This window comes from Halobacillus amylolyticus, from assembly GCF_022921115.1.
In the GTDB taxonomy this organism is placed as follows: domain Bacteria; phylum Bacillota; class Bacilli; order Bacillales; family Halobacillaceae; genus Halobacillus_A; species Halobacillus_A amylolyticus.
Map to the genome: position 1 here is coordinate 2,070,108 of NZ_CP095075.1, position 57,671 is coordinate 2,127,778.

Annotated in this window: 50 protein-coding genes, 1 pseudogene and 3 riboswitches (2 of these 54 cut by a window edge); of the genes and pseudogenes, 5 read left to right on the top strand and 46 right to left on the bottom strand. The window is 42.6% G+C overall.

Translation table 11 applies throughout. The features are described 5' to 3' along the window. The 26 genes and pseudogenes from gatA to MUO15_RS10795 form a co-directional block, all read right to left on the bottom strand. Positions 1 to 543, bottom strand: partial view of an Asp-tRNA(Asn)/Glu-tRNA(Gln) amidotransferase subunit GatA gene (gene gatA / locus MUO15_RS10675; RefSeq protein ID WP_245035760.1) — the 5' portion only. Its footprint begins 930 nt before the window's first position; the window shows 543 of its 1,473 coding nt (coding positions 1-543); the start codon lies at positions 541 to 543; the stop codon falls past the left edge of the window. Between the two features lie 16 nt (positions 544 to 559). Beyond that, entirely contained in the window at positions 560 to 850 is a 291-nt protein-coding gene (gatC, locus tag MUO15_RS10680) for an Asp-tRNA(Asn)/Glu-tRNA(Gln) amidotransferase subunit GatC (RefSeq protein WP_245035762.1), read from the bottom strand. A gap of 145 nt (positions 851 to 995) precedes the next feature. Further along, positions 996 to 2,507, bottom strand: a complete 1,512-nt coding sequence (putP, locus tag MUO15_RS10685) for a sodium/proline symporter PutP (protein ID WP_245035764.1) — start codon at positions 2,505 to 2,507, stop codon at positions 996 to 998. A 6-nt stretch (positions 2,508 to 2,513) separates the two neighbouring features. After that, positions 2,514 to 2,642 (bottom strand): hypothetical protein, encoded by a 129-nt coding sequence (locus MUO15_RS21660; RefSeq protein WP_255822127.1) that lies wholly within the window; start codon positions 2,640 to 2,642, stop codon positions 2,514 to 2,516. Positions 2,643 to 3,188: 546 nt separating this feature from the next. Further along, positions 3,189 to 4,334, bottom strand: a complete 1,146-nt coding sequence (locus tag MUO15_RS10690; protein ID WP_245035766.1) for a CamS family sex pheromone protein — start codon at positions 4,332 to 4,334, stop codon at positions 3,189 to 3,191. A gap of 86 nt (positions 4,335 to 4,420) precedes the next feature. Then, positions 4,421 to 6,421: an NAD-dependent DNA ligase LigA gene (gene ligA, locus MUO15_RS10695; RefSeq protein WP_245035768.1), complete on the bottom strand. Its 2,001-nt coding sequence runs from the start codon at positions 6,419 to 6,421 to the stop codon at positions 4,421 to 4,423. Positions 6,422 to 6,436: 15 nt separating this feature from the next. Beyond that, on the bottom strand, positions 6,437 to 8,671 hold the full coding sequence (pcrA, locus tag MUO15_RS10700; RefSeq protein ID WP_245035770.1) for a DNA helicase PcrA: 2,235 nt from the start codon (positions 8,669 to 8,671) through the stop codon (positions 6,437 to 6,439). A gap of 160 nt (positions 8,672 to 8,831) precedes the next feature. Beyond that, positions 8,832 to 9,518 carry a heptaprenylglyceryl phosphate synthase gene (locus tag MUO15_RS10705; protein WP_245029174.1) on the bottom strand — a complete coding sequence of 229 codons (687 nt, stop codon included), beginning with the start codon at positions 9,516 to 9,518 and terminating at the stop codon, positions 8,832 to 8,834. A 961-nt stretch (positions 9,519 to 10,479) separates the two neighbouring features. Continuing rightward, positions 10,480 to 10,782: a YerC/YecD family TrpR-related protein gene (locus tag MUO15_RS10710; protein WP_244751631.1), complete on the bottom strand. Its 303-nt coding sequence runs from the start codon at positions 10,780 to 10,782 to the stop codon at positions 10,480 to 10,482. Between the two features lie 16 nt (positions 10,783 to 10,798). After that, positions 10,799 to 11,842, bottom strand: coding sequence for a DUF3048 domain-containing protein (locus tag MUO15_RS10715; RefSeq protein ID WP_245029176.1), 1,044 nt, complete (start codon positions 11,840 to 11,842; stop codon positions 10,799 to 10,801). 39 nt (positions 11,843 to 11,881) lie between these two features. Then, positions 11,882 to 13,627, bottom strand: coding sequence for an adenine deaminase C-terminal domain-containing protein (locus MUO15_RS10720; RefSeq protein WP_245029178.1), 1,746 nt, complete (start codon positions 13,625 to 13,627; stop codon positions 11,882 to 11,884). A gap of 273 nt (positions 13,628 to 13,900) precedes the next feature. After that, positions 13,901 to 15,157 carry a phosphoribosylamine--glycine ligase gene (gene purD / locus MUO15_RS10725; RefSeq protein ID WP_245029180.1) on the bottom strand — a complete coding sequence of 419 codons (1,257 nt, stop codon included), beginning with the start codon at positions 15,155 to 15,157 and terminating at the stop codon, positions 13,901 to 13,903. A gap of 18 nt (positions 15,158 to 15,175) precedes the next feature. After that, positions 15,176 to 16,711: a bifunctional phosphoribosylaminoimidazolecarboxamide formyltransferase/IMP cyclohydrolase gene (gene purH / locus MUO15_RS10730; RefSeq protein ID WP_245029181.1), complete on the bottom strand. Its 1,536-nt coding sequence runs from the start codon at positions 16,709 to 16,711 to the stop codon at positions 15,176 to 15,178. Beyond that, positions 16,708 to 17,286 (bottom strand): phosphoribosylglycinamide formyltransferase, encoded by a 579-nt coding sequence (purN, locus tag MUO15_RS10735; RefSeq protein WP_245035969.1) that lies wholly within the window; start codon positions 17,284 to 17,286, stop codon positions 16,708 to 16,710. Before purN ends, purH begins: the two co-directional genes overlap by 4 nt. Further along, positions 17,283 to 18,305 (bottom strand): phosphoribosylformylglycinamidine cyclo-ligase, encoded by a 1,023-nt coding sequence (gene purM, locus MUO15_RS10740; protein ID WP_245029182.1) that lies wholly within the window; start codon positions 18,303 to 18,305, stop codon positions 17,283 to 17,285. The genes purN and purM overlap by 4 nt, the downstream gene beginning before the upstream one ends. Before the next feature lie 18 nt (positions 18,306 to 18,323). After that, entirely contained in the window at positions 18,324 to 19,736 is a 1,413-nt protein-coding gene (purF, locus tag MUO15_RS10745; RefSeq protein ID WP_245029183.1) for an amidophosphoribosyltransferase, read from the bottom strand. Then, on the bottom strand, positions 19,712 to 19,846 hold the full coding sequence (locus MUO15_RS21665; RefSeq protein WP_256464118.1) for a hypothetical protein: 135 nt from the start codon (positions 19,844 to 19,846) through the stop codon (positions 19,712 to 19,714). Before MUO15_RS21665 ends, purF begins: the two co-directional genes overlap by 25 nt. A 21-nt stretch (positions 19,847 to 19,867) precedes the next feature. Next, positions 19,868 to 21,939: pseudogene (gene purL / locus MUO15_RS10755) on the bottom strand (phosphoribosylformylglycinamidine synthase subunit PurL); the annotation flags it as partial. Then, on the bottom strand, positions 21,923 to 22,606 hold the full coding sequence (gene purQ / locus MUO15_RS10760; protein WP_245029184.1) for a phosphoribosylformylglycinamidine synthase subunit PurQ: 684 nt from the start codon (positions 22,604 to 22,606) through the stop codon (positions 21,923 to 21,925). The gene purQ and the pseudogene purL, both read right to left, overlap by 17 nt. Continuing rightward, positions 22,607 to 22,852: a phosphoribosylformylglycinamidine synthase subunit PurS gene (gene purS, locus MUO15_RS10765; RefSeq protein WP_245029185.1), complete on the bottom strand. Its 246-nt coding sequence runs from the start codon at positions 22,850 to 22,852 to the stop codon at positions 22,607 to 22,609. Beyond that, entirely contained in the window at positions 22,840 to 23,562 is a 723-nt protein-coding gene (gene purC / locus MUO15_RS10770) for a phosphoribosylaminoimidazolesuccinocarboxamide synthase (RefSeq protein ID WP_305853238.1), read from the bottom strand. Before purC ends, purS begins: the two co-directional genes overlap by 13 nt. A 71-nt stretch (positions 23,563 to 23,633) precedes the next feature. Next, positions 23,634 to 24,926 (bottom strand): adenylosuccinate lyase, encoded by a 1,293-nt coding sequence (purB, locus tag MUO15_RS10775; RefSeq protein ID WP_245029188.1) that lies wholly within the window; start codon positions 24,924 to 24,926, stop codon positions 23,634 to 23,636. Between the two features lie 18 nt (positions 24,927 to 24,944). Then, a complete protein-coding gene (purK, locus tag MUO15_RS10780) occupies positions 24,945 to 26,072 on the bottom strand; it encodes a 5-(carboxyamino)imidazole ribonucleotide synthase (protein ID WP_245029190.1) in 1,128 nt (375 codons plus the stop codon). Further along, positions 26,062 to 26,553 carry a 5-(carboxyamino)imidazole ribonucleotide mutase gene (gene purE, locus MUO15_RS10785; protein ID WP_245029192.1) on the bottom strand — a complete coding sequence of 164 codons (492 nt, stop codon included), beginning with the start codon at positions 26,551 to 26,553 and terminating at the stop codon, positions 26,062 to 26,064. Before purE ends, purK begins: the two co-directional genes overlap by 11 nt. Positions 26,554 to 26,712: 159 nt before the next feature. After that, a riboswitch (purine riboswitch) is annotated at positions 26,713 to 26,813 on the bottom strand. Between the two features lie 83 nt (positions 26,814 to 26,896). Next, positions 26,897 to 27,097, bottom strand: a complete 201-nt coding sequence (locus MUO15_RS10790) for an NETI motif-containing protein (RefSeq protein ID WP_245029194.1) — start codon at positions 27,095 to 27,097, stop codon at positions 26,897 to 26,899. Further along, the gene (locus MUO15_RS10795; protein WP_245029196.1) at positions 27,066 to 27,635 is read right to left on the bottom strand and encodes a DUF2179 domain-containing protein; all 570 of its coding nucleotides are present in this window, start codon (positions 27,633 to 27,635) and stop codon (positions 27,066 to 27,068) included. Before MUO15_RS10795 ends, MUO15_RS10790 begins: the two co-directional genes overlap by 32 nt. A gap of 185 nt (positions 27,636 to 27,820) precedes the next feature. On the opposite strand from MUO15_RS10795, the gene MUO15_RS10800 reads away from it, so the two are divergent. Then, positions 27,821 to 28,246: an Hsp20/alpha crystallin family protein gene (locus tag MUO15_RS10800; protein WP_245029198.1), complete on the top strand. Its 426-nt coding sequence runs from the start codon at positions 27,821 to 27,823 to the stop codon at positions 28,244 to 28,246. 170 nt (positions 28,247 to 28,416) lie between these two features. Here the strand turns inward: MUO15_RS10800 and MUO15_RS10805 are convergent, their stop codons facing one another. From MUO15_RS10805 to MUO15_RS10825, 5 genes are all read right to left on the bottom strand, one after another. Continuing rightward, positions 28,417 to 29,751: an NCS2 family permease gene (locus MUO15_RS10805; RefSeq protein WP_245029200.1), complete on the bottom strand. Its 1,335-nt coding sequence runs from the start codon at positions 29,749 to 29,751 to the stop codon at positions 28,417 to 28,419. 234 nt (positions 29,752 to 29,985) lie between these two features. Continuing rightward, positions 29,986 to 30,087: riboswitch (purine riboswitch) on the bottom strand. An 80-nt stretch (positions 30,088 to 30,167) separates the two neighbouring features. After that, positions 30,168 to 31,706 carry a glutamine-hydrolyzing GMP synthase gene (gene guaA / locus MUO15_RS10810; protein ID WP_245029202.1) on the bottom strand — a complete coding sequence of 513 codons (1,539 nt, stop codon included), beginning with the start codon at positions 31,704 to 31,706 and terminating at the stop codon, positions 30,168 to 30,170. 1,071 nt (positions 31,707 to 32,777) lie between these two features. Then, positions 32,778 to 32,878: riboswitch (purine riboswitch) on the bottom strand. Between the two features lie 31 nt (positions 32,879 to 32,909). Next, positions 32,910 to 35,117, bottom strand: a complete 2,208-nt coding sequence (locus MUO15_RS10815; RefSeq protein WP_245029204.1) for a DUF4129 domain-containing transglutaminase family protein — start codon at positions 35,115 to 35,117, stop codon at positions 32,910 to 32,912. Beyond that, the gene (locus tag MUO15_RS10820; protein WP_245029206.1) at positions 35,117 to 36,382 is read right to left on the bottom strand and encodes a DUF58 domain-containing protein; all 1,266 of its coding nucleotides are present in this window, start codon (positions 36,380 to 36,382) and stop codon (positions 35,117 to 35,119) included. The genes MUO15_RS10815 and MUO15_RS10820 overlap by 1 nt, the downstream gene beginning before the upstream one ends. Continuing rightward, on the bottom strand, positions 36,379 to 37,344 hold the full coding sequence (locus MUO15_RS10825) for an AAA family ATPase (RefSeq protein ID WP_245029209.1): 966 nt from the start codon (positions 37,342 to 37,344) through the stop codon (positions 36,379 to 36,381). The genes MUO15_RS10820 and MUO15_RS10825 overlap by 4 nt, the downstream gene beginning before the upstream one ends. Before the next feature lie 706 nt (positions 37,345 to 38,050). Here MUO15_RS10825 and MUO15_RS21790 point away from each other — a divergent pair. Next, complete coding sequence (locus MUO15_RS21790; RefSeq protein ID WP_396266207.1) at positions 38,051 to 38,233, top strand: YjcZ family sporulation protein; 183 nt, start codon at positions 38,051 to 38,053, stop codon at positions 38,231 to 38,233. Positions 38,234 to 38,340: 107 nt separating this feature from the next. Here MUO15_RS21790 and MUO15_RS10835 read toward each other — a convergent pair whose 3' ends face one another. The 8 genes from MUO15_RS10835 to MUO15_RS10870 form a co-directional block, all read right to left on the bottom strand. Beyond that, entirely contained in the window at positions 38,341 to 39,300 is a 960-nt protein-coding gene (locus MUO15_RS10835) for a hydroxymethylglutaryl-CoA lyase (RefSeq protein ID WP_245029211.1), read from the bottom strand. 2 nt (positions 39,301 to 39,302) lie between these two features. Next, a complete protein-coding gene (locus MUO15_RS10840) occupies positions 39,303 to 40,511 on the bottom strand; it encodes a CaiB/BaiF CoA transferase family protein (RefSeq protein WP_245029213.1) in 1,209 nt (402 codons plus the stop codon). Positions 40,512 to 40,581: 70 nt separating this feature from the next. After that, positions 40,582 to 41,280 (bottom strand): FadR/GntR family transcriptional regulator, encoded by a 699-nt coding sequence (locus MUO15_RS10845; RefSeq protein ID WP_245029215.1) that lies wholly within the window; start codon positions 41,278 to 41,280, stop codon positions 40,582 to 40,584. A 134-nt stretch (positions 41,281 to 41,414) separates the two neighbouring features. Continuing rightward, a complete protein-coding gene (gene aroD, locus MUO15_RS10850) occupies positions 41,415 to 42,188 on the bottom strand; it encodes a type I 3-dehydroquinate dehydratase (protein WP_245029217.1) in 774 nt (257 codons plus the stop codon). 167 nt (positions 42,189 to 42,355) lie between these two features. Then, positions 42,356 to 43,015, bottom strand: a complete 660-nt coding sequence (locus MUO15_RS10855) for a cupin domain-containing protein (RefSeq protein WP_245029219.1) — start codon at positions 43,013 to 43,015, stop codon at positions 42,356 to 42,358. A gap of 28 nt (positions 43,016 to 43,043) precedes the next feature. Beyond that, positions 43,044 to 44,804, bottom strand: coding sequence for a thiamine pyrophosphate-binding protein (locus MUO15_RS10860; protein ID WP_245029221.1), 1,761 nt, complete (start codon positions 44,802 to 44,804; stop codon positions 43,044 to 43,046). 3 nt (positions 44,805 to 44,807) lie between these two features. Further along, on the bottom strand, positions 44,808 to 45,800 hold the full coding sequence (locus MUO15_RS10865; RefSeq protein WP_245035971.1) for a zinc-dependent alcohol dehydrogenase: 993 nt from the start codon (positions 45,798 to 45,800) through the stop codon (positions 44,808 to 44,810). Between the two features lie 45 nt (positions 45,801 to 45,845). Then, the gene (locus MUO15_RS10870; RefSeq protein ID WP_245029223.1) at positions 45,846 to 47,276 is read right to left on the bottom strand and encodes an aldehyde dehydrogenase family protein; all 1,431 of its coding nucleotides are present in this window, start codon (positions 47,274 to 47,276) and stop codon (positions 45,846 to 45,848) included. 309 nt (positions 47,277 to 47,585) lie between these two features. On the opposite strand from MUO15_RS10870, the gene MUO15_RS10875 reads away from it, so the two are divergent. Then, the gene (locus tag MUO15_RS10875) at positions 47,586 to 48,149 is read left to right on the top strand and encodes a shikimate kinase (RefSeq protein WP_245029225.1); all 564 of its coding nucleotides are present in this window, start codon (positions 47,586 to 47,588) and stop codon (positions 48,147 to 48,149) included. Positions 48,150 to 48,225: 76 nt separating this feature from the next. On the opposite strand, the gene MUO15_RS10880 is transcribed toward MUO15_RS10875, so the two are convergent. From MUO15_RS10880 to MUO15_RS10900, 5 genes are all read right to left on the bottom strand, one after another. Then, the gene (locus tag MUO15_RS10880) at positions 48,226 to 49,248 is read right to left on the bottom strand and encodes a LacI family DNA-binding transcriptional regulator (RefSeq protein WP_449727845.1); all 1,023 of its coding nucleotides are present in this window, start codon (positions 49,246 to 49,248) and stop codon (positions 48,226 to 48,228) included. A 107-nt stretch (positions 49,249 to 49,355) separates the two neighbouring features. Continuing rightward, a complete protein-coding gene (locus tag MUO15_RS10885; protein ID WP_245029229.1) occupies positions 49,356 to 49,613 on the bottom strand; it encodes an HPr family phosphocarrier protein in 258 nt (85 codons plus the stop codon). A 32-nt stretch (positions 49,614 to 49,645) separates the two neighbouring features. After that, on the bottom strand, positions 49,646 to 50,917 hold the full coding sequence (locus tag MUO15_RS10890; RefSeq protein WP_245029231.1) for a TRAP transporter large permease: 1,272 nt from the start codon (positions 50,915 to 50,917) through the stop codon (positions 49,646 to 49,648). Continuing rightward, positions 50,914 to 51,480, bottom strand: coding sequence for a TRAP transporter small permease (locus tag MUO15_RS10895; protein ID WP_245029233.1), 567 nt, complete (start codon positions 51,478 to 51,480; stop codon positions 50,914 to 50,916). Before MUO15_RS10895 ends, MUO15_RS10890 begins: the two co-directional genes overlap by 4 nt. Before the next feature lie 70 nt (positions 51,481 to 51,550). Then, complete coding sequence (locus tag MUO15_RS10900; RefSeq protein ID WP_245029235.1) at positions 51,551 to 52,558, bottom strand: DctP family TRAP transporter solute-binding subunit; 1,008 nt, start codon at positions 52,556 to 52,558, stop codon at positions 51,551 to 51,553. 574 nt (positions 52,559 to 53,132) lie between these two features. Between MUO15_RS10900 and MUO15_RS10905 the strand changes: the two genes are divergently transcribed. Then, the gene (locus MUO15_RS10905; protein WP_245029237.1) at positions 53,133 to 54,026 is read left to right on the top strand and encodes a CAP domain-containing protein; all 894 of its coding nucleotides are present in this window, start codon (positions 53,133 to 53,135) and stop codon (positions 54,024 to 54,026) included. An 83-nt stretch (positions 54,027 to 54,109) separates the two neighbouring features. Here MUO15_RS10905 and MUO15_RS10910 read toward each other — a convergent pair whose 3' ends face one another. Together MUO15_RS10910 and MUO15_RS10915 are read right to left on the bottom strand one after the other, a co-directional pair. Next, the gene (locus MUO15_RS10910; RefSeq protein WP_245029239.1) at positions 54,110 to 54,628 is read right to left on the bottom strand and encodes a hypothetical protein; all 519 of its coding nucleotides are present in this window, start codon (positions 54,626 to 54,628) and stop codon (positions 54,110 to 54,112) included. Positions 54,629 to 54,867: 239 nt separating this feature from the next. Beyond that, a complete protein-coding gene (locus MUO15_RS10915; protein ID WP_245029241.1) occupies positions 54,868 to 56,409 on the bottom strand; it encodes a BCCT family transporter in 1,542 nt (513 codons plus the stop codon). A 455-nt stretch (positions 56,410 to 56,864) separates the two neighbouring features. On the opposite strand from MUO15_RS10915, the gene MUO15_RS10920 reads away from it, so the two are divergent. Then, positions 56,865 to 57,671, top strand: the 5' portion of a protein-coding gene (locus MUO15_RS10920) for an amidohydrolase family protein (RefSeq protein ID WP_245029243.1). The gene runs 261 nt beyond the window's last position; only the first 807 of its 1,068 coding nucleotides appear in the window; the start codon lies at positions 56,865 to 56,867; its stop codon lies beyond the right edge, outside the window.

Sequence of the window (57,671 nt, forward strand, 5' to 3'; positions counted from 1 at the left end):
TGGCTGACGAATCGAGCCGCCTGTATCTGAACCTAGCGAGAATGGCACTTCACCTGCTGCAACAGCTGCGGCTGACCCACCACTTGAACCGCCTGGTACGTAGTCGGTGTTCCAAGGGTTACGTGTTGCTGTGAAGCTTGAGTTCTCATTAGAAGAACCCATGGCAAACTCGTCCATGTTTAATTTTCCAATTGTAATTGATTTTGCTTCGTTCACCTTTTGGACAACTGTTGCATCATAAAGTGGGTCTTCAAGATTACGGAGCAGTTGACTTGCTGCTGTAGTACGCAAGCCTTTAGTAACAATATTATCTTTCACACCAATTGGCAGACCAAATAGCTTTGCTGCATCATCACCGCGTTTATCATCAAGCTCTGCTGCCTGATTAAGCGCCTCTTCTTTATTCAAGGTCAGGAAAGCCTTCACTTGCTCATCGACTTCCTCGATTCGCTGGTAGGATTCATCTACAAGATCGGTAACGGTAATTTCTTTGTTATGTAGCTTCTCTTGAAGCTCACGTAGGGTATAGTCAAATAAAGCCATAGTTTATACTTCCCTCCTATTCCAAGATCGATGGTACTTTAAATTGACCATCTTGCTGATCCGGTGCATTTTTTAAGGCGTCTTCTTTTGAGATCCATTGTTTCGGTTCATCTTTACGCATCACATTTTGCAAGTCAAGGACGTGGGTGGTTGGCTCCACTCCTTCTGTATCAAGCTCATTCAACTGCTCAGCATACGTAATAATGTCATCAAGCTGTTTCGTAAATGTATCAGCTTCTTCTTCGTTGATTGAAAGACGCGCTAAGTGTGCTACGTGCTTTACTTCATCTTTGCTTATACGGGACATCTTGTTACCTCCATTTCGAACTCACATATTATATGATCATACCAAAAAGTTTATTTGATACGCAAACGGACTAGTTCACACCCTTACTATTTTAACATAAAAAGAACTCCCGAACGAAGTCGGAAGTTCTAGTTTTATAGATAGATTAACGTTGTTTCGCTGCCTCAAATTCCTCTATCACTTCTTTAGATGGTGTACCCATCATACTGACAACAATCGCTACAATAAGGTTCAAGAAGAAACCTGGAATCATTTCGTAAAGATTGAAAATACCACCGGTCAAGAAGCCGCCCCATACCATAACAGTAACAGCACCCACGATGATACCAGCAAGCGCACCGTTTCGTGTGAAGTTTTTCCAGAACAGCGCTAGGAGGATAGTCGGACCAAATGCGGCACCGAATCCAGCCCACGCATAAGATACAAGGGCTAATACTGAACTATCCGGGTTTCCGGCAATTAACACTGCTATAAGTGCAATCACTGCTACGGCTAAACGACCAATCCATACGAGTTCACGCTCTGAAGCATTTTTACGGAAGATCGCTTTGTAGAAATCCTCTGCCAGTGCAGAAGATGATACAAGCAGCTGTGAATCAATTGTACTCATGATAGCAGATAGAATCGCCGCTAGTAGAATACCTGCAATAACCGGGTGGAACAGAAGTTGAGAGAATGTAATGAAAATCTTCTCAGCGTCAGCCAGCATTTGAACGCCGCCCTCACTCATTACTTCGACACCAAAGTTCTCAAGCCCACTTACATCCTGTGTAGCTACGAATGCTAGTCCGAATAAACCTGTTAAGATAGCACCATACATTCCGATAACCATCCAACCAGTCCCGATCAAACGGGCTCTTGGAACATCTTTAGCAGAACGCAGAGCCATAAAACGCACCAGGATATGTGGTTGACCAAAATAACCTAGCCCCCAGGCTAAAGAGGAAATAATGGCCATGGCCCCCACGCCTTGAACCATATTTAAGTGAGCTGGGTCAATTTGTCCAACAGCATCGATTGCAGCACTCCATCCGCCTAACTCAGATACAGCTACGACTGGTACAGCAATCAAAGCTAAAAACATAAGGATACCTTGAACAAAGTCCGTCCAGCTTACGGCAAGGAAACCGCCAAGGAAAGTATAAGAAATTGTTACGATTGCACCAATCCATAAAGCCTGCGTATAACTTAACTCAAATGCAGCCTCAAACAGCTTTGCTCCAGCAACCATTCCAGAGGAGGTGTAGAATGTGAAGAATACAAGGATTACAAATGCAGAAATAACACGTAAGATATGGGAGTTATCGTGGAAACGATTCTCAAGGAAATCGGGAACCGTAATGGAATCTTTCGCTACCTCCGTATAAACACGCAGAGGACGAGCCACAAACTGCCAGTTTAAGTACGCACCAATGGAAAGACCTACTCCAATCCAGGCTGCTCCTAAACCGGATGCATAAATAGCACCAGGTAAACCTAATATAAGCCAACCACTCATGTCGGAAGCGCCGGCACTTAGTGCGGCTACCCCCGGTCCTAAACGACGACCACCTAATACATAATCAGATAAATTGCTTGTTAGTCGATATGCGGCAAATCCAATAAGCAGCATACCAATCAAATAAACGATAAAGGTAATTAACGTTGCTATACCCATGTTTTGTTATTCGCTCCTTCCAGTAAATAGTGTGATAATTGATAGTACGATTAATAAAGGCATTGGTACGAACAACCAAAACCATGTTGCTCCTGAAAGTGAAAATTGCCCTGCTGCAGTAGCTAGTTCAAACATGAGTGTCACCTCCATTTTTTATTATACACTTCTATGCAATTTTTATATAATTCAGAATGCCTGTGTTGACAGCATAGAAGCGGAAAAAGCCAAACACAGATACCACTATATCATAGTATATTTGTCTGAACATTGCAAAAGTTATCATAATAACTTTCGTCACGTATAAATATGCATTCTCCTTACATATATACCAAAAAATCTACCATATAAATGATATCTATTCATAAAATTTCATAAAAAAAAGTTTAAGGTTTTATATTTCCTGATGTAACCCAAAACGTTTGACCTACTTATTATGTCCTATTCATATAAAAAACCTCTTTCTCTCGTTAAATAGAAAGAAGAGGTTTCTAAGTAATTTCTACAGCATAGGCTATGGTTAGGAACATGAAGTTAGATAATTGCGCGAAAAAGAGATTAATTGCACATAAAACCATCTTATTGCACATTTGAAAGAATAATTGCACGAAACAGTCACTTTATTGCATATTTCCATTTTGCGAAATAAAAACCGCGATGTCTGCTATCACATCGCGGCACGGATTAATCATAAATGTAGACAAAAGGCTCTTTCTTACCCGGTTCTTTCACAATCAAGCTTTCTTGTTGGTCCATACTGTTAATTCTCACTTGTATAGCGTAATGATCCTCGAACATTTCCATCACAAGACTATATACATACTGCGTGAATCCTACGACCTCAGATTGTGATCGGAATTGGATTGGAATATCAATTTTAACCCTTTTTAGTTCTTCATCAATATAAAATCCATTCGCAATCATCCCTACAAAATTTGGGAAGTAATCCGAGACCTGCACTCGAAAGTCAGAGAACAATTTCGAATCATCGAAGTGATGCTCCTCTGCTTCGTCTGAAGGAAAGAGAACATAATCTTCATTTATTTCTTGCCAATCACTTACTTGGTTTTCAGAAGCCTCTACGTAGGTTTTGCTTAAAAAATTCCCTGGTGATTTCGCGTTATCTCGTTCCTCTTCGTAAATCGCAAAAACAATTGGTACTCCTTCCAGCTCTTTTTTGTTACGAAGACGCTCTAAAATGATGGCTGCATATTCTTTTCCTTTTGCTAATAATTTATCAGTAGACAAGTTTTCTGTGTATTCCCGTCCATGAGCAGTAAAATTATATACAGTTCTCATGGAAATTCCGATGGTGACCCCTGCCACTTCGACGACATTATCTTCTTTTCGAACTAGATAGTCTTGTTCGATAATGTTTGAGATATAGCGCGGGTTATTACGGAACTCTTTTTCTGAAGCCTCGTCTTCATTCAATTCAGGGTTCAGACCCTTAGGGTTATCCTCTGATTTGCGAGACAGCCAGTTCAACAGCTCAGCATCTGTCAACGTCTGTCCAGGCTGAAAATAATAATCATCTGGACTGTAGTATTCTTTGGAATGACGGCGTAAGCCCTTCTCAAATGCTGCTATGTCTAATCGATTATCCATTTGGTTTGTTGTTACACCAGGTGCTGCCGAAACCTTTGCACTATCTTCTGTCAAAATCATCCGATACGTATCATCAGATAAACTATAGTTCGGTATAATGGCTGTTTGATTATTGCTATCGTCTTTTGTTTCTCGAACGACTTCATCCGTATTATCATAAACGGGTGTACACGCGCTTACAAGAAGCAAGCTACTAAGTAATAGTGCATGCAGCTTCTTCATTTATTCCACTCCCTATTAGAGGTTCGTTCAAAAAGTCACCAAATGAAGAACGAACCTCTAATTCAGCAACTTTTGAACGTTCATTGTTATATTAAAGCTTTCGCAAATTCGCCTTCATTCCAGATCTCAACACCGAGCTTCTCAGCTTTTTCATACTTTGATCCTGCATCCTCGCCAGCAATTAATAGATCTGTGTTTTTACTGATGCTGGTGGTCACATTACCGCCAAGGTCTTGAACAATGTTCTTCGCTTCAGAACGGGTATAGTTCTCCATCTTCCCAGTGAGCACCACCGTTTTCCCCTTAAACGGCGAATCTTCAGGCCCATCATTCTTCCTTGGCCCCTTATACTCCATATTTAGCCCCAGCTGACTCAACTCTTCCATTAACTGGATGACCTGAGGTTTAGCAAAATAACGTGCTACAGAATCGGCCATTTTTTCACCAATTTCCGGAACTTGTACGAGGGTTTCTTCATCAGCATTCATGAGCTGTCCCATCGTTTCGAATTCTTGGGCAAGAGTATTAGCTGCTTTCGTTCCGACATAACGTATCCCTAAACCAAATAACAGCCGCTCTAATGATTTTTCTTTAGAATCTTCAATGGCTTTCAACAAATTCTGTACTGATTTCTCACCCATTCGCTCTAGTTTCAGCAGCTCTTCTTTTTCTAACTTGTAGAGATCAGCGATTGTTTCAATCAGCTGTTCCTTAAACAGTTGGGCAATTACTTTTTCCCCCAGCCCTTCAATGTCCATCGCGTTTCTTGACACAAAATGAATCAATCCTTCTCGGAGCTGTGCGTTACAGTTAGGGTTGATACATCTCAGTGCCACCTCTTCATCAAGTCTTACCAACTTACTTTCACACGCAGGGCATTGTTCCGGCATATGATATGGTTCTTCTTCATCCGAACGCTGATCTGTCAGAACGCGGACGACTTCTGGAATAATATCGCCGGCCTTTTTAATCACAACGGTATCACCAATCCGGATATCTTTTTCACGAATTAAATCCTCATTGTGTAATGAAGCTCGCTGCACAGTTGTTCCGGCCACTTTGACGGGATCAAGGATGGCTGTCGGTGTGACCACTCCCGTTCTCCCTACACTTAATTCAATTTTATTAAGCTTTGTAACCGCCTCTTCCGCTGGAAATTTATAAGCCGTTGCCCAGCGCGGACTTTTCGCTGTAAAGCCTAGTGCCTGTTGCTGGTCCAAGCGGTCCACTTTAATGACGATTCCATCAATTTCATAATCTAAATCCGGTCTTCTTTCAACCCAGCTATGAACATAGTCGATTACTTCATCAATATCGTTACACTTTTTCCACTCTGGGTTTGTTTTTAAGCCAAGTTTTTTTAATTCCTGTAAACGTTCACTATGAGCGCGTGTGGATTCATCCTGCCATCGCCCCACCCCATATAGAAAAATATCCAAATTACGTTTAGCGGCAATCTTAGGGTCAAGCTGTCTTAGTGAGCCTGCTGCGGCATTTCTCGGGTTGGCGAACGGCTCATCTCCGTTACTTTCGCGCGTCTCATTCAAGGCAAGAAAGGACTTCTTTGGCATAAAGGCTTCACCGCGAACCTCAATCGTTTCAGGCTTCCGTAAACGAAGCGGGATACTGCGTATCGTACGCAAATTCTTGGTAATATCTTCACCCGTTGTTCCGTCACCACGTGTAGCTCCCTGCACCAGAACCCCGTCTTCATAGCGTAAAGAAACCGCAAGACCGTCAATTTTCAATTCGCAAACATAAGTGACTTCTTCTCCTGTCCCCTCGCGGACACGACGATCGAAGTCACGAAGCTCTTGCTCGTCAAAAGCATTGCCCAGGCTGAGCATGGCCACATTATGCTGAACCTTTTGAAAGGCATCAAGCGGCTCGTCCCCTACTCGCTGCGTCGGGGAATCTGCTGTGACAAGATCCGGAAACTGTGACTCCAAGTCAAGCAGCTCCCTCATTTTTTGGTCATATTCATAGTCTAAGACAGACGGATTGTCTAGAGTGTGATATTCATAATTATATTGATCAAGCTTTTTGCGAAGATCTTCAATGACTTCTTGTGCTTCGTTTGGACTCATTGTCACTACACATCCTTACGCTTTCGTTATCGGTGCAAATCGGGCAAGCAGGCGTTTAATTCCGGTTGGTGCAGGGAAAGCAATATCAAGCTCCATGGCGTCACCTTCCCCTTGAACTTTAACAACAGTGCCTTCGCCCCATTTTTTATGTTTGGCTTTGTCCCCCGGCTGCCAGGCAATTTTTTCGCCACCTGAGGAGTCTTTTTCGATCTTTTTCGAGGCACGTTTCGTCGGTTGTTTCTGAGTTTGAGATGGAATGGATGGTGATTCGCGTTTCTTATTGAAAAATGGCAGTTCTTCCCGTTCATCTTTCCCATCAACGAATTCCTTAGGGATTTCGTTGATAAAACGGCTGATTGGATTCATATTCGTCCGTCCATATAGTGTGCGCATTTTTGCGTGGGTCATAAACAACTGGCGCTCCGCACGGGTAATTCCTACGTAGGCAAGACGACGTTCTTCTTCCATTTCATCTTCATCCATTAGCGAGCGGCTGTGCGGAAATACGTTCTCTTCCATCCCGATTAGAAATACGACAGGGAATTCAAGCCCTTTTGCAGAGTGAAGGGTCATTAGTGTAACTGTATCATCACTCGTCGGATCTTCATTCATTTGGTCGATATCAGCAATCAGAGCAAGGTCTGTCAGAAAAGCGACAAGCGTTTTATCTTCACTATTTTCTTCAAAATTTTTCGTTACGGATTTGAATTCTTCGATGTTTTCTAGACGGCTTTGCGCTTCAAGACTTTTCTCATTGCGGAGCATCTCTTCATAGCCTGTTTTTTCAATCACTTCTGCAACCATATCTGTCGCTGATAAAAACTCTTGCTGCTGTGTCCAGTTTCTGATCATCGTATAGAAGTTCATGATTGATTTAGCCGCTTTCGCACTTACGCCCACAAAGTCAATTTCTGCCGATGCTTCATAAAGAGAAATATCGTGATCGGTTGCATAGGCCTGCAGCTTGTCAAGACTCGTCTTCCCAACACCGCGCTTTGGTTCATTAACGACACGCTGGTAGCTTAAATCGTCATTTGGGTTGGCAATCAATCGCAAATAAGCGAGCAAGTCTTTGATTTCTTTACGATCATAGAACTTTGTACCGCCGATCATTTGATAAGGGACTCCTGCTTTTACAAATGTTTCCTCAATCGTACGGGACTGGGCATTTGTCCGATACAAAATCGCGACATCTTTATATTGAAAACGTCCGTTGCGAATCAGGTCTTCAACATGATCTGTTACAAATAACCCTTCTTCCCGCTCTGTCCCGGCTTCATGGTATTGAATTTTATTCCCACCGGTATTATCAGTCCAAAGATTCTTCGCTTTACGGCCGCTGTTGTTGCCGATCACGTTGTTTGCTGCGTTTAAAATTAATTCCGTTGAACGATAATTTTGTTCAAGCATAATTGTCTTTGCAGTAGGATAATCTTTTTCAAAGGAAAGAATGTTTTTAATATCTGCCCCGCGCCAACCATAAATCGATTGATCCGAGTCGCCAACAACACATAGATTCTGATAGCGACTCGCTAAATAACTGACCAGCTGGTATTGGGCATGGTTCGTATCCTGGTACTCATCGACATGAATGTACTGAAAACGGCGCTGGTAATTCTCGAGAACTTCGGGAAGACGTTCAAACAGTGTCAATGTCTGCATAATTAAATCATCAAAATCGAGTGATTGATTCTTTCTCAATTTCTTCTGATAGCCTTTGTACACTTCTGCAATCTGTTCTTCATGCATGCTTGCTGCTTCACGCACATAATCTTCTGGTGTGAGCAGCTCATTTTTGGCATTACTAATCGCTCCGAGCATCGCACGCGGATCCCATTTCTTAGGATCAAGGTTCAAATCTTTTAAAACCTGCTTGATCACAGAAAGCTGGTCACTTGAATCGAGAATAGAAAAATTACGATCATACCCGATTCTGTCAATGTCTCTGCGCAAAATTCGTACACACATCGAGTGGAAGGTTGACATCCAAATTTTCTCGCCCTCAGATCCAACGAGGGCTTCGACACGCTCCTTCATCTCCCGTGCAGCCTTATTCGTAAAGGTAATCGCCAATACATTACGAGGGGCAACATCCTTCTCATTAAGTAAGTAAGCGATTCGGTGGGTTAATACCCGGGTCTTCCCGCTTCCGGCCCCTGCCATAATTAAGAGCGGTCCATCGGTATGGGTCACCGCATTTCGTTGCTGTTCGTTTAATCCTTTAAGTAAAGGGTTTATTGCTTGCGTCATGTGGACACCATCCTTTTCAAAATTGAAAGGTTCCTAGACCTAAAACGCACAAGCGCAGTGTTTCCGTTGAAGGGTCGTCCCCTGTGGAAGCGAATCACTTATGCCGCAAAGGTCTACCCCTCGAAGCTAGATCTCATTGGTAAAAAAAGCATGCTTTCTCTTATTCTTTACAAGCCTGTACTGTCTCAAGTGCGGCTTGGATATTTTCATATAGGATATCACCAACGACAATGACGTCGGCGTGTTCCTTCATTTGCTTCGCCTCGGCAGCAGAACGGATTCCTCCACCATAAAATAACATAGTATCGTGCAGCTGTTCCGCCGTCTCACGGACGAGGTTTACATCGCCATAACGACCGCTGTATTCGATATAAAAAATTGGGAGATGGAACATGTGCTCGGCCATTCGAGCATAAGCGATCACGTCCTCCTGATCAGGCAGCGTACAGTTGGTTGCTTGAAAAACTTTGGCCTGTTCATTCATGACACAATAACCTTCGACGAGCATGTCACTCCAGTCGATAAAATCTCCGAATTGCTTTACCGCCTCGTGCTGTACATCGAGCATGAAGCGTTTCTCCTTACTATTGAACACCATCGGAATGAAATATCCATCAAACTCAGGCGAAATAGCATGGATCGCTGAAACCTCAAGTACACAGGGTATCTCATAAGCTTGCACTCTCATCAACAGTGCAACCACATTCTCGTATGTGATGCCATCTGTTCCGCCAATGATGACTGCATCCGTTCCAGATTCGCATACTTTCTTAAGGCTGCTGTCAGACAAGTGTTTATTCGGGTCTAGTTTAAAGACATGATTCCATTCATTCACATTATAATCCACCGCACATATTCCTCCAAAAACCTTTTATCCATTCATATATTATAGCAAAGATTCCCTGCTAGAACGAAACCATATCCGATCATTACTGTGAAAAAATATAGATGTATCTTTGAAATAAAGATTAATCAAAAATACTTTAAAAACCCATATGTTGCCACAAATAGAAAGAACCCATTTGGAAAAAATTGTTCAAAATGGATAGCTTTCAAACAAATATAAATTGGATTCTTATAAAAAAGTTTGATCAATTTATAGCTGTGATCTTCAACAATAGGAGTAAGGTTCCGTATTTTTTAATAAGAGGATGAGGGTGGGAAACCACTCGCTCGTATCCACGGGGAAGACGGCAAGTCTCCTCGGTCTCCGACATCCGGGGTCTCGCCAGCCTTTCCTTTCCCTCAGGAGTCTCGCAGTTCTCCATCCCCCATTTCGATAATGAGATCACCGGGACCATCTTAATAAAAATCGGAGGCGGTGTCTTTGCGAAATTCTTTTGAATAATTGTGTTAATAAACAGCAAATGGAAAGGTAATTTCGAAATGATTCCGAAAAAACATATGGCAAGGGGAGATGGGGAAGGGCGAATACAGGGTGAGACCCCGCAAGGCAGCAGCCTGAGGAAGCTCACCGTACTCCCACGGAAAGCGACTCCTTTCCTTCCCTTCCCCTTCCCACTCAAGCATCTCGGAATAGAGTCTTCAAGATAACAATTATTTCAAGTTTCTATATTTCCCACAAGAAGTTACTCAATTCAATGGACCGATTGCTTAAGGTTAATGGTAATTCTTTTCCGGTGCAACTTTTTTTATAAACGGTACGACTTTATTTCAAATCCACAATAGAGAGAGTTTTCTTGGAGAATTCGGAAAATACTCATAAGAGAACTGCAAGAATTTATAGTTATCAATACATAAAAAAGACCGCTTCCTTTAATAGAAGCGGCTTTTTTCCACTATACTTGTTATTTCGTTTTATTAGCTTGTACGCGATCGAGCGCCTGTGTATAAGCATCATTTCCATAATTCAAGCATCGCTTCACACGTGAAATCGTTGCAGTTGAAGCTCCTGTTTCTGTTTCAATTTTATGGTACGTAAATCCTTCCCTTAACATGCGAGCGACTTCAAGTCGCTGTGCTAACGATTGAACTTCATTCATTGTAGCTAAGTCATCAAAGAATTCGTAGCACTCTTCTACGTTCTCTAATGATAGAATTGCTTCAAAAAGCTGGTCTAATGTTTTACCGCGTAGTTTATCAATTTGCATGATGACATCCCTCCTTTTACTCAGCCGTAACGATGCCTGGTTGGTCTGGAACGATGTTCACCCACGTCTTCCCAGGAACGAAACTGACAGCCTCACCGTCTTTAAAGGGTAGAATTCTACCACCTTTATTCTTCCATTCTACCTCAATCATTTGCCCTTGTTGTACTAAATAACCTTCACCGCCCGACTTTAAATCAATCTCACGGCGTCCTGCATCGTCGACGACCTGATGCTCTGTTTTTACAATAAACACATTATCTACGGCAACTCGCTCGTTTGTCTCTTTTTCTATTGTCGGCTCACCATCACTTGAGCGTTTATACTGTCCGCTTTCTGGGTCATAAGTATAGCTTACCGTTTCAAGCTCATCATAGGCAACCCTTACCTGCTGTGCTGACTGTCCATCAAAAGCAGGCTTGTCCGCAAACGGCAGCGGCTCCACTTCTTTCGAGGAATCATACCCTTTTTTCTCAAGTAAGGCATCCAACCCAGAAGTTAATAGATAGGAATTGTGAGGAGCCTTACGATCTGTTGACCGCTTAAACAGCTTTCCATCATTATCGTGTAGTGCTCCATCTGCAAAGTCAATCCCACTGTCTTTAACCATTTCGTTTATAAAAGCCGCTGCCCCGTGATAGACATATAGCGCGTCATAGCCACTTGCTAATTTAAAATAATACGGACGAGCACTTCTCACTGGTCCTACGACCTCTGGAATTTCACTATGAAACAAGGCAAGGAAACGGGTAATCGGCCCTTCCGCTAACACTTCATAGACGATATCCGCTTTACTTAATCCCGTCTGTGGACGGGCATCACTATGGTTATTCACCATCACAGAAAGGATACGATGATCAACCAGCCCGTCGGCAGGCTCACCAGTCAAGGGATAAACATTTTCATCACTTGTCTCTGTTGCTTCACCTTTGCCCTCTTTTTCTATCTTTGTCTCTTCCTTGTCCTGATGCTCCTGCTTACTATCATCCTCTGCTGAGTTCGCACAGGCTGTAAGGACGAACATGATAATGGCCGCCAAAATTAACCAGACAATCTTTCTCACTAGAGCACTTCCTCTTGCACCTGTATATTCTTCTTTATTTTAACGCATCATCGCAGGATAGAGTACCTCTTTCTTTTTCACATCCATAATTCCCTTTGGTGTAATTCTAATATAAGGGAGATGCATCGATGATAGAAACAGCAAGGTGTAAACAGGGTCCCCGAAGACGTATCCATAAGAGTTTAGGTGCTCTCTTAGTCTATGCTCTTCCTCTATTAAAGATGACATGGGCATATCTGCCATAATTCCACCAAGCGGCAGTGGCAGTTCATAGACAATTTCACCCTGATCGGCGAGGACGATACCACCGCCAAGCTCTTTCATCCGCTCAAAGGCAAGCCTCGTATCCTCTCGTGAATTTCCTATTAAAATAAAGTCTCCGGTATTAGAATAAGAGCTTACAAGACCACCGAGTGAATCGGTAAATCCCTTTAATAATGTATTGACCTGCCATTTTCCGTCTCTGTCTAGTAAAGTAAGAAAGGCTTCTCTCGTTTCAGGGGGCAAACGATCTACCGATGCGTCATTATCTATCGCGTATGGCTTCATAATAACCTCATTCACCATCTCCATCCCAATCGGCATCGAAAATTGCAGGTCATCAGCAGTCAATTCCCAGTTAATATCAAGTGGGGCGACACCGTTTTCTTCCCAGTGAACTTCTTTATGTCTTGCCACATCGTTATGATCACGCTTCACCCATTCCCCTTTTGCGATTACAGAGTGGGGAGTGGGATCAGTTGGATCTGACAAGAAGTTCAAGTGGGCTACTCGACCGGACGCAAGGCTTCCAATCCGGTCTTCGAGGCCAAAATGACGCGCTGGCTGATAGGACCCCATCAAATAGGCATCAATCTCAGGGATACCTGCCTCGATAGCAATTTTTATACAAACATTGATCAATCCTTCACTAAAAAATCCGGGGGTAGATCCATCCGTTGTGTACATCAACTTATCAAAATGAGTGAGATTCTTTTCCTTCAGCCCTTTTAAAATGTCAGGCAAATCCGGTCGTATCGATGAGTAACGCAACCCCGTTTGATACCCATGCATCAATCGATCCATCACTTCATCTGCCGTCATGGATTCATGTTCTGAATCAAGTCCAAGCAATTTCATCTTCACCAATGTTTTCCATGATGCGCCAGGCAAATGACCCTCAAGCGGCTTTCGGGAACGCTTCGATTCCTGCATCCAATGAAGCATTTGATCATCGCCCCCATACAGCACATCAGGCCAGGCTGTCAGTTCTCCACCTTGAATGACTGCATCATGATTAAGCCAGGATAGCACCTGATCATCGAAGTCAAACTGATCCTCTTCCTGCAGGGCAGACTGTGAGTCAAATCGAGCCCACCAAAACACAGAAGCAGATAATTTCGCGCAGTCTTCAAGCAAAGAAAACGCTTTCTTTTTGTCTGTTAAAAAAATCCACATTAAGTTATCATTTATCAGTGTTGTTGTTCCCGTTTGGACAGCATGCACTGCTAAGCTGAGAGGGTTATATAACTGATAAGGATGCACATGCGGCTCAACATAGCCAGGGACAATATAACTCCCTTGCCCATCAATGATTTCTGTTCCTTCCGTAAGAGGAGGAAGCTCTGGGCCAGAGTAAATGATACGATCCTCATAAATCCATATATGACCAGTCATCCATTGTTTTAAGTAGACATTTAAGTAGGTTGTATTTTTTACTAGTTTGGTCGGCGCAAGTTTACCTTCAACGACGGCTACGTGTTCACGCAACTGTCTATTACGCCAACGGAAGCGTTGTTCATTCACTCGAGAGCCTCCTTCATTCATTTTTTCTATCTTAACACACGTGAAACAACTTCGCGAAGCAAAAAATACTGTGTAAATGAGTGTTTACACTTAAATCTTGAGTAGTTAGGTTGGACTTTGTCACATTTACGTGGAAAAGCGAGCAATTTGAGCAAAATCTGGTGCATTTCGTCAAAAAATTTAGCGTTTTCCACCTTTTATAAAATGCGAAAAAAATCCGCCCTGGTGGACGGATGATTTTTCTTTATAAGGAAAGGCAAGTTTGCCCCTAAGTCATTTCGTTTGAAACGATTTCCCGATATCTTTTCTAAAAAAAAACCCTTCATGCTCGTCAAAAGCAGTCAATGAACTATACACAGCGTTAAGGGCCTTATCGAGTGTTGTCGCCATCGTACCTACAAGCAGTACGCGCCCGCCGCTTGTAACATATCCATCATCCACAGCCTCTGTCCCTGCATGGATAGCGAAAGTATCTTCCTCCGGCCATTCCGGTAACCGTACACCTTTTTCATAACTTCCAGGATAGCCTGCAGAAGCTACGACGACACCCGCACATGCCTTCTCAAACCATTTGAGTTGCGGATTTTTCCCTTCAAGAACATCTGTCAACACTTGGACGAGATCATTAGTTAAAAGCGGCAGCACAACCTGTGTTTCAGGATCGCCAAAACGTGCGTTAAACTCGATCACCTTAGGACCTGCATCTGTTTGAATCAGGCCCGCATATAAAATTCCCGTAAACGACCGACCTTCAGCCACTAAACCCGAGGCTGTCTTCTCCAAGATCGACTCAACGGCATAATCATAATCCTCCCAAGATAAATGGGTAGCAGGAGCAAAGGCCCCCATTCCACCTGTATTTGGACCTTCGTCCCCGTCAAAAGCGCGCTTATGATCTTGAGCAGTCAGCATCGGATAGACATTTTTCCCGTTCACAAAAGCCATCAAAGAAAATTCCGCACCTTGCAAAAATTCTTCAACGACGATTTCCCGGCTCGCCTCACCGAATTGGCCTTCAAGCAGCATATCCTCTACAGCTTCACATGCAATTTCCACAGTCTCAGCAACAACGACACCTTTCCCTGCAGCCAATCCATCTGCTTTAACAACAATAGGCGCGCCTTGCTCACGAATATAAACTTTTGCTTTCTCAGCATCGGTGAAAGCTTGATAATCAGCCGTTGGAATATCATACTTCTGCATCAGTTGCTTGGCAAAATGCTTACTTCCCTCGATCAAGGCAGCTGCTTTTGTCGGCCCGAATACTTTGAGACCAGCTTCAATAAAGCAGTCGGCAAGCCCATCCAACAATGGGTTTTCCGGACCAATGATGGTAAGGTCAACTCCATTTTCTTTAGCAAAAGCGACAAGCTGTTCCTGATCGGTTTCTTGAATCTGAACACGGACAGCCTGCTCTCCCATTCCTGCATTCCCGGGTGCTGCAAAAAGGGTTTCAACCTGTGTACTTGAAGCGAGCTTTTTGACAATGCTATGCTCACGTCCCCCACGTCCGATAACTAGAACCTTCATGATTCGCCGCCTCCTTGATTAATGTTTGAAATGACGCATTTTCGTAAGTACCATCGCAATGCCATGTTTATTACAGGCATCGATCGAATCTTGGTCGCGTTTTGAGCCACCCGGCTGAATAATCGCTTTCACACCGGCATGTGCTGCCGTTTCAACTGTGTCCGGCATTGGGAAAAAAGCATCTGAAGCCATAACCGCGCCTTCAGCTTGATTACCTGCTTGTTCAAGAGCAATTTTAGCAGCGCCAACACGGTTCATTTGACCTGCACCCACACCGAGTGTTTGATCGGACTTTGCAATCACAATGGCATTGGACTTTACGTGTTTGACCACTTGCCAGCCCAGCGCTAGATCCTTCAGCTCTTGCTCCGTTGGTTGACGATCCGTCGCTACCTCAAGCTCAACGTCTTCGAGTGATCCTTCATCTGTATCCTGAACGAGTAAGCCGCCGTCTACAGAAGTAAGCTTATGGGTTTGGACACCTGGCTTCTTCATTTCGACTTCAAGCAAACGTAGATTCTTTTTCTGTTTAAGGAGATCCAGCGCCTCCTGGCTGAAGGAAGGAGCGATCACAATCTCAAGGAAAATTTCCTTAAGTTTTGCTGCTGTCTGCTCGTCCACTTCACGGTTCAAGGCAACAATTCCACCGAAAATAGAGATCGGGTCACCAGCGTAAGCTTTACCATAGGCTTCAAAAAGCGTTTTCCCTGTTCCCACACCACATGGGTTCATATGTTTAACGGCAACGGCTGCTGGCTCTTGAAACTCAAGAACAACATCCAAAGCTGCATTGGCATCTTGTATGTTATTATAAGAAAGCTCTTTGCCATTTAATTGTCTAGCATCGGCTAACGAAGCACCATCATAATTTGCCTTTTTATAAAAAGCAGCGGTTTGGTGCGGGTTTTCACCATAACGCAATGACTGCACCTTTTCATATGTAACGGTGTATGTTTCTGGATACGATTCCTCCGTTACGTCTGTAAAATAGCCAGCAATCATTGCATCATAATTCGCGGTGTGACGGAATACTTTGGCGGCGAGCTGTTTGCGGGCATCAAAAGAAAGCTCACCTGATTGCAAGCTTGCAATCACCTCATCATAATCGGCAGGATCTACCACCACAGCGACATCTTCAAAACTTTTTGCTGCTGCACGCAGCATCGTCGGGCCGCCGATATCAATATTCTCAATTGCATCCGCTTCTGTGACATCCTCTTTAGCGATCGTTTCCTTAAACGGATAGAGGTTTACAGCGACAAGGTCGATCGTTTCGATGCCAAGCTCAGCCAATTGCTTCATATGGTCTTCATTGCCGCGTTTCGCAAGCAAACCCCCGTGAACCGACGGGTGCAGTGTTTTCACACGTCCATCCATAATTTCTGGGAAGTCAGTAATCTCCGAGATTGATTTTACAGCTATGCCAGCTTCTTCAATCGTCCGCTTCGTCCCACCTGTAGAGATGAGTTCGAAATCTAGTTCTATTAAGCTTTTTGCAAAAGCAGTTAAACCTTGTTTGTTAGAAACACTTAGAAGTGCGCGCTTCTTGTTCATTTGGATTCCTCCTTGACCATTAATGATTGAATGACTCGCGGATAAAGTACATGCTCTACCGCTTGAATTTTTCGCTGGACATCTTCTTTCCTATCCTGTGCTTCGATACGAACGGCTTCCTGATCAATAATCGGTCCTGTGTCCATGCCATTGTCAACATAATGAACCGTCACCCCTGTAACTTTAACCTTTTTGTCAAAAGCCTGTCCGATCGCGTCCTTTCCTGGGAAGGCCGGCAGCAAGGATGGATGAATATTTAGGATGCGATTCTCATATGCCGTAAGCAATGTCGGACCAATAAGCCGCATGTAACCAGCTAGGATAATCCATTCTGCCCCTCTGTCCTTGCAATCAGCAAGCAAGGCTTGTTCAAAGGCTTCTTTATTCGCAAATGATTTAGGATGAAACACGACGGTGTCGACATGTCTTTTTTGTGCTTTCTCAATGACGCCTGCATCGATTCGATCAGAAACGAGCAAGGAAACCCTTGCATCAAGATTTCCGTTTTCTATTGCATTCATCACCGCATCAAAATTAGAGCCGGTTCCTGATGCAAAAACAGCTAAATTCATCATGACCAATGAATTCCCTTCTGTTCCGTGACATATCCAATCATTCGTGCTTCTTCTCCTCCCACTTGCAATGCTTCAAGCGCAGCAGAGACATCCTCTTCCGCGACAACTGCAACCATGCCGATGCCCATATTGAACACTCCAAACATATCATCAGTAGTCAAGTCTCCATGCTTACGAAGGAAGTCAAAGACCGCCGGCGTGCTCCAGCTGTTTTGATCCAGCTTGACTCCTAATCCCTCAGGAAGCGCGCGCGGAATATTTTCATAGAATCCGCCGCCTGTTACGTGCGCTAACCCTTTTACAGTAACAGCTTTTTTTAATGCCTGAATCGCCTTCACATAAATTTTTGTCGGTGTTAAAAGAATTTCACCTAATGATTTGTCAAAAGGAGCATAGATTGTCTGAAGATCGAGGTTGTGTTGTTCGATGATTTTTCTAACAAGTGAAAAACCGTTCGAGTGGACACCGCTTGAGGGCACGCCAATCAATACATCCCCTTGTTGCACCTGCTGCCCAGTAATCAGCTTTTCCTTATCTGCCATTCCGACAACAAAGCCAGCTAAGTCATATTCATCTTCCTGGTACATACCAGGCATTTCAGCGGTTTCGCCGCCAACGAGGGCACTGCCTGCTTGTTCACAGCCGTCCGAGATCCCTTTGACGATTTGTTCTATTTTAGCCGGGTCATTTTTGCCACAGGCAATATAGTCTAAAAATAATAGCGGATCCGCACCTTGAGCAATAATGTCATTTACACACATTGCTACGACATCGATGCCAATTGTGTCATGTTGATCCATTTCAAACGCGAGCTTAAGTTTAGTTCCAACCCCATCTGTTCCTGTCACTAGGATAGGATGTTTATAACTCATTGAGCTTATATCAAATAAGCCAGCAAATGCGCCTAGGCCGCCCATCACTTCTGGGCGCATCGTTCGTGCCACGTGCTTCTTCATGCGGTCAACAGCTTCGTAACCTGCCTCTACATCCACACCTGCTTGTTTATAAGATTGACTCATGCTGTCCCCCTCCTCTCCTTATGCCTTCTCATACGGTAATACCGTGTTTGGATAAATCTCGGTTGGATAGTTACCAGTGAAACAAGCTGTACAGCCGCCGTGTTCCATCGACTCTTCACCTTGGTAAATAGCTTCATTTAACCCATCAACCGACAAATAGGCAAGACTGTCGGCACCAATTTCCGTTTCAATATCCTTGACAGAATGGTTGGCTGCAATCAATTCCCCGCTGGTCGATGTATCAATACCGTAATAGCAAGGATTCTCGATGGGCGGTGAAGCAATACGGACGTGGACCTCTAAAGCCCCTGCCTCTTTAAGCATCTTTACAATCCGCCTGCACGTTGTCCCGCGTACAATCGAATCATCGACCATCACGACACGCTTGCCTTCAACGATACCGCGGACGGCCGATAGCTTCATCTTCACTCCTTGCTCGCGAAGCTCTTGTGATGGCTGGATGAATGTCCGGCCGACGTAGCGGTTTTTAATTAAACCAAGCTCATAGGGAAGGCCGGCCGCCTCCGCATAACCAATAGCCGCCGATATACTTGAGTCCGGCACACCTGTGACCACGTCCGCTTCAATCGGTGCTTCACCAGCAAGCGCCTTCCCCATCCTTTTTCTTGACGCATGGACATTTTTCCCATCAAGGTTACTGTCAGGACGGGAAAAATACACATGTTCCATCGAACAAAGTGTACGCTGGATTGGCGCTGCGAACCGTTTTGACTCCAAACCATTTTTATCAATAACAATTAATTCTCCTGGTTTCACTTCACGTTCATACGTTGCGCCAACGATATCAAACGCACACGTCTCAGAAGAAACGACCCAGGAATCACCTAGATAGCCAATCGATAATGGCCGCAGACCACGCGGGTCATTCGCGACAAACAGTTGATCCTCCGTCATTATTAAGAAAGCATAGGCCCCTTTAATCATCGATAGTGCCTGACAGATCGCTTCATCAATCGGAACATTTCCCGCCCGTTTAATTAAATGAGCGACGACCTCCGTGTCTGATGTCGTTTGCAAAATGGAACCTTGGGCTTCAAGCTGACCTTTCAATGCTTGGGCATTGACGAGGTTGCCATTGTGAGCGAGAGCAAGGCCGCTGGTTTGTGAACGGAACATCAGTGGTTGAATATTCTCATAGCTTCCGTCCCCAGCTGTTGCGTACCGAACGTGGCCGATGGATGCATGCCCCTCAAGCTCTTTCAAGCTATCTTGTGAAAATACATCATTGATTAAGCCGTGTCCTTTAGCTATCTTCATATGATCTCCATCTGACGTGACAATGCCTGCGCCTTCCTGCCCGCGATGCTGGAGGGCATGTAGACCATAATACGTCAGCTGTGTAGATTCCGGATGACCCCAGACGCCAAAAATGCCGCATTCTTCATTTAAGCCTTTGATTTCACCAAGCATGGAATAGCTCCTTTCCAAATTTGCTTCAACTTCCCTGTCTGCTCTTCAACAACGATTTCACCATTTGACTTGAGACGGTACACCCCATCTCCTGTTACTTTTCCTAGCAAACTAGCATCGTCCATGAGCGATTCAAATGTCTGTTGATTTTCTTGGGCCACCGAAACTAGGAAGCGAGACTGTGTTTCGGAAAATAGCGCTGTGGTTTCGTCGCCGGTAACTGTAACATCACAGCCAAGCTCTTTATTAAATAGACTCTCTGCAAGGGCGACAGCAAGCCCCCCTCAGAAATGTCATGTGCAGATTGCACGAGTCCTTTCCGAATGGCTTGTAGCAAGCTTTCTTGACGAGATACCTCTATTTGCAGATCAATTTCAGGTGCTTTGCCAAAGTGACAGCCTTCCATCATGCCCTGAAGTTCACTGCCGCCAAATTCCGGTTTTGTTTCACCAATAATATAAATCAGATCAGCTGGCTGCTTCATACTGGAGCGGGTAATGTGAGCCGTTTGTTCAATTAACCCGACCATCCCTACGACGGGTGTGGGATAGATCGCTTGCCCGCCAAACGATTCATTATAAAGGGATACGTTACCGCTGATAACGGGTGTACCAAGTACGGAGCAGGCTTCACTCATCCCCTCCACGCTTTTTTCCATTTGCCAAAAGATTTCTGGGTTTTCTGGTGAGCCGAAATTGAGGCCATCTGTCAATCCGAGCGGGCGTCCTCCGGAACATACGATATTACGCGCCGCCTCAGCGACAGCTATTTTCCCGCCTACCTCTGGGTCAAGGTAAATGTAGCGAGAGTTACAATCGGTCGTCATCGCAAGCGCCTTATCTGTTCCACGTACGCGGACAACAGCTGCATTTGACCCCGGGCTGACTACTGTATTCGTCTGAACCATGTAATCATATTGGTCGTACACCCATTCTTTACTTGCTATCGTCGGCTGCTGGAGGAGATCTGCTAACGTTTCACCGTAATTTGTAACTGTCGGCATGTAGCTGTCCATTTCCTGGTAATCTTTATAATAAGCTGGAACCGCTGAAGGCTGATGATAGACAGGAGCATCCTCTGCTAACGAATCAACAGGCACATCTGCGACGGTCTCCCCATGATGTTCGAGGCGGAAGCGCTTGTCGTCTGTCACCTCACCAACAGATACAGCCTCTAAATCATACTTACGGAACACGTCAGCAATTTCTTCTTCCCGACCTTTTTCTACAACCAAAAGCATACGTTCCTGTGATTCAGACAGCATCATTTCATAGGCTGTCATATTCTCCTCCCGTTGTGGAATCAAGTTCATATTCATTAGCATTCCGGTTCCAGCTTTACTTGCCATCTCACTTGCGGATGACGTAAGGCCGGCAGCCCCCATGTCTTGAATACCGACAAGAGCGTCATGATGAATTACCTCTAAACAAGCTTCGATTAACAGTTTTTCCATAAAAGGGTCGCCGACTTGAACGGATGGACGTTTCTCTTCGGAAGCTTCAGACAACTCTTCAGAAGCAAAAGTAGCGCCGTGTATGCCGTCACGGCCTGTTTTTGCCCCAACGTACATCACCGTATTTCCGATACCAGCTGCAATCCCTTTTTGAATATCTTTATGATCAATTAACCCGACACACATCGCATTAACCAGTGGATTACCGTTATAAGCATCATCAAATTGCACTTCACCGCCGACAGTTGGAACTCCGACACAATTCCCGTAACCAGCAATGCCGCGCACAACTTCCTCAAACAAATACTTCACGCGTGGCTGTTTCAAAGAACCAAACCGCAGTGAGTTCAATAAGGCAATCGGCCGTGCTCCCATCGAAAAGACGTCACGCAGAATGCCGCCGACACCTGTCGCTGCACCTTGATAAGGCTCAACAGCTGAGGGGTGATTATGGCTTTCCACTTTAAATACGACAGCCTGGTCGTCGCCAATATCAATGATTCCTGCCCCTTCCCCTGGACCTTGAAGGACGTGCGGGCCCTGTGTGGGAAATTTTTTCAGTAAAGGCTTAGAATTCTTGTAACTGCAATGCTCTGACCACATGACAGAGAATAGCCCTGTTTCCGTGTAGTTTGGACGCCGGCCTAAGATACCTGTAATCGCTCGGAACTCCTGATCACTTAATCCCATTTCACGATATAACTGCTGCTGTTCAATTTGTTCTGGACTAATCTCAAGCATTGATGGCATGGTTATTCCTCCAGTGTGTCAAGATCGATTGAAATAGACGCAATCCGTCCTCGCTTCCAAGTAAAACATCGACGGCACGTTCGGGGTGTGGCATCATCCCAAGAACATTCCCTTGTTCGTTCGTAATTCCGGCAATATCGGCAACAGAACCATTCGGGTTCGTTTGGTAAGTAAAAGCGATTTGCTTGTTTTCCTTTAACGTTTGATAGGTTGCTTCATCACAGTAGTAATTTCCATCACCGTGAGCAATTGGTATCTGGATTTCTTCTTTTTCCTTATAAAAATCAGTGAACTGGGTTTGATTATTTTCAACTCGTAGTGTCTCATGATGACACATGAATTTAAGGTTTTGATTAGGCAGCATCGCACCTGGAAGCAAGCCCATTTCGAGCAGCACTTGAAATCCATTACAGACACCGAGCACAGGTTTACCCTTTTCAGCTGCTTGACGGATTTGTTCAATCACACCTGAAGTTGAGGCGATCGCTCCAGAACGCAAGTAGTCACCGTAAGAAAATCCACCTGGTAAGAGAATCCCGTCGTAGCTTGAAAGGTCGGCTTCCTGATACCAAACTAAGTCCGCTTCTTCCCCTAACGCATTCGTAATAGCAAAGGCCATGTCTCGATCACAATTCGACCCTGGAAAAACAACGACAGCAAACTTCACTTAGACAACCTCCTCGATCGAGTACGAGTAATCCTCGATGACAGGGTTTGCGAGCAACTGATCACACATTTTCTCAACTTGCTGTTCAATGTTGTCTTTGTCTTCAATCATAACTTCCATGTATTTACCGATTCTAACTTCACCGACATTTGTGTACTCAAGTGAATGAAGGGAATGCTGAACGGCCTTTCCTTGGGGGTCAAGGACACCTTCTTTAAGAGTGATGTAAATCTTTACTTTGCGCATGTGTGCTCCTCCAGTCGTTGTAAAATGATCTTATAAACGGAAATTAGGTCACCAAGGTTTTCACGGAATACATCTTTGTCCATCTTCTCACCCGTTTTGTCGTCCCACAGACGGCATGTATCAGGTGAAATCTCATCGGCTAACACGATCGTTCCATCAGCAATCCGGCCAAATTCTAATTTAAAATCCACTAAGTCAAGACCCGTTTGCTTAAACAGATTCGCTAAAAGCGCGTTTACCTCCAGTGCTTTATCCTTTATAGAATCGAGCTCTTCCTTGCTTATATCCGTTAGATGATAGGCATGCTGATCATTGATAATTGGGTCGTCTAATTCATCTTTTTTGTAAAAAAGTTCAACAAGCGGCGGGTTGAAACGCTCTTTTTCCGGTATGCCGAGTCTGCGTGTAATGCTTCCGGCTGCAACGTTACGGACGACAACTTCAAGAGGAATGATCGCCGTTTTAGCTACCAGCTGCTCTGTATGATTAAGTTCTTTAATAAAATGGGAAGGTATGTTATGTTGCTTCAAATAGTCAAAGATTTTCGAGGTAATCAAATTATTAAGGCGTCCTTTACCTTCAAATTGATCTTTCTTTTTGCCATTAAATGCGGTCGCATCATTTTTATAAGATAAAATAAGCTGCTCCGGCTGACCCTCAACATGGTAAACCCGCTTCGCCTTACCTTCATACAAAAGAGAACCCTTCATCACGAACACCTCACTTGGAATTTGATGGATGACCTAAGGTTGCGTGACCTGGTCATCCATATTATGGTATGTTACAGGCCGATGCGGTCGAAGATGCGATCGACGTTTTTCAGGTGGTGCTTGTAGTCGAAACATGCGTTGATTTGTTGTTCGGATAGAGTGGATGTAATCTTATCATCTGCTTCGATTAGCTCACGGAATGGAACACCGCGTTCCCATGCCTCCATCGCTTTTGGCTGCACAAGGTCGTAGGCTTCTTCACGAACCATGCCCTCATCGATCAGCGTTAGCAGAACACGCTGAGAGAAAATTAGACCATATGTTTTTTCCATATTCTCTTGCATCCGCTCAGGAAAAACGGTTAAGTTTTTCACGATGTTTCCGAAACGATTGAGCATATAATTGATCGCGATTGTAGCATCAGGCAAAATCACACGTTCCGCTGAAGAATGGGAAATATCGCGTTCATGCCATAACGGAACATTTTCAAAGGCGGTCAGCATTTCACCGCGCAGCACGCGAGCCATTCCTGTCATATTCTCAGAGCCAATTGGGTTTCGCTTATGCGGCATCGCTGAAGACCCTTTTTGGCCTTTTGCAAAAAATTCCTCAACTTCACGTGTTTCCGTCTTTTGCAGGCCGCGAATTTCGACAGCGATTTTTTCAATAGAAGCGGCAATTAACGCGAGTGTTGATACATAATGCGCATGGCGGTCACGCTGCAATGTCTGTGTCGATACAGGCGCTGCTGCAAGGCCAAGCTTGTCGCAGACGTACTCTTCCACAAATGGATCAATATTGGCATACGTCCCAACTGCCCCTGATAGTTTACCCACTTCGATATGTTTGATGGCTAGATCCAAACGTTCAAGATTCCGTTTCATCTCTTCATAATAGAGTGCTAGTTTTAACCCAAAAGTTGTTGGCTCAGCGTGGACACCATGCGTACGCCCCATCATCACTGTATGTTTGTGCTCAACAGCTTTGTCGGCCAAAATATCGATAAATGCAACAAGATCCTTACGAATAATTTCATTGGCCTGCTTTAGTTGATAAGAAAGTGCTGTATCAACGACGTCCGTTGACGTTAAACCATAATGCACCCATTTGCGCTCTTCCCCAACTGTTTCGGAAACAGCTCTCGTGAATGCCACAACATCATGACGTGTTTCTGCCTCAATCTCATGAATGCGCTCAATATTGAAGGACGCCTTTTCACGTAATTTAGCAACATCTTCTTCAGGAATTACCCCAAGCTCACTCCACGCTTCACAAGCTAACAGTTCCACTTCAAGCCAAGCTTGGTATCTATTTTCTTCGGTCCAAATCGAACCCATTTCAGGTCTTGTATAACGTTCTATCATCGTCTTCCTCCTCTTCGCTTACCACATATGAATTTGGTTGTACTTTATTTGCTTGTCGATTTCTTTTAAACTATTTCCGATAAACGTGATATGCCCCATCTTCCGGTTTGTTCTTGCCTCACCTTTTCCGTAATCATGAAGGTGAAATCCTGAGTAATTCTCCAGTCTGCTATGCAAAATATCCTGATGTTTACCGAGTACATTAATCATCACCGCAGCTGGAAACGAATGAATCGGCAACAGTGGCAAGCCGCAAATCGCTCGTACATGCTGTTCAAATTGGGAAACACTGCAAGCTTCGATCGTATAATGGCCTGAGTTATGCGGCCTTGGTGCCATTTCATTAATGTACACATCCTTACCTGTGACGAACATTTCCACAGCGAACGTGCCGACAATGCCTATCTTTTCCGCCAGGGCTTTCACAGCCTCCTGCGCTTTTTTAGGGACTTTATCCGAAACCGCCGCCGGCACCCTTGTTTCGTGTAAAATATGATTCTTATGAAGATTCTCCGCTACAGGGAAATAGGTGATCTCACCGTCTAGACCTCTCGTGAAAACTTGTGAGATTTCCAGATCAAATGTGATCCACTGTTCAACGATATAGGTTCCACCTTCTTTGATGAACTTCTCCACCTCATCAAAATCTTCCTCTTTTCCAATAGGAAGCTGGCCTTTGCCGTCATAACCGCCACTTACCGTCTTAATCACTGCTGGAAAACCGATCGTTTCCATTGCTTTTTGAAATTGGTCAAACGTTTGAACAATCTCATATGCCGCCACAGGAAGCCCTGCATCGACAGCAATCTGCTTTTCCTTAGCACGGTTTTGTGTCACCTCTAAGGAGTAAGCACCTTGAGGAAGCTTTTCTGCTCCTTCAAAAAGACGAGCGACTTCAAGATCCACGTTTTCAAACTCATACGTAATCACATCGCTAAGCTCACTTAATCTCTCAGCCGCTTCTGTATCATCATAATCTGCAACTATGTGATGATCAGCCACCTGTGCACACGGGCAATCCTCCGTCGGATCAAGTACAGCAATGCGATACCCCATATGCTTTGCAGCTACGGCTATCATTCTTCCTAGCTGACCACCACCAAGAATTCCAATCGTTCCACCTGGTCGTACCACGTTATTGTTCACGTAACTCCCTCCTCATATCTGTCACTCTTACCTTCATTTGCACACGGTATTCAGCAAGTCGGCCAGCTATTTCCTCGTCAAAAGCTCCGAACATTTCTGCTGCTAGAATTCCAGCATTTTTCGCTCCGGCTGCTCCAATGGCAACGGTAGCAACAGGAACACCGCCAGGCATTTGTACAATTGAGAGAAGCGAATCAAGCCCATCTAGTGCCTTGGATTGAACAGGAACGCCAATCACAGGCAGCGTTGTTTTAGCTGCCACCATCCCCGGCAAATGAGCCGCACCGCCGGCTCCCGCAATAATAACCTTGATCCCTTTTCCTCGCGCTTCCTCCGCATATGCGAACATATCCTCAGGCGTTCGATGAGCCGAAATGATCTCCGTTTCATAGTCCAACCTCAGGTCATCCAGTATTTTACAGGTCTCTTTCATTGTTGACCAGTCAGAGATACTTCCCATGATGACTCCTACTTTAACCATGTAATCCCTCTTTTCGATAAAAGATTTGTTACTTTCCGAGTTTAGTCGAACTTCTTATAAACGTGTCTACGAGGGGATTTTCCACTTTACGTATTAAAAAAGCCTGCTTATCTCCCTCTAATGAGGAGAGATAAACAGGCACACGTATGTTGAGAAGATGAATGCTTGATCTCCCCTCATAGTCCGGAAATTTACGGTATCCGGGTAGAAACGTACGGGCCATATTCCCGTCTTATATGAGGTTCTTCTATGCAGTTTCTGACTCAATCATAGCAATATTCGACTGTATCTGTCAACGCAAATAACGAACATTTAATTTTGTTTTAAATGAAAATGTTCGCTTTTATTGTTTAACTGCTTGAAAAACAATCACTCTTCCTACAGGCTCCACAGTTTTTTCACCGTTTTGAACAACTTCTCGAAAAATGGGCTCCTCTGCACGGCGTATCGGTGTGTACCCTTCTTTATTTATTCGTTCTAAACACTGGTCAATCGTTTCATCTTCGTGCACTTCAAAGCGCTTCTTGTTGTTTTTCTTGGTCATTACGCAACCTCCCCTTCTTCACCTGCTTCACCCAGAACCCGCCATGAATCTGCTTTGGTTCATAGGCAATAATGAAGGCTTTAGGGTCAATGGTTTTAATCGTTTCATACAATTTTAACTCATACTTCCTCGGGGTTAAAATTTGCATTGCCAGACGGTCACCTTCCATTCCATAAGCATACCAGCTCGTTACACCGTATCCCTTATCACGGAGCAACTTCGTAAATTCGATATCAGGATCAGAAGAAATGACATTCACCGTGGTATAACCAAGCGCCAGTTTTTCTTCAATCTTCATCCCAACGACGACACCCATCCCATAACCGACAGCATAAGCAATGACATTTTCTATTTGATCAAGATTATCAAGCACCAACCCTAATCCTAAGATATAGACAACGATTTCAAACATACTGATAAATGCTGCGAAATATCGCTGGCCTTTCAATGTAAAAATCATTCGAAGCGTGAAGAACGAAACGTAAACGATGTTAACGACTAAAATGATGGTGACCATCACCAGGGTATTATCAAGCATGCATGTATTCCTCCTGTGCTAGGGGACTGTCTAGCTGCAACGCCTGCCGAAACCTAAGTCAGCCATGGCATTTTCGCTTTCCATTTCACCCAAAAGATCAATCATGCATAAACTATATACCATCTGTTATTCGTGGCACAATAAGATTTTTTCAAAACATTTGTCGAAAGCGAGATGATGTACGAATGAACCAATTTAATGATTGGAAAAAAAACATCGACCAGTTCTTCGGAAAAGATTTCTTCGGAGATTTTGAAGGGTTTATGAAACCCTCCATCCCCCAAATCAATCTCTATCAATATGACAATGAATTGCTTTGTATGGTTAACGTTCCCGGCATGAGTCATCCAAAAAACGTCGATGTTGTCGTTGACCATGCTACACTTATATTAACGGGGAGAATCGAAATTAATCATCGCGGCGGCCATCAGCTTAAGTCTGAAATTGCGACAGGGACCTTTGAGCGCAGCATTGACCTCCCCTTTGCAGTAAGAAGTGACAAAATTGATGCTACTTACAAGCATGGTCTATTAATCATTCAACTTCACCGCTTCATTTCAGATGCGACCAATCAAAAACCAATCCGAATCCGCCACCTTGAGGACGAGTGAATTTGAAATATGCAATTACCTGTCTATTTCGTGCAATTATTGAGAGTTTCGTGCAAATTAACTCCTCAAATGTGCATATATTTAAAATTTCGTGCAATTACGTCCCAATTTCGCGCAATTATGAAAGCCGGCAGCACCCATTACAGTTATTGCTCTGCTTAGAATAGCGTTTAGGCTAAGAATATAAAGTACAAGATGAAAATCACGAAAAGCAGATACATGATTGGATGAATGTCTTTTTTTCGTCCTTTTAACAACATAGTAATAGGATAAAAGATAAAGCCAATCGCAATTCCCGTAGCGATGCTGTAGGTAAGCGGCATGGCTGCAATTGTGAAGAAGGCAGGAACGGCGATTTCAAACTCATCCCAATCGATATTTTTCAAAGTGGATGCCATGAGTACGCCCACGATAATTAAGGCAGGTGCTGTGACTTCTTGCGTGAAAACAGTGAGTAATGGTGAAAAGAACAGGGCTAATAGGAAGAATCCTGCTGTGACAACGGATGCGAAGCCTGTTCTACCGCCTGCCCCAACGCCTGCGGTTGATTCGATATAGGAGGTCGTCGTCGATGTTCCGACAACGGATCCTACGACTGTAGCCGCTGAATCAGAGAATAAGGCTCGTCCCGCGCGTGGAAGTTTATTGTCTTTCATTAATCCACCCTGGGTCGCCACAGCCACGAGCGTTCCGGCTGTGTCAAAGAAATCAACGAATAGGAAAGTTAAAATGACGACAAGCATTTGCACAGTGAAAATATCATCAAAGTGGGTGAAAGCTTCGCCAAAGGTTGGAGCTAGACTCGGTGCAGGCCCGACGACTTCACTGATAGATGTAGGCGGCGTGATAAGACCTGTCACCATTCCAGCAATTACGGTCAGGATCATTCCGTAAAAAATGCCGCCTTTCACATCAAGCGATAAGAAAATAATAGATACAATAATTCCAAAAATCGCAAGCAATGTTGTTGGTTCTGTTAAATCGCCAAGTGTCACTAATGTCGCGTCACTGTTTTGGACGATCCCGGAATTTTGAAAACCGATAAAAGCAATAAACAAGCCTATCCCGGCTCCAACCGCCAGCTTTAAGTTAGCCGGAATGGCATTGATGATCATCTCGCGTAAGCCTGTGACTGTTAGTACGATAAAAATAAGACCAGATGCTAGTACACCTGCTAGAGCTGTCTCCCATGGAATACCGTAAGTGAGGACAACCGTATAAGCGAAAAAGGCACTCAAGCCAATTCCCGGGGCTAAGGCGATTGGATATTTAGCCAGCACCCCCATTATCAATGTTCCAACAGCGGCGGCGATGGCTGTCGCTGTAAATACAGCCCCCTGGTCCATGCGCGTCACGCCTTCTGGCAGTTCTTCAACACCAACCAGTGCAAGTGTTGACGGGTTGACGAATAGGATATAGGCCATCGCCAGGAATGTTGTCATCCCAGCTAAAAATTCTGTCCGGTAGTTCGTTCCTGCTTCTTTAAACTTAAAATATTTTTTCATTGCTGTGTTCCTCCCCTTGTGCACTTCCTGTTAGTTTTTCTCGGTTGCTTGAATGCAATACGCCCATCCCGGCTTAAATCGCGCATATATCGATTGAATCGTGCATATATCGAGGTCATTTGTCTTCGCTGAACAACAAGACACGTTCGCTTTTCTACCAAAAAACACTCTTGGCTTTATCGGCCAAGAGTGTTTCTACGAATCTACTAAGGAATGAACCAGCACGTAAATAAACGTGTGGCTCTTCCTTGACGTAGTCAGACCATTTACGGTAGTCCGGTAGAAACTTATGGGCCTTATCCCCAAAATTATACGACAATGCTATTCATTTTATTGTTTCCTTATCATACAAGGGTCTACATCTTACGTCAACTAAAAACCGAACATTAACAAAATTCAATAACGATAATATTCGTTTATTCCCATTCAATTGTTGCCGGTGGTTTACTCGTTACGTCATACACGACTCGATTAATATGATCGACTTCGTTAACGATACGTGTAGAAATTCTCTCTAACACGTCCCACGGGATACGCGCCCAATCTGATGTCATCCCATCAATCGATGTGACAGCACGGATGCCGATGGTATGATCGTAAGTCCGTTCATCCCCCATGACCCCGACAGACTTGATGTTCGGAAGCACAGTAAAGTATTGCCAAATATCTCTATCCAACCCTGCTTTTTTTACTTCATCACGCAAAATTGCATCTGACTCGCGGACGATTTCAAGCTTTTCATCCGTCACATCACCAAGAATACGAATCGCAAGGCCTGGCCCAGGGAACGGCTGTCTCCAAACAATATGGTCAGGAACACCAAGTTCTGTTCCAAGGGCACGGACTTCATCCTTGAATAGCGTATTCAAAGGTTCAATTAACTTAAACTGCATATCCTCGGGTAAGCCGCCCACATTGTGATGGGATTTGATGGTTTGTGCCGTTTCGGTGCCACTCTCGATAATATCTGTATAAAGTGTTCCTTGAGCGAGAAAATCGATATCCTTTAGTTTGTCAGCTTCATCATCAAATACATAGATGAATTCATTACCGATAATTTTCCGCTTCTGCTCTGGGTCCGAGACACCTGCCAGTTTTCCAAGAAATCGATCTTTAGCATCGACTTTTATGATGTTCATTTGAAAACCGTCTCCAAGGGTCCGCATGACATCGTCGGCCTCATTTTTTCGAAGCAGCCCATGATCAACGAATATACATGTCAACTGATCGCCAATCGCCTTATGAATAAGTGCTGCAACAACAGAAGAGTCAACGCCTCCACTGAGGGCGCACAATACTTTACGGTCCCCTACTTCTGCACGGATTTTTTCGACTTCCATGTCTACCACATGTTCCATTGTCCAATCATCTGTCGCTTCACAAGCTTCAAATACAAAGCTGCGCAGCAGATCATTGCCGTATTCTGAATGACGAACTTCTGGATGGAACTGTACTCCATACATTTTCGTATCACCATTACTCATAGCGGCTACCGGACAGGATGAGCTTGTCGCATCTACTTGAAACCCTGATGGGGCAGCAATCACTTTGTCGCTATGACTCATCCACACGGTTTGCTGTTTCGGAGTTTTCCGGAACAATAAAGGATCTTCATTAATTGAGATTTCTGCTTTGCCATATTCACGTTCTTTCGCCCGCTCTACCTTCCCGTCAAAATGATGAGTCATCAGCTGCATTCCGTAACAAATGCCAAGCACAGGGATACCTAATTCAAACAACTCTTCATCACAGCGGAAGCTATCTTCTCCATACACACTGTTCGGACCACCTGACAAAATAATCCCGCTAGGATCGATTTCTCTGATTTGTTCAGCTGTCAGTTTATGAGAGTGAAGCTCACTATACACACCAAATTCGCGAATTCGGCGAGTAATCAGTTGATTATACTGACTTCCAAAGTCAAGCACGAGAATCATGCCTTTAACTTGTTCCATAAAACTCAACTCCTTAATTACGGGAACTTACCCGCGAAAAATATGCTTGCTGCGATTATCCGAAACAAGCAGCCAAAAAAATGTGCTCAGCTGTGCTATCTTGGATTTTAACCGCATGAGTCAATTTCATAATTGCTCTTTTTAAAACGCCAAAGTCTGGAAGAATATAAGGCTCTTTTCTGAAAAGGTTCAAAGTGGATTCTTATCCAGCAGATTTTAGTTTCCGTTTTATAAAGAAGTTTGATCACTTTCTATCCATGTTGCTTCACATCGCCCCCCTTATCCTGGAGACTCAGCTCCGAGACACTTAGGTCCGTTACGGTATGAGGGCTCGGGGTGGCTGGGAAACGACTCGCTTTCCTGCGGCCCCACAGGACGTGGGGTCGTTCGGTGTTGGCACACGACGTGCCGAACTTAACCGAACATCCTCTAAACGGCAAACCTCCTCAGGCGAAGCCTTCCGGGGTCTTGCCTCGCCCCTTCTCCCGCGGGAGTCTCGCCGTTTCCCAGCCACCCCACCTGTTTTGTGATGAACGGAGCCATTCGTATTCCGAATGAGTCTCCAATGTTCAGAGGGCTTCATCCATCATGATGTAGCATAATAACCGTGTCACAGAGAGATTTCCAGCTATCTGATAGGAAGTTCTTCTGTCTTTTTCGGTGACTTGTGAACCTGGAGTGTTTCCGTTCTTCTCACAAACACAAGGAAGTCCGGGAAATTGCGAGACTCCTGGGGGATGGACATGACAGGTGAGACCCCGGAGGACGGAGTCCGAGGAGACTCAGCGCATGCCCACGGAAAGCGAGTGATCTCCCGGACCTCCTTCTCCATCCAAGGAAACGGAAACCTATCTCGAGATGGAGTCTTCCAGTTTACTGCCCTTAACCTAATAAAAATGATTTCAAATTTCCTACTTGACTAGATTGGGGGAGGTACTTCCTTTTTTGCGTTTTGAATCCCTTACGACAGAAGGGGGCTTAAATTATGAAATTGTTTCGCATGTATAAAAAAATAGACTTCTACCCCCGGATTTTCACGGTGAAGGCAGAAGTCCATGCAAAATATACACGTCACACGATTCCTGCCTTCATAGTCAGAACGTTACGGCGTTCCGGTAGAGACTCTCGGACCAAATTACCGAGGATATATGAAGGATTGATACCATTGATTTTCATTCATTCTATCAACAGCATAGACTGGAATCAAGACAATGCTTTTTTAATTAAATTTTCCCATAATTCTGTGACCTTATGCCATTGTTCTTTACGGCCTTCATTTCTGTACAAGACACGTTCATAGTTATTCGTCAACTTGCGCATGTCATTGGATTGGAAATGTGTGTCGACCTTCCTTGCGTAGTCCCTAAGCGTCTGATCAGGATAACGTTTCAAGCCTCTATGTTCGAGGACCTTCAATAGATACTGATAGGCGCGTTCGTACGTATCTTCACTGTCCCTTTTTCTAAATCGTCTGATTAAAATGGCGGTCATCCAGCGGAACCTTGTGAAATATAAGGCGGCGGCGATGATCAACGCTGCGAGCAGGCTGATCCATAGTGACAGGGTGTTCTGCCTTGCGTCTGTACCCGTTTGGCTTGCGCTTGTGCTTGCGCTCGCTTGTTGTTCTTGCATTTGTTCCGGCCTTCCAGTTAGGTCCTCTTCCGGTTCGTTTGCATTGGCTGCTGCGGATTCGGCTTCATCCTCTGTTTCGTCGATTTCAAGGTGAAAGTCTGTGTTGTTCGTAAAGCCCTGTGTTGGTTCAAAAGGAACCCAGCCTGCCTCCGGGAAGTACACCTCTACCCAGGAGTGCGCGTTGCCGCTGGTTACCTCATAAACGTTCAAGGTTTCGTTGTTTACTGTGGCAGTTTCGTTTTGGCGTTCACCACCGGTAAAGCCTTTGACCCAGCGGGAGGGTATGCCTTCAGCACGAAGTAGCACGACCATGGATGTTGAGTAGTTATCACAATATCCGACTTGGGATTCGAATAGAAATTGATCAACATAGTCCTGATTTTCACTGGGGACAGGGACGTCGGTTGTGGAATACTCAAATCCGTTTTGAGAGAAATAAGACTCGACAGCTTTCGCTCGATCGTAGCGGTTATCTTCACCACTTACGATTTCACTAGCCAGGTCACGAACACGATCCGGTAAACTATCAGGTAATTGTAGATAGTTTTCGGTGATTTCTTCTGGATCCTCGCCATTGGTTTCTCTTAATTGATTGTATTCAAAAGAAGGTGCATTGTAATGGGTGATGTATTGCTGAACTTGGTTCGGATCCCCTTCTATTAATGTATCCATCTCCCCAGTGTTCTCGTGCAATGTGATGTCCACTCTTTCAGGAAAACGTTCCAGTTCTTGGACTCCATAAGGGTAAACAAGCTTCCTGAAATCAGCCTCATCAGTAAAATTCAGCAATGCTGTCTGTTCTTCTACCTCTACATTATCTGTAAATGTTTGAAATTCAATATTATCAGGTGAGACTTTGGTAACAGGGTCTTCTAATGTGTCTTCCCATCCTTTCCCTGTGTACGTATCCTTAGATTCAATTCTCCAGTATTGCTCATTGTCAGCAACTGCTTGAAAGACTGTCGTATCGTCCTGAATAAACGAACCGCCAAGTCTTGAATCGTTCTCTCCATACCCTACTTTTTGAACACGCCCACCCGGTCCCGCACCTGCGTCACTATTTGAGCTTGTCAAGTAGGGAACAGGGTCCGGCCATTGCGGACCCAACTTAGGTGCAGCATATCCCACCAAGGTAGAGAACATAATCACTCCAATTAAGGGCAGTGCCCACAAGTAAGTCTTTTTCACACCTTTTAATAAAATCTCTTCTTTGTCCATTTCTTTGAATAAATGAGCTAAGCCGAGTGAGACCATTGCCAGTATAAACGTGCGGATGATAGCCCATTGCCCATCATACATCGTAAATGTATCGACAACAGTGACATAAACAAAGGTAAGAATAACAAAAGCGAGCATCCGTTTGGCAATGATAAACCAGTAATACAGCAGATAGCTCATGAGCCATAACAAAACCAAGAATAATAGACTTCTAAATAACGGCGTCATTTCCCACCATTGTTGCGCTTGAATGACTTGAATATTGTAAATGACTTGATCATAAACAACAGAAAACCATTGTCCACTGAAAATCCGTTCAGCTACATATAACCCGTCAATAATAAATAATAGACCAAGCAGCTTTAATGGAACCGAGATCATCCAAGTGATTTGCAGAAATGAAATAAAAAAGCAAAAACCGGCATAGATAAGGAAGACTTTAACATTTTGCGTATTTGAGATCATTTCTAGCGGCCTCAACCATTCACAAAACAGTAAAAATCCACAAACGTAGATGACGATCTGATAGACTAGCCCTTGCTTCCCCTGTGAGATGTCCATTATGTGTTCACCTCAAATTCTTGTTGAATTAATTCTTCCTCTGAGATTACATTTACGACAATTCCATTGTTTACTAACTGCTTAACCAATTTGTGATCTTGAAACTCCATTTGACTGCGAGGTTTGACATAAAAGAAGACGACACGTTTACTTTTTTGTGCTAGACGAGTGAGGCTTGTAAACATTTGTGTATCCAGGTGGTGACTCACGATAAGCAACAACATTCCCGTTAGATTCTGTGAAAGTTCACGCCCCAGTTGTTTAGCAAATGGCGTTTGTCCCACCGGGCGGACTTGGGCTAAATGCTGTTGAATCATGTCCTTATAGGCATGGTCTTGTTGAAAAGGAAAATACCTTTTCCCTTCACCAAGTGTCATGAAGGCAAGCTGTGAGGATCTATTATAAATCTCTTCTAGCAAAGACGCACTAAATTCTACTGATCCCTCAAAACTCAAAGGATGCATATTTTCTTCATAGACGGCATTTAAGATGATCAACATATCTACGCTTTTCTCCTGCTCAAATTCCTTTGTCATCATCTGGTTGCTTTTAGCCGTCGTCTTCCAGTCAATCCACGCAAAGCGGTCTCCCGGAACATACTCTCTCACACCGGAAACGACATTCGTGTTTTTTTCATTCAGCTTGAAGGATGGACTGACTCCCTGTTCAAAACTGTAAGCCCTTTCTTTCAATTTAACTGGGCGTTTATAAGGAAAGGCAATAATTTTATTATCAAGTTGATGGACCACTTCTTTCGTAATAAACCCGAAGAAATCCCCTGTTTTCACACGGAGAGCCTCTAGATGATGCTCACCTCTTGGAATCTCTTCTATTTCATACTGATAGCGAATGGTACGTTTAAACCAAGGAAAAGCTGCTTTCCTCATCCGTCTTGGCTTATTCAAATCATCTGGTTTGCCCATGTTCTGATACTTGTCAAAATGCGTATCTCGCTTCATTAAAGACTCGGGGAAATATTCTTCAATTACACAATAATATAAAGGATAGGGAAACGACCTAGTGATGTGAACGTCCACATAAATAGTCTCCCCTGCTGTTGTTACCCTTTTAGACAAGCGGCGCTCAATCTCCCAGTTATCCATTCGGTAAAAAGTAAGCCCCACCATGTAAAGGAGAAGGGGCAAAAAGCTGTAAAATAAAAACCAGCTCACGAAGCCGCCTTGAAACATAGCATAGGAGAAAAGCACAGCAAATATAAGAAGAACAACTGCTAATCTAGCTGTGAATCGAACCGATTGCTTCATTCATTTACGTTCCTCTGCACTGGAATTGAAGTCATTGTTAGCAGTTCGGCCACAATTTCTTCCGCGGCAGTCCCTTCGAATTTGGATTCTGAGGTTAGAATCATACGATGGGATAAAACATAAGGAGCCAAAAATTTAACATCATCGGGAATAACATAATCCCTATCTTGAATAAACGCATAGGCTTTAGCTGCCTTCATGAGGGCGATTGAACCTCGCGGGCTCACACCGAGATATACCCCTTCGTGAGTTCTTGTCCCAGTTACTAACTCCACAATATAACGATTAACCGTTTGATCCACATACACTTCTTCTGTTTGCTTCTGCAGATCAATCAGCTCTTCACGAGAAATTACGGAATCTATCGCATGAATCGGATGGCTGCCTGACGTTCGTTCGAGCATTTCCATTTCCTGTTTAGCTTTCGGATAACCCATTTTCAACTTTAATAGAAAACGGTCCAGCTGTGCTTCAGGCAATGGATAGGTTCCCTCATATTCGATAGGGTTTTGTGTGGCCATGACAAAGAATGGCTGTTTTAAAGGTACTGCTTCTCCATCGACTGTTATACTTGTTTCTTCCATTCCCTCTAGTAAAGCAGACTGTGTTTTAGGTGAAGTTCGATTAATTTCATCGGCTAAAACAATATTGCCTAAAATCGGGCCTGGACGAAATTCGAATTCAAGTTCTTTCGGATTATATATGGAAACTCCTGTTACGTCAGACGGCAACAAGTCAGGTGTAAATTGAATACGTTTAAAATCACAATCGAGCGACTTAGCTAACGTTCGCACTAGCATCGTCTTTCCAACTCCTGGTACATCTTCAAGCAAAACGTGACCTTTAGCAAGCAATGCAATCACACTCAATAATGCAGCTTCCTCCTTGCCAATCATTACTTTATTAATGTTCTTTAAAACTTCCGTAATCTTGGGCTGGTATAAAAAAGTTTGCTGTGTCATCAGGTGTACCCCTCTCTACTTTGACGATATATTCTGAAAAGTCGCGCTCATCATAACTATACTACAACTATAGGCATACGACAAAATATCTGAAAGCTTTTCGGCAAATTTTTTACCATGTGAGAAGGCTTTAAAGAAAAATCCCCATTGTAAAGGGTCCACCCTCTTTCACCAACGTCTTTGGACCCACTAGATTGGAAGATAACAACAATTAAATATGGATTTAGTCGTTCACACTATGCTTAAAAACTAGTAAACAAGTGTTTAGAAAATACATTTCGGGGTATTTTCTAATAGAGTTACTGAAAAGGGAGAGGGCCAACTTGAGACTAGATCAATCGCTAATTACTCGAATCATACATAAGGATAAGCAAGCACTTGATCTGCTTTACGATAGATATTCCCGCATATTATATTCCATCATCATTTCAGAGGTAAACGACTCCAAGAAAACAGAACGGATCATAACCTGCTTGTTTAAAGAGATATGGAGCAAACCTCACCAATTTAATGAAAAGTTTTTTTCTGCAAGTCTTATAAAAAAATGCACAGCTCTTCTGCGCACACTTTAACCTTTCTTAAGCGGGTTAACTAATCATCGCAATCAACTTTTTGCCCTATTTTCTCCCTCGGCACTAGTCATACGCCCTTCCATCATTACACAGTTTTCATAAAGTAATTGTATAGACGAAAAGGTGGTGAGATGATGGGCTACGGATACGGAAATAACGTTGGCGGCTTTGGTGGCTATGGTAATAATGTTGGCGGTCTTGGCGGCTACGGCGGCTATGGCGGCTATGGCTGTGGTCATAAAGGCGGAAATAATTTCGCCCTAATTGTTGTTTTGTTTATTCTTCTCATTATTGTAGGAGCTTCTTTTTACAAGTAATCTGTATTATAAAAAAGAGCTAGGACTTAGCTTCCTGGCTCTTTTTGTTAACAGAAAAGGGCTCCTCAACTATTACGCAATAGTTGAGGAGCCCTTTTCATGACTACTTACTCATTAGAAATTTTTTGCTGTGCTGTTGGTCTCTTATGAAGAGTAGAACAAGGCCCTGCTTGCAACAAGTAGCTGCCCCCGTCATGTCCTATAATGTTTTTCACACTTTCAGCCGTCTGAACAAGTGATTCCAGATCAACACCTGTCGCCACCCCTGACTCATGGAGAAAATGCACAAGATCTTCTGTTGCTACATTCCCTGATGCTCCCGGAGCGTATGGACAACCTCCCAGTCCAGCAATTGAACTGTCAAAATGAATTACACCTTGTTGCAATGCACTAACAGTGTTCGCTACAGCCATCCCCCTTGTGTTATGAAAATGCATCGAGAAAGTGATGGATGGAAACACCTCTTTTAATTCTCCTAATGTATCGTATACTTGCTTTGGATTGGCCATCCCGGTAGTATCCGCCAGTGATATTTCACTTATCCCCATCCTTTGATACCGTTTTATGATCGGGGTCAACTGATTGACTTGTACCTTCCCCTCATAAGGGCACCCGAAGGCCACAGATATGGACCCTCCCACAACGATGTTTTGCTTGTGCGCTAAGTCAATAATAGGTTCCAGTCTATTTTGGGCGTCTTCTACTATTGCGTTTGCATTTGACAGACTATGAGAATCTGTCGCTGAGAGCATTAGTTTTAATTTCTTAATACCTGAATCAATCGCCCTTTGAGCCCCTTTTACATTAGGGACTAAGGCTCGAAAGTGAAGATCCTCCAAGTCTTGCACTTGACGTACGACTTCCTCAGCATCCTTTAATTGCGGAATGGCTTCTGGATGAACAAACGAAGTTACCTCCATTGATTGTAAACCAGTCTTCGCCAGTTCTCTAATGATTTTCACTTTGTTCTCTGTAGGTATCCATTTTGCTTCTGCCTGAAAACCATCACGAGGGGCCACTTCACAAATAATAGCTTTAGAAGGCAATTCTAGATTTCGTGAGCGCATGATTAAATAATCCCCTTTTCTTTTAGTTGCTTGACCTCTTCTGTTGAAAGGCCTAAACTTCCACTGTAAATTTCATCATTATGTTCTCCAAGATCGGGCGCACGATGACGTATAGCGCCAGGCGTTTTAGAAAACTTAGGCACAACACCAGGCACCTTAACTTTCCCTAGACGAGGATGCTCGACCTCTACAATGTTTTCCCGTGCTTTAAAGTGTGGATCTTGAAAGATATCTTCGATGGTATAGATAGGACTTATCGGAACCCCAAAGGAATCCAATTTCTCCGTTAATTCTTTCTGTGTATACTTTCTGATCCAGTTTGAGACAATTTCCTGCACTTGTTCATCATTTTTCAATCGCTCTGAGTTTGTATAATATCGATCATCTTCTAACATATCTGTACGTTCCATTGCTTCGGCCAGACGATTAAATGTAGAGTCCGTACTTGTGACGAGTACAACAAATTTCCCATCGCTTGTCGCATAAGTGCCTGCAGGGCTTGAGTGTCCAGAAAGCCCTGGACTCCTTTCACGTACCTTCCCATTTTGATCGTATTCAGCAACTAAGAATTCGAGCATTCGGAAGATCGATTCATAAAGACCCATCTCTACAATTTGCCCTTCACCATCCTCATTCACATCACGATTGTATAATGCGCTCACTGTCGCAAGAGCCATGTACACTCCAGTAATATAATCTAGTAAAGAATAAGACGGACTAACTGGCGGACGGTCAGGGTAACCTTGAATGGCTGTGTGCCCGCTGAATGCTGTACCTGGCGTGCCAAACCCCGCCTTTTCACTGTAAGGGCCTGTTTGGCCATATCCAGATACCCGAGACATAATTAATTCAGGATTCACCTCTTTTAATTCTTCATAGCCTAATCCCCATTTTTCCATTGTACCGGGACGAAAGTTTTCTACTAACACATCTGATTGGGCAATTAACTTCTTGAATAACTTTTTTCCATCCTCGGTCCGTATATCTAACGTGATCGATTTTTTGTTCCGCGCCAGCCCCGGCCATCTTAGTCCTTCTTCTCCTTTCCAAGGTCCCACTGTCCTTAAGGTGTCCCCTTTACCAGGCAGCTCGATTTTAGTTACATCTGCTCCAAAATCTGCTAGTAAGGTAGCTCCAAAAGGGGCGGCGATCATGGTTGAAATATCCAAGATTTTCACCCCGGTTAAAGGTCCGAAATTTACTTTACTCATTTATATTCTCCTCTCATGGATCGATTAAGTAGATCGATCTAATGATATGCTAAAAAAATTTACACCTTCATTAGCTGCTGCTTAATACTCTTTCTTTCAAATGCTTTAAATGCAGGGTGATCGCTTCTACAGCCTTTGCTGATTCCTTTGCTTTAACCGCTTCCAAAATAGCACGGTGTTCAAACAATGCTTGTTTTGATCGGCCTTTTGCACCTAAAGTCTGCTTCCTTACCTTTTGTATCATTTGCAAATTGGATTCCATCATTGAAACAAACACGAAATTTTGGGTGGATTCTGCTAATGCAATGTGAAAACTGCTATCTATTCCTATTTGTTCGTCAGGATTTTTTAACTCTTCTTCCATTTTGGTTAATAGCCCTGCCATCTTTTCGATATTCTCTTCAGTTGCTCTAGAACTGGCTAATTCAGCTATCTTAGGCTCAAGTGTTTCTCTAGCTTCAATGAAATGAAGAATGGCTGATTTCTCCAAAGTATCAATTGGATTAAAATTGTATTTCACCCGCTGGTCGACTCCTCGCACAAACCTGCCGCCGCCTACTCTAGATACAATCAACCCTTCCGATTCTAACACACGGAACGCTTCTCTTAAGGATGTTCTACTGCAACCTAACTTTTCGGATAAACTCCTTTCAGCCGGGAGTCGATCCCCAGGTTCCAACTTTCCATCATCGATGAGCTGTAAAATTTGCTGCACAATTTTCTCGTACTTCCGCTCACTCTTTACATCTTCATGGGTTTGTTCACTCAATTATTCGCACCCCTTTAAATTGGTTAGCCCAATTTAACTATTATTATAATAAATATGATCCCAAACGTCAAGCTTGATACAAGAAAAGACTCCGTTACAGTAAATAGTTACTGTAACGGAGTCTTCACAAGCTCTTAAGTCGATTTTTCAATAATATTAATGACAGACCTTAAGTCTTCCACTGGAATCTGACCTGGCGCAGAGCTTTGTTCCCCTATGCCGAATGTAATGGCAGATCCAAATTTCCATCCAAACATTCTGCTGATCGAGCCATACTCTCCCATGGATATAGAAACAACCGGAATTTTGATATGTTTATTAATAGCTTGAGTAGCCTCAAGTAATACCAATACATCATCCATGTTTTTTGGCATAACTGAAATCTTAACCATATCGGCTTGATAATTTTCCGCTTGTCTCCCTATTTCAAAAATGGTCTCTACAGATGGTGTTTGTTCAAAGTTATGGTAAGAAAAAATCAGCTTTATATCATGATTGTTCGTTATTTTACGCAGATACTTAATATCATCTTCATTATTATCTAATTCATAATCAACGAAGTCGATACTTCCTGTACCAACCAGCAGCTTCAACAAGTTTAATTTATCCTTTTCGTTTAAAGCAATCTTCTGTCCACCCTCCGCTGCTGACCGAATCGTAAACAAGAGAGGGACTCCCCCGGCTATGTCACTGATCTTATTAAGAGCGTCAATCACCTTTGATTCATCATCTAGATTTTCGAAATAATCCGCACGCCATTCAATGATATCAGGTTGCTTACCTTTAATAACGTCTAATTCTTCTATCAACTCTTGAGTATTCTTACCGATAAGTGGAATACATATCATTGGACGCTGACCGCCAATTAATTTACCTTTTACTTTGAATGTTTTTTTACTCCGCTCCATTAAAAAGTCCCCTTGACACGTCAATATTTTGGTCCCCACAATAACGAAATGTTCTGAACCTTTAAATCATATTAGTGTCATTCTATAGGAGTTTTTTTTAACTTACAATCCTTTTTCACTTAAAAGCATAAAAATGTTCAAAGCGGCCGCTTTGAACATTTTTATAGTTAACTACTTTCATTGTTATCCGTTTCCAAATCCAAAAGCAATTTTACCTTCTCTTGTTCATCTTCTTTTGTTTTTAGGATATGAAGCACTCGATCTTTTATCTGTCCTTCTGATTCTTGTCTTATTGCTAATTTAACTAATTTCCTTTTTTTAAACTCTGATAAGTTCTCTTGTTGAATATCAAAAATTTGGTTAAGTGCGTCATAGCCTAATGTACTGAGCATCTTATTTAGATTGGGTTGCATACACTTTCCTACTCTCTTCAAAAAGCTAGGTTTAGTCCTTAGGCAACTGGCCTTGAGGGAGTAACACCATAATAACCATAATGGTTCATCCCCATTGTTTACATGCTGATGGAATTCTCCTTCAGGAATAAACATATAATCATTTTCTTTAAATGAACGCTTGTTTCCTTTATCATCAACGACTTCACCTGAACCTTTAATGACGACATTCAGCTCTTCAGAATTGTCATGATTATGAAGGGAACTTGCTTCGCCTGGTTCAAAAACAGTTAACCCGGCCATCATATGCTTGGATCCTACATTATCAGGAGTAATTAGCTGAAACACTTTTCGAACCATATTTTTATTAGGATCTTCTAGACCTAGCCATGAAGGCTTGGAATCTTTGAATGGATCTAATACTTTAATTTCCATAACTTAACTCCTCCTTTTTCCTTGAAAATTATTTAATACTTGCATGATGTACTTTCTTACCAGGAGAGTAAATATCCATGATGTTCCAATGCCCATCTGTAGGGACTGGGTTATTGATCATAGGTGCATCTATAACAAATGGTTTGTTCGATTCAATCGCTTGTTGTAATGCAGGTTTAAATTCCTCTGCTGAATTAATTTTCACCCCATCGACCCCGTACGCTTTTGCGATACTTGCATAATCAGGGGTGTACGATTCACCATCTTTTGTAAACACTGTTCCATGGGTCGTATCGAAATGAGCTTTTTCTAGTCCAGCAATCGTTCCATAAGCAGAGTTGTTCATAACAATCCAAATGACTGGAATGTTTTCTTCGGCAGCCGTGGCTAATAAGGCAGGATTTTGACCAAATCCACCATCACCAACTAAAGATACAACTACTTTATCTGGAGCAGCAACTTTAGCTCCCATTGCAGCTGGGGCGCCGAAGCCCATCGTCGCAAACCCTCCTGGTGTAAGAATGGATCCAGCTTCGTAGATAGGAAATTGTTGTCCTACCCCATTTTTATTCCAGCCTACATCCGTCGTAAGATAGGCATCTTTCGGAAGTACATCGCGTACATCTGCTAAAATTCGCTGTGGCATCATAGGGAAACTGTTATCTTCTTCAAGCTCTTTATTGCTTTCGGTGAATTCTTTTCGATTATTGCCAATTTCTTGTTTGATTTGATTATTTGTCAAACCCTCTGGCACCAACTCCTTAGCCACACGATTTAATACAGTCAACGCTTGTTTTAAATCAGCAACAGCTCCGATTTCAACAGGATAATTCCTGCCAATCTCATTTGGATCAATATCAATCTGAATCAGCTTTGTCGATGGAATATTAAAGGTATATTCTGACTCCCAGGAACTACTGTCCGCTTCCGCAAAACGGGTTCCAAGTGCAAAAATGTAGTCTGCCTCTTTACATTTATCATTGATAAATTTCGTTCCCCAAAATCCAGTCATACCAAGAGTTAGATCGTTATCATCTGATACGGCACCTTTCCCCATTAGGGAGTGAGCTACCGGGATATCAAAATGATTGACAAGTTCTCTTAATTCTTGGGCCGCGTCTGCCAGTATGATGCCGCCACCTACGTAAAATAATGGGTTTTCTGCGTCGACGAGTGTTTGAATTATTTCTTTCGCCTTTTCATCATCGATCGATGGTTTCGATAGCGACTTTGTGTGATGGTTATTTTTTTCAAATAACGATTCATCAATCTTCTTAGAAAAGATATCCATTGGTACGGACACTAGGACAGGTCCGGGATTTCCACTTTCAGCTAGTTGAAAAGCCTTTTCCATGATTTCCGGAAATAAATCCGGGCGATCTACACGCCAAGCACGCTTAACGAACGGACGATAAATTTCGTTTTGAGAAGCATCTGCATGTAAGTTGACTTCCTGGTGTGGGTGCTTCCCGTAATAATGACTCGGCACATCACCTGCAATCACCACCATTGGAATGGAATCTAATGCCGCGTTAGCCACACCTGTTGCTGCATTTGTCAATCCTGGTCCTAAATGACTCAACACAACGGAAGCTTGTTTTCTCGCTCTCGCATAGCCGTCTGCCATATGTGCTGCAATTTGTTCATGCCGAACGTTTACAAAACCAATGGAGCTCTTCTCAAGTTCAGAAAGGACCGCAATGTTTGTATGGCCGCACAAACCGAATATATGTTCAATACCTCTGTTTTCGAGGTATTTCACTAGCAAGTTCGAAACTAACTTTTCCATTTATTATGCCTCCTGAAAGTTTAGTATGATTTTTCCGTATTGACCTGACGCAGCATATTCATACGCCTTTTTATACTCATTTAAAGGAAGAATTTCAGAGATAATCGGCTGAACGTTAAAGTCTTCCTCTTGCAAATACTCAATACTTATCAAAAAATCATCCGGGAAGTTGTAGATGATCGATCCATATAACGTTAATTCTTTTCGTACCATCCGTGTTACTGGTAATTCCGCTTTTGGTGCCATACCCACAACGACCATGGCACCACCTGGTTTGAGAATATCGACTCCTTGTTCAAACGATTGTTTAGCTCCCGCTGCCTCAATCACTACATCAAACTTTCCTGCTTCTACATCTTCCGGCAAACACGTTTTGATGCCATTATAATGGCTCTGGACTTTGTTCAATTTTTCTTGATTAATATCCACGGCCGTTATATTGGCTCCTAAATGATTGGCAAGAGCAACGGCCAACATCCCTTCCGCCCCACATCCGATAATCGCTACTGTAGTTCCTTGTGTGATGGAAACCTTTTTGAAAGCGTGAACAATGACAGCAAACGGTTCGATTAATACTGCCTTTTCATTTGCTAGCTCTTCGGGAACGGGTAAAACGTATTTTGAGGAAATCACAAACTCTTGGACAAACCCTCCATTAACATTCACACCTAACGACTTCTTCTCAGGACAAATATTCGTTTGGCCCGACTTACAATAGTTACATTCACCACAAAAAGAGTTCGGTTGAATGACTACTCGCTGGCCGATGTTTTCTTTTACATTAGCACCGGTTTGCACGATTTCACCTACTAATTCATGCCCAGGTGAAACCGGATAACTGGCATGCTCAATCTTCCCTTTGTACACATTAACGTCTGAACCACAAATTCCTCCGTAAATTAACCTAAGTTTCACTTCATCATCTTGAAGTGTAGGTATGGATGCAAATTCTCTTAATTCTAGATCACTAGGGTTCTTTAAAAATAATCCATACATCTTTGTCACCGCCAATCCTTCCTGCTCAAAACGTGCAATAGATTATTATTTAGGTAGTTTTAATACAATCATTTTACTTTCTGTCATGTCTTGAATCGCATAGCGTGGGCCTTCACGTCCGATTCCACTATCTTTAACTCCACCGTAAGGCCAATGATCTAAACGGAAGTTTGATGTTCCGTTAATAACGACTCCTCCTACCTCAAGTTCATGTGCCACCTTATAGGCTAGGTCAATTTGGTTTGTGAAAATCCCTGTTTGCAATCCAAAAAAAGAATCATTTGCTTCTTCAACGGCTTCTTCCAAGTTTTCATAAGGAATCACACTGACTAGAGGTCCGAAAACCTCCTGGCAAACCACCTTGCTTTGCTTGGGAGGATTCACAATGACAGTGGGATCAACGGATGCGCCTTTTTTCTCTCCTCCGATTAGTACTTCAGCACCTGAGCTGACAGCTTCACCAATCCAATCAATCACACGGTCCGCCGCTTTTTCATCTACTAAAGTACCAACATCTGTGTCGGGGAGCAGGGGATCTCCTACCTTTAGTTTGGACACTTCTTGTTTTAATTGGGGCACAAAATCATCCAATACAGATTTGTGCACATAGATCCTTTGAACAGAAATACAGCTTTGTCCGGAATTACTGTATCCTGTTTTCGCACATTGTTGGGCGGCATCTGCTATATTGGCATCTTCATGAACGATCGTAGCTGCATTACCACCTAGCTCTAATAGTACTTTTTTAATCCCGGCTATTTCACAAATGTTCCTACTTGCAACTGTACCTCCAGTAAATGAAATGACATTTACTCGATCATCTCTTACTATTTGTTGGCCTGTGTCCACCCCGCCAAGCACCATGTTCACAGAGTTTTCAGGAAAACCGGCTTCAAGCAACAACTTCAACAACTCTGTAGCAATAAGTGTCGTTTGCGGTGCAGGTTTTAAAATGGTTGTATTACCGCCAGCAAAGGCAGGACCTAATTTGTGGCAAACTAGGTTCAGTGGTGCATTAAAAGGAGTGATCGCTGCTACTACACCAACGGGAACGCGATGAGTTGAGGCAATAGTGTGTAATCCTCTTTCCGAGGCGTCGCCTGGCAACGTTTCTCCGTGAAGCCGCTTTGCTTCTTCAGCAGACAATTCTAAAGTCTCAATGGATCGATCTACTTCACCTAATGTATTTTTTAATGGCTTCCCTAATTCACTAGAAATAATCCTAGCAAACTTCTCTTTATTTTGTTCCAGCAATTCCGAAGCCTTTTTCAAAATCTTCGCACGTTTAACGGATGGAATATCCCTTATCTCTTTTTTACTTGAATAAGCGGCGTAAAGAGCTCGCTCTACATCTTCTTCTGTAGCTAAGTATTGTTGTCCAATAATCTCTTGAGTAAATGGATTTTTTATTTCTAAGCTTTCGCGGTCGTCAGAGATCCACTCTCCTGCTATAAAAGGTTGTGCTTTAAGATTCATTTATACTCACCCTCTCTCCCTATTTGGTCGATCTAAAAGGCTCATCTGATTTCTGTTTTCCTTTTAGTTAGATCGATCTAATGAAACCGTTATCAATATAATACGACAGAAAGTTAAAAATATCAATACCCATCATTGTTCTTTTTATACAACGTTGGCGATCAACATTGATCAGACTTCAAAAGGAGGGCCCTTTACAAGGGGGATCGCGTATACACTGAACTTTTTGTTAGCCATATAATCTTTGCACATTCACTGCTAAATGTATTATAATCAATCCAACTTTTATAAACTAAAGGATGCTTTCATATGGTAAACAATAGTACTTCATTAAGGGAAATCCCACTACGAGAAAAAAGTATCGTGTTTGTTGGTTTTATGGGCGTCGGTAAAACCACAATTGGCAGGTTGGTCGCCAACAAACTTCACCGAAGCTTTATTGATGTTGACCAGGAAATTGAAAATAAATATCAAATGTCCACCTCCGAAATCTTTAAAACAATTGGTGAAAGAGCTTTTCGGGAAGAAGAAAAAAATTTTATTATTGCATGTTGCCAACAGAGGCTGAAGATTATATCACTTGGTGGAGGAGCATTCTTGCAAGAAGAGATTCGTAATTTCTGCTTGGCTAACTGTATTGTCTTCTATTTGGATATCTCATGGGATTCTTGGAAGGAGAGGCTTAGTATTCTAGTAGACAGCCGCCCGGTGTTGCAAGGAAGAACGATTGAAGAAATAGAAATGTTATTTCACGAAAGAAAAGATACCTACTCTGACCATAACTCTAAGCTAATGACAGACCGACTTGATGAAGAAGAGGTCGCCGATTATATTACAGATTCGTTAAAAATGGCCTGGAATTTATATGATTAATCCGAATCTATCAAAAAAGCAGATGGCTCTCACCTTGGAGAGCCATCTGCTTTTTGGTATTCTCTTAATCACGTAATCAGGAGGATTCTCTTATCACCAGATCCGGGTGTAGGATAATGCGCTGCTGCTCTACATCGTTATTATTTATCCGCTGATGCAGTAAATCAGCTGCTTTACTGCCGATAACCTTTGCATGAGAAGAAATCGTCGTCAATGACGGATAAGATAATGTTGCAGATTCTTCTACATTATCAAACCCTACCACTGCCACATCCTTACCAGGCTGATAACCAGCCCTGCGTAAACCCTCGATCACACCGAAAGCAACTAAGTCATTGAAGCAGAAAACTGCACTAGGTGGATCTGATTCTTTCAGTACACATTCGATCGATTCCACCCCACCTGATCTTTCAGCAGAACTCCCTACTATCAGTGACTCATCTACTTCTATTTCCGCTTTTTTATGTGCAAGCATATAACCTTTCTTACGGTTTTGCCATGCAGAGGACTCTGAATTTCCACCGACAAACGCAATTCTTTGATGACCCTTATTAATGAGATGTTCTACTGCCATTTGGGCACCTTCTGCGTAATCAATACCTACATAATCACAAGCGAGGCCCTCTATTTCTCTAACCGCAGTAACTATAGGGAGATTCCATCTTTGCAGCTCTTCCACATTTATCGATGAACTATCGGATACTGGGCAGAGGATAATCCCACCTACCCTATGTTCCATCATAGTAGAAATAAGCTTCTTTTGTTTATCCTCCATGTCAAACGTGGTCCCTAAGATAACTGTATAACCATCTTCTTCTAGTCTATTGTGGACGCCTACTAACAATTCATTAAAAAAAGGATTAGCGATATCAGTAATAATCAATCCTACTGTGGTAGAAGTCTGCCCTCTTAGGTTCGCAGCCACACGGTCGTAAACATATCCTAACTCCTCCATGGAGGCCAATACTTTTTCCCTAGTAGGCTCTGAAATGCTTGGACTGTTACGTACGATAAGTGAAGCGGTCGCTCGAGATACTCCAGCATGTTCCGCCACCTGTTTCAAAGTAACGCGAGCTTTTTTCTGACTCAAATTGTTCACCTCAAAAGAAACAAATTAGTATTTACATTTGATTATATGGTCATTGATTTATACTGTCAATTTGCGGCTCTTCCCTATTGAGGTGAAGTGCTTCTGATTAGTTTCGTTTATGTTAAATAATCAACTACTGATTGCAATGCCTCTTCGCAGTCCGTACCCGTTGCACGAACCCAAATTTTGTCTCCATTCTTTATTTTAAGTGTAATCAAACCTAGGAAACTTTTTAAATTAATCTCATAAATACTTCCTTGATATATTTTCTTAAGAAATATTTCGGATTCATAGGGTTGGAGTCTATCACTTAATTCAATAATGGTTTGATCCTCGCTTATGTTGACAATAATCTCTTGCTTGCTCTCTTTCATATTAAGTCCTCCATTAAATTATAGTTACCATCTTACTCTAAAAACATTAAAGAAATCTGAGGAATAAATACAATTATTAACAATGTACCGATCATTACTAAAAAGAAAGGAACGATTGCTTTAGAAATAGACTCTATCGATAACCCGGAGATCCCGGAACCAACAAATAGATTCACACCAAGCGGCGGTGTTATAAACCCAATAGCAAGGTTTGCAACCATAATAATCCCAAAATGAATAGGGTCATATCCAATTTCTTTAGCTATTGGCAATAAGATAGGAGTTAAAATGATGATGGCTGCTAAGGTGTCCATAAAACAGCCAACAATAAGTAATAGCAAACTAATTAACATAATTATGATAATTGGGCTTTCTGAAATGGATAGCATTGCATTAGCCACTTTGGTAGGTATTTGTTCAACTGTTAATAACCTCCCAAATACTGTCGCAGCCCCTACAATAATCAACACTGTAGCTGTCGTTAAAGCAGAGTCGGCAAAAACTTTTGGCAAATCTTTAATTTTAAGTTCACGGTATAAAAGCAACCCTGCAATTAACCCATATACTACGGCAACTGCTGCTGCTTCAGTGGGTGTAAATATACCTCCATATATTCCCCCAATAATAATAATAGGGATTAACAGCGCCCATTTAGCATCCCATGCAGCTTCATAAAATCGCTTAAAAGTAAACTTCTCATCTGTTCCTCTATAACCCATCTTCTTTGAATAAAAATAGGAGTAAATCATTAAACCTGCGGCAACTATACAGCCTGGTATAATGCCTGCAACGAATAAATCCCCTACAGATGCTCCTCCAACAACCCCATATATAACCATAGGAATACTTGGTGGTATGATCACCCCTAAAGAACCAGCAGCAGCCACTAATGCAGTAGCAAATTTTTTATCATACCCCATTTTAACCATAGAAGGAATCATAATCCCACCTATCGCTGCTACTGTAGCTGGGCCCGACCCCGAGATGGCAGCAAAAAACATACATGTTATGATGGTCGCCATTGCGAAGCCGCCCGTTTTGTTACCAACTAATGTGTTGGCCAAGTTAAAGAGGCGGTTAGATATTCCTCCCTTCCCCATGATTTCAGCAGCTAAGATAAAGAAGGGAACAGCCATAATTGGAAAAGAATCAACTGAAGTGATTAAAGTTTGTGCTATATATTCAACCGGAAGAGTATTAGTAAAAATAAGGGTGAGTAATGAAGCTACCCCTAAAGCAATACCTATTGGCACACTAATTAGTAACAAAACTGTGAAACTACCAAATAACAATGTAGCTGTCATGTTCTACCTCCCCCTGTCATTTCCTGTTCATGGGTAAGGACGTTTGCTCTACTGCTTACGTTATCCAACATTTCCTCTCCCTTGTCTTCCTTACCTGTAAGAAAGGCATACTGCTTAACTAACTGTTGAATAATTCTAATGGCAGTAACCGCCATGCCTACCGGTGTTGCCAAGTAAACAATCCCCATAGGAATATTTAGGCCCGGTGATGTTTGCCCCCAGTCCAATATTTTATAAGCAATTTCAAAACCATAAATAACAACAAAAACGGCAAAAACTAAAAATATTACATTGGAAATCATAGTCAGAACAACTTTCCCTTTGTCTTTAAGTAATAAAAGCATGACATCAACCTTTATATGCCGTTGTTTTTTAACACCATAGCTAATCCCCATATAAATAAGCCATATAAAGCAGTACCTTCCCAATTCCTCGGACCACCCTAGCGACTCTCCAAATAACCTCATAAAGATTTGCAATGATATAGCAGTAACCATAATGACTGAAAAGAAAACGAGGAAAAATTCTTCAAAGTGTCTGTCTAACCATTTAATTGCTTTCATAAGATCTCCTTCCTTTCAACTTTGAGACTTTCCAAACTCTGAACATGTGCTTCAATCGGAACAACTAAATTTATTGGACTTTCTTTAATACTTTATTTAGTAGATCCTCTCCGACAACCGGTTTATATTTCTCATAAACGGGCTGGACTGCCTCAATCATTTCCTGCCTTTGTTCTTCAGCTAATTCTGTAATCGTCATTCCTTTTTCTCTTAAGAAATCATAAGCTTCTTCACTTTCTTTCTGATTAATTTCTCTTTGATAATCCCGAGCTTGAATAGCAGCCTTTGACATAATCTCTCTTTGTTTTTCAGTAAGAGATTCCCAAAAGGGCTTGCTGACCATAAATACACTCGCATTATATACATGGTTCGTTTTAGTTAAATATTGTTGAACCTCATAAAAGTTAGCGGTTACAACATTCCCAACCGGGTTCTCCTGCCCATCGACAGTCCCTTGTTCCAGAGCTAGATACAGCTCCGTGTAACTAATAGGTGTGGGATTTGCTCCTAATTCTGACCATATATCCATATGAAGCTCATTTTGAAGTGTCCTTATATCTAAACCTTCAATATCTTCTACACTGTCAATTTCTTTCACATTATTAGTAAGCTGTCTAAACCCATTCTCCATGTAAGATAAGCCTATTAAATTTTGTTCGGGTAAGTCTTTTAACAACTCATCCCCAATAGGACCGTCAAGGATATCGTAAGCGCTTTCTTTATCAGGAAATAAAAAAGGTAAATCAAATATTTGAAAGCGTGGTGCAAATTGAGCTATTGGGCCTGTTGAGATTGTAGTTCCTTGAATCGTGTTCAGTTGCAGACCTTCCAATACTTCTCTATCCCCGCCTAATACTCCGTTTGGATAGACTTCAACATTGATTTTCCCGTTCGTTTTTTTCTCAACAATTTCTTGAAATTTATATAGCCCTTTTGTTAAAGAACGATCTTCAGAAGTGACTACAGCTAGTCTCATAGTTTTAACCTCTTCACCTGAGGCTCCCAAAGTACCGATGGAACATGCAGAACAAATTACTGCCATACCAACCAAAAATAAACTGAGTGTTATTTTCTTCATGAAATCCCCTCCCCATTGTTAGATCGATCTAATTCTTGGATCGATCTAACTACGCATGATTGTTCTTATTGTACATGAATCATTTTCGATATTCAATAACAAATTTCAGAAATTTATGTCAACGAACACTTTAGGAAACAAGCCAAAATCGACTCCAAGTAACCGATTGTAATGTCAACATAGACGAGTTATTTAAGTAAGAGAAAAACACTTCTATTTGAATCTTCACAATAAGCACCTTACACGTCAATAAACGGTCATATTTGTAACATAGTCGTAACATTAGTAAAGAAACTTAGTAATTTTAATACCTGTCAACACTTATGCATTGTTAATATTTTTCTGTAATTTTATTTATCTTCCAATTCATCATCACACTAACTGGATAGGAATAAAAAGGTAAATTCATTGGTATCAATGGGTAGCTGATGTTTTCTCCTTTGAACTTTTCTATTGGACACTTTTTAACAATAATCAAGTAGTTAAACCCATATTTATCCTAATATATTACAAAAATAGAATGATAGTATGAAGGAGTCGGAAAGACAAAACATTACAAGGAGGAATAAGAAACATGAAGAGTATGTCATTTATACTTTCTGGAGCCGTAGCGGCATCGCTTTTATTTGCTCCAGCTAATACTCAAGCTTCAACCGTAGTACAAAAGGACGTTAATATAGATTGCGTGACTGGTTGGCACGTAGAAAATGGAGATGTACACAGAGGGAATGTTCAATCCATTTTAAAACAAATTGAACTGGCACAGTTTGGAATGCAGCAAACTGTTCAAGTTGATCAATCTACAGAGCAACCAGAAGCATCTCAAAAGGCTGACACACAGCCAGAAAAATCACATGAATCTGCGAAGGCTGAGCAACAACTGGAAAAACCAGATGCACCAGCTAAAGCTGAACCACAACAGAAAAAGTCAGATGCACCGACTAAAGCTGAGCCGCAGCAGGAAAAGTCAGATGCACCGACTAAAGCTGAGCCGCAGCCAACTGAACCTGCAGAGCAGCCTACACAAGCTCAAGCACAACCGAAACCACAACCTCAGGAAAACACGCAGCAATCAGCTGAAAACTCTAGTGTATCCGCTTTTGAGAAAAAGGTAGTAGAGTTAACAAATGCTGAACGTGCTCAAGAAGGATTAGCACCACTAGAATTGGATGTTGAATTAAGCAAAGTGGCAAAAGATAAGTCACTTGATATGCAGCAAAACGATTACTTCTCACACACAAGCCCGACTTACGGATCTCCGTTCGATATGATGAAACAATACGGAATCGACTATACTACAGCGGGTGAAAATATTGCTATGGGACAAACTTCTCCCGAGCAAGTTGTCCAGGGGTGGATGAACAGTCAAGGACACCGTGAAAATATTATGAATCCTTCTTTCACTCACATTGGAGTAGGATATGCTGAACAAGGAAACTATTGGACTCAAATGTTCATTGGTAAATAATTAGATTTCGGCTACACTAGCAAACCCACCGAGTACTTCACTTCTCGGTGGGTTTATTTGTTTATGAGTGAGTATGCACGTAACTAGCTTTTCTTCATAACCCGATCCTTTAATTGTGCCAACGTGTTGCTCAGCTCTTTGCGAATTATATTTATGACTTCTGCATTTGGGGGCCTTTCATTCGACAAATATATTAACTCATAGGAGATATACCTATGTCCTTCTAGCAGCTTATACAGGAGCTTATAATCAGCTGGATTCATGATTTTAATATCGACTGCTGCATCGATATTTTTCACTTTTTCAGATATAGAAATTCCGGTCTCTTTTGTTCTTTTCTCTTCAAACCCCGTCTCAACTACCATTTGAATCATAGAATCTACTAACTCAAACTGATCAATAAATTGCTGAGCAATAATTCTAAAATAGTCGTCTTTATCTCTTTTTCTGAGTTTTTCCTGTCCATTCATCATCTTTTTATTAGCAATCAATGTAATCATTCCCGCTATGAACGCACCTAAGAATGCCCCTGTTAACGTTCCACTGCTTGTAATCCACGCATCGGGTGAAATACAATTCCAAAAGCCTTCACAGTTATTCAAGAATCCTCCTCCTTTATTGAAGCGTGATTCTTTCTCCTTACACATATAGGTATGTTGATAAAGGCTAATTTATATTGCTATATTAATGGAACAGGCGGGAATAAACTCATGATGAAGGAATTAACAGAAAAAGGACGCCCCATTAAACGGGAACGCCCTGTCTATTTTGAATTATTTTCTTAGTGAACTAGTTCAAACCCTCTATCTTAATGGCAAAAAGATCATCTCTACGAATCTTTTCACTCTTTAGCAAGGGTTGAATCATCCCTTTCAGCTGAAGGCTTTCTCTTTTTCTCGCGCTTTGGTCTCACTTCTTTTCTTGCAATTTTATAGAAAGATAGTCCCATTAACAGAATGACGACAGAGAAAGGTAATGCTGCGATGATCAGCACGTTTTGCAGCCCTGTGGTTCCTCCAAAGTACACAATAATAGCCGCCATCGCTGACTGTGCCAGACCCCAAACGATTTTTACAGAATTGGATGGATTCAGGGAACCCGAAGTGCTCAACATTCCCAAAACAAAGGTTGCTGAATCTGCGGATGTTATGAAAAAGATCGCTACGACCAGAATTGTTATAAATGACATGAGCTCACCAATTGGATAATTCTGAAGCATCCCAAAGGTTGCTGTTTCTAAAGGGAATTCGGAAATGGTCGTAATACCGTTTTGCTCGAGATAGAGTCCAGAGACACCAAATACGGCAAAAAAGACAAAGCATAATAGCGATGGAACGATCAGTACACCAAGCATGAATTCTTTGACTGTACGCCCTTTAGAGATTCTTGCAATGAAGATCCCCACAAATGGTGCCCAGGAAATCCACCATGCCCAATAAAAGATGGTCCAGTTGTTAATCCACGTCCGACTTTCTTGATTTAACGGAGCTAGATGAAAACTCATCTCGAAGAAGTTAGTGATATAGCCGCCTAGCGTGCTCGTAAACATATTTAATATGTATAACGTCGGTCCTACTACTAAAAGGAGAAGCAATAAGACAAAGGCCAGACCCATATTGATGTTGCTTAAATACTTGATCCCTTTGCCAATACCTGTCCAGGCTGAACCAATAAATAAAACGGTAGAAATGACAAGTATCAATAGTTGGACACCAAAGTTAACGGGGATATTGAATAAAAATGACAGCCCACCGTTAATTTGAGCTGACCCAAAACCTAGTGTGGAAGCCACACCTACTACTGTAGCAAAAACAGCCAGGGTATCAATCACTTTTCCTGGTACACCACGCATGCTTTTTTTCCCGAATAAGGGCTCAAGTGTCGCGCTTATTAATCCCGGCGAACCCCTATGAAACTTGAAGTATGCTAGCACCAGAGCCACGATTCCATAAACGGCCCAGGCATGAACACCCCAGTGAAAAAAGGAGTATTGAAGCGCTTCCTTTATTGCTTGATCAGACCCAGCTTCTGCCCCCGGTGTGCTTTTGAAAGCATGGGAAATCGGTTCAGCAGTTGTCCAAAAAACCAACCCTATCCCCATGCCTGCACTGAAGAGCATGGCAAACCAGGAAAGCAAACTAAAGGCTGGCTTATCGCCTTCTTTTCCTAATTTAATCTTGCCAAACCGAGAAAAAATCAAATAGATACAAAAGGCCAGCATTAACATGATAATCAACAAATAATACCAGCCGAATGTTACGGAAATATATGAGGTTACCTTTGCCGTTACTGACTCTAGTTGATCAGGTGCGATGACACCCCAGATAACCACCGCCGCACAAATAGCGAGGGCATTCCAAAATACTATTGTTACATTCTTCACCGTATCACCTCTCATGTATTGTGTTTTTTTGTCGAATGTTTAATATACTAGCACACATTAATAGAAGTGCCAAACGGACCAAGTGTTCTTTATTTCATTTTTCACACAATAGTTAACGGATTAAGTAATAGAAACTACGCTTGATCCGTGGTTATAAACAAACATAAAAAGGTACGGCCAGTCGTAAGTCTTTCTACTAATTATACATATTTCTCGACAATTGTTGGCATAGTCGCAAAAACATCTTTTTAGGAAAATGCATGGATAATCCAGGTTACAGCAACGGGTATTTGGATTTTGAGAAAAATGAAAATGCATTACTGAGCTTTACTGACGTTCACTGAGCGTTACTGAACTCACTGAGTGTCACTCACAGCTTTTTTTGGGGTTTGGGCTTTCATAAAGATATTGCTATAGTGCTAGATACGATAAAAAAACAAACGGGAGGTTTTAGTGTGAGTAACAACAATCAACCACCAAAGAAAAGAATTATTGACGTTGATATCCACGAAAGTGCGACCTACAAAGACTTATTCAAGTATTTAGAAAATCCATATAGAAGGTATATCGAGGATGCGAATTGGATTCAAGAAAAACACATGCCTTATACACAGCCGTCTGTAGCAGGTGTTAACCGCGCCGATGCTGTCGTACCAGATGGCAGACCGGCTGGATCCGATCTACCGTTCATGCAGGAACAACTGCTTGATGACATTGGTCATGAGTACGGCATTCTAACTGGGGCTCTTGATCCCTCACCATCCTCTATGCACGGCTGGTATGAGATGGCAACAGCACTAGCTTCGGCCTACAATGACTGGCAAATAGAAAACTGGTTGGAAAAGGACGAGCGACTTTACGGTTCTGTCCACATTAATGCTGAGGACCGCGATGGAGCCATTCGTGAAATAGAAAGAGTTGGATCACATCCAAAGATGGTTCAAATCTTATTACCTATCGATGATAAGATGTGGGGCGATCCTTACTATCACCCTATCTATGGGGCTGCCCAAAAACATGATTTGATGATCGGCATGCATCACAATGAACCTCCAATTTACTTTGGTAAATGGCCAAGATACTTTATAGAATGGCACAGCCTCCTGCCTACTTCTCACATGATGCAGGTAACGAACATGATTTTTAACGGTGTATTTGAGAAGTTTCCTAAACTTAAGCTGATGATGATTGAAGGTGGATTTACCTTTGTTCCACACTTGATGTGGAAGCTCGATCAACAGTACAACGATCTTCGCCATGAA

Coding starts and splice junctions, on each gene's coding strand:
- gatC (WP_245035762.1), bottom strand. CDS start 850: ATGTCCCGTATAAGCAAAGATGAAGTAAAGCACGTAGCACACTTAGCG.
- putP (WP_245035764.1), bottom strand. CDS start 2,507: ATGGGTATAGCAACGTTAATTACCTTTATCGTTTATTTGATTGGTATG.
- MUO15_RS21660 (WP_255822127.1), bottom strand. CDS start 2,642: ATGTTTGAACTAGCTACTGCAGCAGGGCAATTTTCACTTTCAGGAGCA.
- MUO15_RS10690 (WP_245035766.1), bottom strand. CDS start 4,334: ATGAAGAAGCTGCATGCACTATTACTTAGTAGCTTGCTTCTTGTAAGC.
- ligA (WP_245035768.1), bottom strand. CDS start 6,421: ATGAGTCCAAACGAAGCACAAGAAGTCATTGAAGATCTTCGCAAAAAG.
- pcrA (WP_245035770.1), bottom strand. CDS start 8,671: ATGACGCAAGCAATAAACCCTTTACTTAAAGGATTAAACGAACAGCAA.
- MUO15_RS10710 (WP_244751631.1), bottom strand. CDS start 10,782: ATGCAAATTGATAAACTACGCGGTAAAACATTAGACCAGCTTTTTGAA.
- purD (WP_245029180.1), bottom strand. CDS start 15,157: ATGAAGGTTCTAGTTATCGGACGTGGGGGACGTGAGCATAGCATTGTC.
- purH (WP_245029181.1), bottom strand. CDS start 16,711: ATGAACAAGAAGCGCGCACTTCTAAGTGTTTCTAACAAACAAGGTTTA.
- purN (WP_245035969.1), bottom strand. CDS start 17,286: ATGATGAATTTAGCTGTTTTTGCATCAGGAACCGGCTCTAATTTTGAT.
- purM (WP_245029182.1), bottom strand. CDS start 18,305: ATGAGTCAATCTTATAAACAAGCAGGTGTGGATGTAGAGGCAGGTTAC.
- purF (WP_245029183.1), bottom strand. CDS start 19,736: ATGCTTGGTGAAATCAAAGGCTTAAATGAAGAATGCGGCATTTTTGGC.
- purS (WP_245029185.1), bottom strand. CDS start 22,852: ATGCGCAAAGTAAAGATTTACATCACTCTTAAAGAAGGTGTCCTTGAC.
- purC (WP_305853238.1), bottom strand. CDS start 23,562: ATGAAGGGTTCTCTTTTGTATGAAGGTAAGGCGAAGCGGGTTTACCAT.
- purB (WP_245029188.1), bottom strand. CDS start 24,926: ATGATAGAACGTTATACAAGACCTGAAATGGGTTCGATTTGGACCGAA.
- purE (WP_245029192.1), bottom strand. CDS start 26,553: ATGGTTAAAGTAGGAGTCATCATGGGAAGTATCTCTGACTGGTCAACA.
- MUO15_RS10790 (WP_245029194.1), bottom strand. CDS start 27,097: ATGACCAAGAAAAACAACAAGAAGCGCTTTGAAGTGCACGAAGATGAA.
- MUO15_RS10795 (WP_245029196.1), bottom strand. CDS start 27,635: ATGCTTGATAATACCCTGGTGATGGTCACCATCATTTTAGTCGTTAAC.
- MUO15_RS10800 (WP_245029198.1), top strand. CDS start 27,821: ATGAACCAATTTAATGATTGGAAAAAAAACATCGACCAGTTCTTCGGA.
- MUO15_RS10805 (WP_245029200.1), bottom strand. CDS start 29,751: ATGAAAAAATATTTTAAGTTTAAAGAAGCAGGAACGAACTACCGGACA.
- guaA (WP_245029202.1), bottom strand. CDS start 31,706: ATGGAACAAGTTAAAGGCATGATTCTCGTGCTTGACTTTGGAAGTCAG.
- MUO15_RS10815 (WP_245029204.1), bottom strand. CDS start 35,117: ATGGACATCTCACAGGGGAAGCAAGGGCTAGTCTATCAGATCGTCATC.
- MUO15_RS10820 (WP_245029206.1), bottom strand. CDS start 36,382: ATGAAGCAATCGGTTCGATTCACAGCTAGATTAGCAGTTGTTCTTCTT.
- MUO15_RS10825 (WP_245029209.1), bottom strand. CDS start 37,344: ATGACACAGCAAACTTTTTTATACCAGCCCAAGATTACGGAAGTTTTA.
- MUO15_RS21790 (WP_396266207.1), top strand. CDS start 38,051: ATGGGCTACGGATACGGAAATAACGTTGGCGGCTTTGGTGGCTATGGT.
- MUO15_RS10835 (WP_245029211.1), bottom strand. CDS start 39,300: ATGCGCTCACGAAATCTAGAATTGCCTTCTAAAGCTATTATTTGTGAA.
- MUO15_RS10840 (WP_245029213.1), bottom strand. CDS start 40,511: ATGAGTAAAGTAAATTTCGGACCTTTAACCGGGGTGAAAATCTTGGAT.
- aroD (WP_245029217.1), bottom strand. CDS start 42,188: ATGGAGCGGAGTAAAAAAACATTCAAAGTAAAAGGTAAATTAATTGGC.
- MUO15_RS10855 (WP_245029219.1), bottom strand. CDS start 43,015: ATGGAAATTAAAGTATTAGATCCATTCAAAGATTCCAAGCCTTCATGG.
- MUO15_RS10860 (WP_245029221.1), bottom strand. CDS start 44,804: ATGGAAAAGTTAGTTTCGAACTTGCTAGTGAAATACCTCGAAAACAGA.
- MUO15_RS10865 (WP_245035971.1), bottom strand. CDS start 45,800: ATGTATGGATTATTTTTAAAGAACCCTAGTGATCTAGAATTAAGAGAA.
- MUO15_RS10870 (WP_245029223.1), bottom strand. CDS start 47,276: ATGAATCTTAAAGCACAACCTTTTATAGCAGGAGAGTGGATCTCTGAC.
- MUO15_RS10875 (WP_245029225.1), top strand. CDS start 47,586: ATGGTAAACAATAGTACTTCATTAAGGGAAATCCCACTACGAGAAAAA.
- MUO15_RS10885 (WP_245029229.1), bottom strand. CDS start 49,613: ATGAAAGAGAGCAAGCAAGAGATTATTGTCAACATAAGCGAGGATCAA.
- MUO15_RS10890 (WP_245029231.1), bottom strand. CDS start 50,917: ATGACAGCTACATTGTTATTTGGTAGTTTCACAGTTTTGTTACTAATT.
- MUO15_RS10895 (WP_245029233.1), bottom strand. CDS start 51,480: ATGAAAGCAATTAAATGGTTAGACAGACACTTTGAAGAATTTTTCCTC.
- MUO15_RS10900 (WP_245029235.1), bottom strand. CDS start 52,558: ATGAAGAAAATAACACTCAGTTTATTTTTGGTTGGTATGGCAGTAATT.
- MUO15_RS10905 (WP_245029237.1), top strand. CDS start 53,133: ATGAAGAGTATGTCATTTATACTTTCTGGAGCCGTAGCGGCATCGCTT.